Origin of the sequence: Psychrobacter sp. 72-O-c (assembly GCF_904846605.1) — a bacterium.
In the GTDB taxonomy this organism is placed as follows: Bacteria; Pseudomonadota; Gammaproteobacteria; order Pseudomonadales; family Moraxellaceae; genus Psychrobacter.
The window spans coordinates 1-57,671 of sequence record NZ_CAJHBI010000022.1 but is presented as its reverse complement, the minus strand read 5'-3'; the positions used below and the strand labels follow the sequence as shown (position 1 = coordinate 57,671).

The following is a 57,671-nucleotide window of genomic DNA, read 5'->3' as shown; positions in this document are numbered from 1 at the left end:
ATCAGATAAGCTTGACAGTTCATACGCTCAGCCAGCTCGCGCAGACGGTTAGAATTTGATGAGTTTGGAGAACCAACGACTAGAACTACTTCGCAGCGGCCTGCTAAGTCTTTGACCGCATCTTGGCGGTTTTGAGTGGCATAACAGATGTCGTCTTTACGCGGACCTTGGATGCTGGGAAACTTCTCCCGCAGCGCATCAATGACACGGGCAGTATCATCCATGGATAAAGTAGTTTGAGTCACAAACGCTAAGCGTTCCCCATCTTGCACTGTAAGATCAGAAACATCGGCTTCGTCTTCGACCAAATGGATTTGTCCACCATGACGCCGACTAAAGCGCCCCATCGTGCCCTCAACTTCAGGATGACCTGCATGACCAATCAGCACCGCATCCATGCCATCATGGGCGAATTTCGCCACTTCCATATGTACTTTAGTAACCAAAGGACAGGTGGCGTCAAACACAGTAAGATCGCGGCGTGTGGCTTCATCTTCAACCGCTTTTGAGACCCCGTGTGCGGAGAAGATGACAATCGAGCCATCAGGCACTTCATCAAGCTCCTCGACGAACACAGCCCCGCGATTGGCTAAGTCTGAGACCACAAACTTATTGTGTACGACTTCATGACGAACATAGATGGGTGGCTCAAAACGTGTTAAAGCTTGATTGACTATCGCAATCGCGCGATCCACACCAGCACAAAATCCGCGGGGATTGGCAAGATAAATTTGCATAAGGCGGCCTATCATTGGATAATTTAGATTAAAAAGGAATACCCTACTTTAACATAATTTGCTTTTATTGCCCTTAAAATAGCGGTTACTACTTTTTAAAAAGCTACTACTTCAGTCTTACAAAGGCATGAAAGCGTGGGCATTGTTAGTTATTCGTTATTTCTAACCTTCTAAGTGATGGCATTTTCTTTTTTTACCAGCTATTTTTTGACGAGCGACTTTTTGACGATCAGTTTCTAAGCTGTTTTTTATTCTTTAAATTCGTCTATTTTCATCTTTATACAGTCAATTTATAATAATATCTTTACAAGGAAACCAAGCGCAAGCGATACATTATTATGCTTAGCGAGGTTGACGCCGTAACGGTTTTATTATGGGCAGACTACAACATCATCAGGACATACTGTATGACAGGTTCATTGTTTATTATTACCGCCGCCTCAGGCACAGGCAAGACTTCACTGGTGAAGCAGTTACTTGCTACTACCAATGATCTGACAGTGAGTGTCTCACACACCACCCGCACCCCTCGCCCCGGTGAGATTGACGGTCATGATTATCATTTTACCGAAGTAGAAGCTTTTGTTACCGCTATCGGTGAGTCTAAATTTTTGGAGCACGCCGAAGTTTTTGGTAATTACTATGGTACCTCAGAACAGAGCGTACGCGCACAGTTAGACGCGGGTGTGGATGTGATTTTGGAGATTGATTGGCAAGGCGCCTTACAAGTCAAAAAGATATTCACTGAGGCCACCATGATTTTTATCCTGCCGCCCAGTATTTCAACCTTACGTCAACGCCTATCTACCCGCGATCAAGACAGTGTAGAGGTGATAGAACGGCGTCTTGCTGGTGCAGTCACGGAGATGGCGCAATACGTCCACTTTGATTTTGTTATTATTAATGACAGTTTTGAGGTCGCGCTGACTGAATTAAAAGCTATTATTGTTGCAAATAGACAGACCTTAAAGCGCCAACAGCAACGCTATCACCGTACCATTACCACTTTACTTAATAATAAATTAAATGATTAAGTGGAAAATATAGAACTGAACTTAGTCCTCATCTTATTCAGGTAGATCAGGTATAAAAATCAACTGCGCAGCTAGACAAAAAATGCTATAATGGCTGGTTATTTACCCTTATACATTTTTATATTATTAATATACTTTTTATTAAGTTGCGGTCAATATTCGCCACTGATAAAAACAACCGAGGTAGCTATCTATGGCACGAGTGACGATTGAAGATTGTTTGGATAATGTTGATAATCGCTTTGAGCTGGTTTTGGTCGCCAGTAAACGCGCCCGTCAGTTGGCCAAAGGTCTCGCTGAGCCGTTGGTTGAAGTCGATAACGACAAGCCTACGGTATTGGCGCTACGCGAGATTGCCGCTGGCAAAATAACCCGCGAGATTCTAAATCAGCCAGAGCATAACTTTGCTACCAGCTCAATGGATTTAGCCTTGTCAGGTGATCACGGCTTTTAAGGTATAAAGCTACTTTTAGCTTGTGAGAACACAGCTCAGATAAAATATTTAAGACAAAGCCACAGTGTAATGCTGTGGTTTTTGCTGTTTATAGCAATAACTCCTTAATTTTAACAAACCTTCACACTAAAAATCATGCCATTCTAGGCAACTATTTTTAATTTTTGCACAATCTGTTTGCTTAACAGTTGACATTGAGTTCAATTTGCGATTAATTAGAGGGTGGTTTACTGACTATTTTTTATCTTGAGTTAAGATTGATTCAGCCCTCATTTAACCCAACAACCATCATATCTTGGTTAGATACGTAATAATTGTTTAAATAACTACTCAAATAACTATAAATCAAAGATCAATAACTATCAGATAAGCAATAAGCAGATAGGTAACGAAAAATAGGATAGCCACTCTATGAGCCAAACCTTGCCCAAACTCAGTCACCATATGGTTGATGACGCTCAATATAACTTGCTACGCTCGGTAGGCTATCTAAATGCTGCCGAACGCCGTGATATTATTGATGCCTGTAAGTTTGGGGATATTGCGCACATCAAAGACAAGCGCAAGTCAGGGGAGCCTTATATCACCCACCCGATTGCAGTCGCTGAAATATTAGCCGGCTTTCGCTTAGATCGGGATACCATCATTGCGGCGATTTTACACGATACGGTTGAGGATACTGAGGTTAGCGATGATCAGCTTGAGCAGCGTTATGGTCAGGTGGTTGCCAAGCTAGTCGATGGCGTTACTAAATTAAAATCCTCTAATCATAATAAACAACAAAACAAAGCAGCCACCTTTCATAAAATCCTGACCGCCACGCTTGCTGATCCGCGTGTATTGATTATTAAGCTTGCTGATCGCTTGCATAACATGTCCACGCTTGATGCCGTACGCCCTGAAAAACAGCGCGCTACTGCTCAAGAGACGCTAGATTTTTACGTGCCGTTTGCGCGTCTAATGGGTCTCAACGATATTGCTGATTATATTGAGGTGCTGTGTTACCGTAACCTTGATTCTGAAATGTATAACAAACTGTCTGATAAGCTGCTGCAACATGGGCTTGGACGCAATTTTCAAAGAGAGGCCATCCATCGTTATCTAACTATTGTATTGAATAATTTAGAGCTTGGCGGACACGTTAAAGTGTTAGACAATCAAGTGGCTATTTATCGACAGTTTTTCCGTAATCGTGGTGAGATTAGCGCGTTGCTACGCCATTACTCCTTTGAGATTGTGCTCGATAATATTGAGGCCTGCGACAAGCTGGCTTACTATCTGATTAAAAAATATCAGATTGATGACGCTCATATTGGAGACAATATCCGCCGTCCCCTGCCAGGTGGCAATCAGTCGCTCACTCTCATCTATGAGCGTGATAATGACTTTGTTAAAGTGACGATTTTGACCACAAAAATGCAACAAGCCGCTCGTCTTGGGGTGATTGGCGCAGAGCATGCCTCCGATGTCAGCCAATCCGTTATTCAAGCTTCGTTACGCAATATGAAAGACTTAGTCGATGAAGATAACTTAGACAAAAATAGTCCTGATTTTACGGCAGCGGTCTCTACTATCAACGAGCTGATGGATTATCTACATTCCAGTAAGATCCTCTGTTATAGCCCACAAGGCCGCGCTTATGAGCTGCCGCAAGGCGCCACCGCGCTAGACTTTGCCTATGCCGTTGGACCTATGGTCGGTAATGTGGCCATCGGGGCGAACGTCGATGGCAAACATGCTAAGCTTGGCACCGTGGTCACAAACGGACAGCTGATCGAGATTGAAGTAGATAGTAACTCTGAGCCTAAAGCTGAATGGCTAGGCTTTGTGGTCACCAATAAGGCTCGTGAACAGATTCTACGCTGGTTTAAAGACTTATCCGCAGCCGATAAGCAGCGTCATGGCAAACAAGCATTAGATCGCGCTTTAAAACCTTATCATAAAAGTCTCGATGACTTAACGGACAATGACTGGCTTCAATTAATTGAATGGCGTGGTTTGATCGAAAAAGACGCGTTATTTGAGCAAATCAGCTCTGGTACCTTGCTGCCACAATTGGTGGTATCGCGCTTGTTTAGTGATGAGGTGACCAATCTTCATACTCAAAAAAATGGTAATGAGATGGCACAGCCACAGCAATTAGTTGCGAATGCGGCAGGGGTTGAGCTTGACTTTGCTAATTGCTGCCATCCTATCTATGGGGATCCTATCGTTGGCCATCTGTCACGTCATGGCTTAGTTGTTCATCGCCACAAGTGTTTTTCGCTCGACGATATTCGTAAAGACAATCCCTATCAGATTATACAGCTACGCTGGCGTAATGATAAAGCGATACAACAAAGCGCGACCGGTGATTACGGCGGAAAAATTCGTTTCCCAGCTTACCTAAAACTTTCTATAGCACTCAGTGATGAACAAATTAGTGAAGTCATTTATAATCTACGCCAACTGAATATGGGCGTTGAAACTGTCGATGTGCGTAGTAGTGATACTATCATCCATATTATCGTCCGTAGTCGCAATCACTTAGCACAAGGTATTCGTGAGTTGCGCTCGCTGTTAGGTTTTCCTAATATCATACGGCTATATCAGCTTTAAGCTACTATGGTTTAAAGCATTACACGTTTATAAAAACAACGAAAAACTTAATCATAAAACAATGATTTCTCTTGCTAAATATTTAGCATATTACAGTACCAAAAACATAATAAGGATACATTATGACCCGTGAGACCATCCAAACTGATAACGCACCCGCTGCTGTTGGCACCTATTCACAAGCGGTAAAAGTAGGCAATACCGTATATATTTCAGGACAGCTGGGTTTTGACCCTGAGACCATGGAACTACGAGATGGCTTTGAGGCGCAAGCCAAGCAAGTATTTGCTAATATCAAAGCTATTTGTGAAGCAGCAGGCGGTACTCTGAATGACGTGGTTAAATTTAACGTCTCGTTAACCGATCTAAATGACTTTGCTACTCTTAATGAGCTGTTTGCCGCCAACTTGAGTGAGCCTTATCCTGCACGCGCTGCGGTACAAGTTGCTGCCTTACCTAAAGGCGGTGTGGTCGAAATTGAGTCTATTTTATATCTTGAATAGCTTTAATAAAGTATTATCGTCAAGTCTATAATTGTTCAATGTAAAACTATTTAATGTAAAAACATTTGATATAAAACTATTAAGCCCAAATTGTTCTAGTTTAACGACAGACATTTGGGCTTAATTTTATTATCCCTATGAGTTTTCTGATATAAGGCTGCGAGCGCGGATGATGTTGGTACAAGTGGCTCTACCTGTCCCCCTTTATCGGGTGTTTGACTATAGTGTACCGGTAGATAGCATTAGCGTGCCTAAGCCTGTATTACCTCAGATTGGCAGCCGCGTAGAAGTTTCATTCGGTCGGCAGACCTTAATCGGTATTGTCATTGCCCATATTGCTCAAACTGACAGCACTGTGCCCAGCGCTAAACTCAAACCAATTAATCACTGTTTAGATGACGACCCTATCTTAGATGAGCGCATGCTAGCGTTGGCTTATTGGCTAGCACGTTACTATCATTATCCGCTTGGTGATGTATTAGCTGTTATGTTACCAAGCTTAGTACGCCAAGGTAAACCACTTGATTTACTCATCACTCATTGGCGCATTTTGCCACATATCAGTGATGATGATTTTCGTGCTAACGCCAACAAGCAAAAACAACAGTTCGATATGCTTAAATTGCATGGCGAGCGCGGCGCAAGTGAAGATGTCCTGTTACTAGAAGGTATGCAGCGGGCGTTTTTAAAGACGCTGGAAGAAAAAGGCTTAATTGAGCGTTATATTGAGCCTAAAACTGCGCCTACTGCGGTGAAATTAGCCAAAATGCCGCTCGATATGAATACAGAGCAACAGCAAGCCGTTGAAGCCATTGTTGCTGCGCATAATGCTAATAAATATAGCGGATTTTTATTAAACGGGATCACCGGTAGCGGCAAGACTGAAGTGTATTTACAAGCCATGCAAACGGTATTAGAAGCTGGCAAGCAGGTGCTAATCTTAGTACCAGAGATTGGTCTAACCCCGCAAACGCGGGCGCGATTTGCCAGTCGCTTTGCCGCGCAAATTGTGTTATTGCACTCAGGAATGACCAATACCTACCGGATGCAAGGCTGGCAAGATTGCCGTACGGGTCATGCGCAAATTATCATCGGTACGCGCTCAGCGGTACTCTACCCTTTTGCAAATCTAGGGCTGATTATCGTTGATGAAGCCCATGATGCTTCCTATAAACAGCAAGACACTTTACGTTATCATGCCGCTGATATTGCACTATACCGCGGACTACAAGATAATATTCCAGTGGTACTCGGTACAGCAACCCCTACTCTTGAACACTTAAAGCTGGTCGATGATGGCAAGCTGGTTGAATGTCTACTGAGCACCCGTCCTGGCAATGCCAAGCCCGCCACTATGCAACTTATCGATGCGCGTATGCAGAGCACCCATCAGCAAGTACAAGACGATGGCGCACGCTACGATACGGGGCTGACAGATAAACTGATTGGTGCTATTCGGCAAACGTTAGAGGCCGGCGATCAAGTGTTGATATTTTTAAACCGACGCGGCTATGCCCCTGTCTTATTATGCGGTGCTTGTGGTTGGCAAGCCGACTGCCCGCGCTGTGATGCCCATTTAACCGTACATTATAGTAGTCAAAATCAACAACGCTCTTATTCAAACAACTATCTCAAATGCCATCATTGCGACTGGCAAGCTTATATTCCTACTGCTTGTCCCGATTGCGGCAGCCAAAATATAGATGCTAAGGGCATGGGAACGACACGGTTAAGCGAAAACTTACAGGCTATCTTTGCCAATCCACAAACCAGCAAAGACCTCTACCCTATTATCCAGATTGACCGCGATACTACACGGCGAAAAGACAGCTGGGAGAAGATTTATCAACGCATTAATCAAGGCACGCCAGCGATACTGGTCGGCACGCAAATGGTCGCAAAAGGCCATCACTTTCCCAATGTGACATTGGTCTGCTTACCCAATGCCGATCGTGGCTTTTTATCGGCAGATTTTCGTTCACCTGAACATACCGCGCAACTGATGATTCAAGTTGCTGGGCGAGCCGGACGTGGTGACAAGTCAGGGCGCGTGCTTATTCAAACACTACAGCCTGACAACCCGCTGCTACTAAAACTGGTCAAAGATGGCTATTTGCCATTTGCTCGCGAGTTGCTACAAGAACGCAAAATGATGGGACTACCTCCTTACAGTCATGCCGCCTTGATTCGCTGTGAAGGCAAAACCCTGGTCGCAACCACGCAAGCTCTTAACGATGCTATTGCAGGCTTACCGAAACCCCATAATTTGGCAGTACTCGGTCCTATTGATGCGCCGATGAGTAAAAAGAACAGTCGCTATCATTCGCAGCTATTATTATTAGCAAAAGATCGCAAGCAGTTGCATCGTATTTTAAATCAATGGTGGCAGCCGGTACTTGCTATGCCAAGCGCCAAATATCTTAAGCTAACCTTAGATATCGACCCTGTTGGTTGGTAATATAGCCAAATACATATAAATAAAATCCATCGTCAGACTTAATTACTGTATTTGCTGTACTGTATTCGCTCGTTTTTCTCCTGTTCTACTCATCTGGTTTCGACTCGATACTAGCACTCAGTAGTCAAATTAGGCCGTGTCAAATTTTTATTTATCCCCGCTATTTTTACCTCTCCGTAACAGCTTCCAAGCCTCAAATATGCTAAATTCTTTGTGTCTTTCTACTTATATTTGTCTAGCTGTGAATAGCATTAGATCATGGCGTTCGCCCATAGCATCAAACCCTGCCATGGCACGCTATTCTGTATAGCCCAGCTATCTATATTTCTGAGTATTTGATTTAACTTTTTATAATTTCGAATGTTGAGTATTGTTATGAGTCCAAAAAACCCTAGTCCTAAAAAAAATAACGATCTTAACAGTAATAGTACGGCCAAAAACAGTACCGCCAAACACGCATCAGCTGCTGCTGATACCTCTGAGCATTTCAGTCAAGGTAGCACCTCAGTAAATAATACTGGCCCGCAAGATACCAAAGGCTATCAGCGTACCTTGCTGATTAGCTTTCTTATCATTACCGGCTATATGTTTATCGAAGCAATTGGTGGCTGGCTGACGGGTAGTTTGGCGCTATTGTCTGATGCAGGTCATATGCTCAGTGACGCCGTGGCACTTGGCGCCACTTTAATGGCTTTCAAAATTGGTGAAAAAGCCGCGACCCATCAAAAGACCTATGGCTATAAGCGCTTTGAGATCTTGGTCGCCAGCGTCAATGGTATAACCCTCATCGTGATCGCTCTGATGATTTTTTATGAAGCCATTAAGCGCTTTAATTCGCCGCCAGATGTTGCTACTCAAGGTATGCTTATTATTGCCACTGTTGGTCTACTGGTCAATATCTTGGTTGCGTGGTTGATGCATCGCAGTAGCAATGATGGAGGTGGGCACAGTCATGGCGCAGATACAGATGAGACAGCCTCTGATAGTACTGAAAAAACTGACGCTAAAAAACCCGTCAATCTAAATATGCAAAGCGCCTACTTGCACGTATTAAGTGACTTGATGGGTTCGGTTGCCGCTATTATTGCTGCCCTATTAATGATGGGCTTTGGTTGGATATGGGCGGATGCGGCCGCCTCAGTCATCGTAGCCATATTGATCTTAATCAGCGGCTACCGCGTGGTACGTGATTCGGTACATATATTAATGGAAGGCACCCCTAAAGGCATATCTTTGGTAGCGATTGAAGAAGCTTTGATTGACCATTCTCAAGTACAAAAAGTATATGATTTACATGCTTGGAGCATCACTAGTGGCTTTAATGCTCTATCTTGTCATGTGGTGGTCGATAGTGAGATGAGCATTTATGAAGCAAGTTTATTAATTGCTGAACTGGAACAGCGCTTAACAGAGTTAGGTATCAATCATGCCACTATGCAAGTTGAAAGCCTGTCGCATCAACAAGCTCAAGGCCACAGTGATGCTTTAGTTTGCAGTGTAGCGGATCGTCCAGTGAATAACGCGGGTAGTCATCATGGCCATTCTCATTAAATTTATTTAAATTAAAACGGAAAAAAACTGAAAAGACGCTATATTGATGTATCTGCTGAATTTCGGTGTTTATAGCTGTGATATTTATTATAACCATATCGAGCGCTCGAACATACAAACCAGAGCGGCGTCACTATCCAAATGAGAGCACTAATGCCTATCATAGTAAGCCTGATCCCTATATCTAGTACGCCATCCATAATATTAGGTAAATAAGCGGGACCCATGTTAGAAGCTAGAAGTAGCCAAAATCCAGAACCTAGCAGCAGTCCAGTAATAGTTAGGTTCAAAAGTGTTTTGCCTATTATGTCCAAAACGGGATGCTGCTCCTGATACTCGGATGAACTTTTTGTTTGCTTATTCACTCTATTCATAGCCCTTTTATTATAGCTCTCTTATTCATAATAGCCCTTCTGTCACTCAGAATTCTAATACTACACCACAAAAAGAAATTTATGATATTACCTACCGAAAATAACAAGACACTTTTGCTATTCTTTCATGGTCTTGATTCAAGTTGTGAGACTAGTAAATATACTTGTATAGAACGCCAGCCAAAGTACTGCCAAACAGTCAATTACCGCGAAGACTTTGAAGGCGTCTTTGGGATTTATGATGCCCTGATTCAGGAAAAGATGCATGAGTATTCTAAAGTAGTACTGGCAGGACATTCGCTCGGTGGCTGGTTTGCCAATCACTTTGCCCACAAATACGGGCTGCGAGCATTGTTGATTGCGCCCTGTATCAATCCGAGTGTCGTACTTTTTAATAGAGCCCCTATTGCAGGCGAAACGGATTTACCTTTTCCTACCAGTAATGTTGAGCTGACTAAAGTAATGATTGAGGTGGACGATGAAAGCTTAGAGGTTGCAACTGCTCGCCAGACACTGGTCAAGTTACCAGAGAGCTGGGAAGTAGAATACTTTGAGGGTGGTCATCACCGTATCGCTCGCGAGCACGAGATTTGGAATTACATTAATAGCTTGTGTAATAACCCGATATAACGACGGTAATACCATCATAAAAATTAGAGCCACAAGCAGTCTGATGTTAATATTTTAAGCCTATTTAATTTAAATGATAAATTTTAGAAGTGTACTTTTAGGAGACCTAAGAGTAATTTTCAACAAATTAACCTCACGCTGATTTATTACGTTGTGTTAGCATGTTAAAAATGGTAAAAACCTAGCTTAATAGTTATATAACCATTAAGCATACTATGCTTTTGAACGCTTTATTCACGACCACTTGATGAAACTCTACCATGTCTAGACGCTCAGCGCCATTTGTTGCCCCTAGTGATATTAACAGCCCTATAAACGGCTATATTGACGAGCCTAACTCGAAAGAGGATAAAAAACAGGCCAAAATATTGCTGTCAATGCTGCAAGAAGACATTGCCAGCTTTCGTGATCAGCAGTTTCCACCTGATATTTTACGGCAAATCCGTGATATGCCCATTTATGAAGGTAACTTAGCTGAAGTGCAAGCCTATCAGCAGCGCTGGCAAAACTTAATTGAACGCGCCATGGCCTTTTATCCTGCTGCTTATCTACCGCCTGATCACCTACCCCTGCCAGCCAGCCTTGAGATTCCCCAATTTATCTATCATGTTCAGCGTTTACATCTGACCAAAACCCGCGCTAAAGAATCTAAAAGCTTTGGCTCAGTAGGCGCACTAACGGATAAATGTGGTGACTACACCCCGCAAGAGCTTGAGCGCATGGCTGCGATATTTGATAATGACGATGAGGCGCGATTGGTAGCGCACCGTGAATTTATTGACTTACGCGCTTATGTATTCTGCCGAGACCAAAAAGGTGAAATGCTAGAACCTGAGCGCATACGCTTTTATCGTACCGGACTGATTGTCCATGCTTTGCCTGATTTCAAAATTGTCGATAGTCGGCAAACACCACGAAAACGCCGTAACGATGCTTACAGTAATCCGCTGGCGGACAACGATGTGTGGAAGATTTATCGTAAAAAATAGCCATTGCCTTAACCGCCTTTTTATTCTTGTTGTGTTGTACTGATTTTATATTACTTGTTATCGTAAATGCTGAGGATCTCATATGTTCGCTGCCGCTGCCGGCTCACCAAATTTAATGTTACAAGCTACGATCTTTTTGGGTGCAGCGCTGCTCTTTGTACCACTGGGTAAACGCTTTGGTATTGCTACGGTCCTAGGCTATCTAATCACAGGACTAATCTTAGGCCCAAGTGCGCTAGATGTGGCAGGCGATGCCGAAAGCTTGTTACACTTTTCTGAGTTTGGTGTGGTCATGCTACTGTTCATCATCGGGCTTGAGCTCCAACCTTCGCGCTTATGGGCACTGCGCCGTTCGATATTTGTACTGGGTGGCTTGCAAGTGGGTCTCACTGGCGTGCTGTTAATGGGGATTTTATATCAGTTTTTCTCCCTACATTTAGATACAGCCTTTATCGTCGGGTTCGGCTTAGCCCTCTCCTCCACCGCTTTCGTTTTGCAAATCTTGACCGAAAAGCAGCAGCTATCCAGCACGCATGGTCGCGAAGCGTTTACCATTCTGTTATTTCAAGATATCGCCGTTATTCCTCTACTAGCCGTCATTCCATTTTTATCTGGGGTGCGCGAACAAAGCTACGATTTAATTTATTTTGGCAAGGTTTTTGCAGTTTTTGCAGGCTTAATTTTTGCCAGCCGCTATGTTGTCCGGCCATTTTTTAAGTTTGTTGCCTCAAGTGGGGCAACAGAATTACTGACCGCTGTGGCATTATTTATTGTGATGGGCGTGTCTATCTTAATGGGACAGATTGGTCTGTCGATGGCATTGGGGGCATTTTTGACCGGTGTGTTACTGGCTGATTCAGAGTACCGTCATGAGTTAGAAGCCAGTATTGAACCTTTTAAAGGGTTGCTATTGGGACTGTTTTTTATGTCGGTAGGTATGCTTACCGATGTTAAACTTATTATAGCGCAGCCACTGTTTATTATAGGCTGCGCTGTGGCACTGATGTTTATCAAGTTTGCCGTAATTACTGCCATTGCCAAAGTCTCAGGCAATCGCTGGCCGACCAGTATTCGGTTGGGGGTCACTTTAGCCCAAGGTGGCGAGTTTGCATTTGTGTTGTTCAGTGTGGCCACTGCGCAAAATGTCTTGCGCCCTGAGCTGGCAAATATGCTCACGCTTATTGTGACCATTTCTATGGCGCTGACACCAGTGGCCTTTTTGTTGTTAGAAAAAGTGGGTGAGCCTTTATTTGCAAAGGGTAAGCCGAGTCCTGAATATGATACGATTCCTGATCATGAGCATCCGGTAATTATTGCTGGTTTTGGGCGGGTTGGCCAGATTATTGGCCGCGTACTACGGATGCACAATATCGAATTTACCGCTATTGAACGCTCTGCGAATCGAGTTGATTTTGTCCGTAAGTTTGGTAACCAAGTTTATTATGGCGACCCAAAAAACCCTGAAATCTTACGAGCAGCTGGTATCAGTAAAGCTCGAATCTTTATCATCGCGGTTGATGATTTAGAGCGTTCTATTACTACGGCTGAGTACCTCCGTAAAAACTATCCTGATTTGATCGTGCTGGCACGCGCCCGGGATCGTCAACATTATTATCGGCTACGTGAGGTCGGTGTTCGCCATATTTGGCGTGAGACGTATTTATCATCTTTAGACATGTCGCGTGAATCATTACAGCTATTAGGTATCTCGCCTGAAAGAGCCCATGAAACCATTCAAACGTTCCGTGACTATGACGATGACTTGATTGAGCGCCAACAAGCCATCTATGATGATGAAGCGCGAATGATTGAATCCGCACAGTCAGCAATGGCAGAGCTCGAAAGTTTATTTGATGAGGATATCGATAAAGCACGTAAGATGGATTTGAGCGATTTTTATGCGGTACTAAAAAACCAAGCAACACCGGTTGAAAACACGCCAAATGGCAGTACAAAAAACAATAATAGTCCTGACCCTGACACTGGCCCTAAAGCTTAATCGTCAACGCAATATGCAGGTGCTTGTTTTTTGTTAAGTGAGCTGGTACAGCGCCAGTTATTATCATCAATATTGTGATAAAACATCAACGTTTGATTATTAAGGTAGCGTATTGGAAACTTCACATCTTGAATGGTAGCCAATACCGCACAGTCTGTTTTAGGCGCGCCAGCTGCTTGGGTCGTAATTTGAATGCGCACCTGCTGCTCATCGATATCCAATGCCAAGTCAACAGGGCACAGCCCTGTTTGCTGATAGATTAATGCCACCTTATTTTGCGTGGTTTTGGCGATGTCATAAGTATTAAATAGCACCTCATTCTCTTTGGGCTTAGCTATAATGGGTAAAAACTGCACATAAATTACCATCAGCGCAAAAGCAAAGAACCCAAAGCCCAGTCCCAAGCCAAATAAACTGACCCCACCTTCACTTTTTAGATGGTCTTTTTGCGCCGCTTCATCGCGTGGATGATCATCAATAGCATCTGCAATTTCACGCCGCGCCATACGGTAATAATAAGCATCGGTCCAGCGCGCCACCATGAACGACCAGAACAACCAAATAACCGCTGCAATACCTATTCGCGTTACCATCTGATAAGTATCAGGAATATACGACATTGCCGCGAACTCAAAAAACACCAATACAAGGGTAATGTTCAGCTGAATAAACGACCAACCAGCAACGCTATAAACAAGCGCATCCATATAACGTTTACGATATAGCAGCCAAGGAAAGGTAATAAAAAACGCTGCCCAATGCCATTTGGGGGATAGGTATCCTTGCTTATCAAACTGCTCAAAGCGCTTGAGATAATAATCCTGCGTACGATGGCCAATAAACCATTGGTCTAACTTTTTGCGCCTAGCAGGCGTTAGCCGTTCTTGATAAAACGGTGGCGGCGAGTCCGTCTCAATAAATAACATGGCAGTAGGCTCTATTGACAATTAAAATTTTGATAAACGATTAATAATAAATAGCATTAAACGGTTATTACAGCACCTTGTTTAGACTAAATTATTTTTCATGATACTTACACATTTATGTTTAAACATTAGTATAAGCTTATGCAAAAATCAATCATAGATAACTTATGCGCCTATCGCCACATCTCTCACAAATAAAGGCTGAGAACGATAAGCAAACGAGGATTCGATGTCTAAGCTAAAACGTAACCTATTAATAGCGACCCTAGCTACTATTATCCTCTGTACTCTAGCTTTAATCGCCATTGTTATTCATGTCGGCTCAATATGACCACAGTCGTTCCAGACGCCAATAGTGCCAAAAACATAAAAGTGCCTATGAGCGATATAATCAGAGCAGGCTTAGCATTATGTGATATCAAATAATGTCATATCACATAATCAAAATGATCTCCACTCACCCTTAGACGTATATAGTGAACCCAAAACTCTAACTTAACCTTATGTTTGGTGATTGCACGTTCACACTGGTATAGATTTAACATATAATACGCTCATATTCCTCACTTTATGAAACCCTAGTAATCTTATGAGTCAACATCCTGATAGCAACGATAACGTCGATACTGCGGACGACCAAACGCTTAGCGCATCTAACCTTAATACTACAGATATGAACGTAGAGGCTGGTACTGTTGCCAGTACTGAAACTGATCCTAGTAAACATATACGCATCGTCAATACCTTTATGAAACGGCGTACGCATATGAATAAAAATGCCGAGCAAGCGCTGACCGACCCAGAATTTGCCCAGTATTTGGTTAATAATAGCTCCGGCGATGGCAATCTTGATGACATTCATGATCTACGTTTGCTGTTCGCTGATACGCCTAATGGGTGCGATGCACCGCTTACCCTAGAGATAGGTTTCGGGCTTGGTGACTCGTTTATAGAAATGGCTGCTGCTGACCCAGCACGCAACTTTGTGGGTGTCGAAGTGCATGAGCCGGGTATTGGTAAATGCGCCTATATGGCAGGCACACAAAACCTGACTAATATAAAAATAATTAACGGGGATGCCATTCAACTGCTCAAACAGCTACCAGAAAACCATATTGACCGCATCCAACTCTACTTCCCTGATCCTTGGCAAAAAAAGCGTCATTATAAACGCCGTTTTGTCAGTCCGGAGCGCATGGCAATCCTTACCCACAGCCTCAAACAAGGTGGCTGGTTCCATACCGCAACCGATTGGGAGCATTATGCCTTTTGGATGGTCGAAGTGTTAGACGACCTTTCAGGGCTGAGCAACCAAGCTGGCAGTGGCAACTTTACCCCGCGTCCTGACTTTCGTTCCATGACCAAATTTGAGCGTCGTGGCTTGGAGCGTGGTCATGGCGTTTGGGATTTAATCTATATCAAAGACTAAAGCTTATATTTTGACTCTCGATAATACTTAAACATAGCGGCCGATAGTTCAGCCGCTTTTTTGTGCCTCGTATTTTCTTAACGATTATTTTGTCGCACTTACCGGCTCATTCTTGACTGATTAGCACATACAGATCACTTGCTATTCTCAGTAAACACCACAACCATAGTAGCCAGTCGCTACCTCAACGGGTTTAGTAATATTTTTTACTAACACTAAAAAGCTGATAAGTTGTGAAACATGGCTACTGCTTCATATTTAACTAGAAAATATCCCTTTAGACAGGCGCAAATTAAGCTTGTGTGGTGCTTTAATAACTTTTCCTGTTTACGCAAACGTTGGTAATATAAGGGATGTATGAGTTCTCCCCATAAACTGTGGATAACACTGTGGATAAGTCGGGGCTTGACACGCATCTGCCTTGATAGCTTAAAGGTTAAGGTAAAATCGGTTACTTTTTATACAATAATTAATAGCAATTGAATCAATTACTTATGTCTCAAATATAAATATAATAATTTATTTTTAATTTTTTAAAAATAATTCTTAAGGATAAGGATGTTTCACAACTGGCAAATAAAGACTATTTATTTTCTGTGGACAACTCATAATCTTATTGACAAATAGTTTTAATAGCTGTTCCAAAACAGCAGAATACAAACAAACTCTTTGAGCCTTCTTCTGTTCTAACAACTAGATTGCATGCGACAATCATTGTCGCTTAGCATATGCTTACCCCTAACCTTTAGCTTGGTTTTTGCTATAATTACCTCATCTAATCAAATAGAGGCTAGCGGACAAATCTCTATTAACTCACCAAAAAACCATCGCTACACGAGATTATTCCGAACTTTATTTTACTCCTCTTATCATTTAATTTTACTGTATAGTAGAATCATCTATTCGGTATAACCTGTTAAAACACTTATGCCACAACCTACCTCATAACTTTTTAATGACTGTTTTTACCTTATACTTTAAAGTCAAAACAGTCGAAGATAATTACCCTTTAATAAGTACTATTTAATAAGCTTTATTCAATACGAAGGTTATTATAGATTTATATTTGCAAATGACTCATTGATAACAAGGACTCCATTATGGACGACAACAAGGCCAAAGCACTCAAAGCGGCACTCGGTCAAATCGAAAAGCAGTTTGGCAAAAACACTATCATGCACCTAGGCGATGATGCGGCCGCGCTTGATGTAGATGTGGTCTCAACCGGCTCACTTGGCTTAGATATCGCGCTCGGTATTGGCGGCTTACCTAAAGGTCGTATTGTTGAGATTTATGGCCCTGAAAGCTCAGGGAAAACCACCATGACCTTACAGGCGATTGCAGAATGCCAAAAGCAAGGTGGTACCTGTGCCTTTATCGATGCCGAGCATGCGCTAGACCCTGTCTACGCTCGTGCTCTTGGGGTACAGACCGATGACCTATTGGTCTCCCAGCCTGATAATGGTGAGCAAGCGCTTGAGATTACCGACATGTTGGTACGTTCGGGCGCTATCGACATGGTTGTGATTGACTCAGTGGCGGCCTTGACCCCACGCGCCGAAATTGAGGGTGAAATGGGCGACTCGCACATGGGTCTACAAGCACGTTTGATGAGCCAAGCCCTTCGTAAAATAACGGGTAACGCCAAGCGCTCTAATTGTATGGTGGTATTTATTAACCAAATCCGTATGAAAATTGGCGTCATGTTTGGTAGCCCAGAGACCACCACTGGTGGTAATGCACTGAAGTTCTACGCTTCTATACGCATGGATATTCGCCGTATTGGTGCTATCAAAAATGGTGATGAAATCATCGGCAACCAAACCCGTGTTAAAGTCATTAAAAACAAAATGGCAGCCCCATTCCGTCAAGCAGAATTTGAAATCACTTACGGCCATGGTACCAATCATTTAGCCGAAGTCATTGATTTAGGTGTCGAAGTTGGCGCAGTGGGTAAAGCCGGCTCATGGTATAGCTATGGCGATGAAAAAATCGGCCAAGGTAAAGCCAATTCAGTGATATTTTTAAAAGAGAATCCTGAAATTGCCCAAGCAATTGAAGCTACTATTCGCGCCGAAAAACTGGGTGTGCTTAATGATAGTAAAGAACCAGAAACAGCTAAGACTAATAAGGAATTAAAAGCTGATAAAGAGTTAGAAGCAGCACCGGTACAATAACTATTTACCATCTACCCTTTATTGACTATTGATTGACTGTTATGAAGATTAAAACATTAGCCGAAATCCTAGCCGAGTCAGATTCTGACTCGGCTAGCTCGTCTGATTCTAAACAAAAACGCTCAAAGCCAAAAAAATCGGCCAAGGCTACTAACTACGCTAATAAACGCCCTACTCAATCAAACATAGAATATCTAGATTCCAAACGACATCGCTCTTCTAAAGCTACTGATGTTAATAGTATTGACGATATTAATGATTCTTCTACGTATGAGTCTTTTACTTCTCATGACTCTACTACTACCCCTTCTTCAGTTGAACCCTTTACAGTAAAAACTAAAAAACGCAAAAAACGGTTTCACCCCGCAGTTAATTTTACCCCTGACCCTATTGACGCCCCTACCTATCAATCACCTGATTCGCAAAGTATTAAAGAGATGCTGGCTGAGGTAAAACATGAGGTTAATGAAGAACAAAATCATGATAATGCCAGTGCTACAACGACATTATTAGAGTCAAATTTAGAGTCAAACTCTGCAACGTCCTCAGACAAGGAGACTGATAACCTACCCTCCGCACTGAAAGCTTACCTGCGTACTCCCGAACAACGGCAGGCAGAAGTAGATGCTGTCAAAGCCGAAAGCCGTTTGCGTTGGTTGGCATTTTATTATTTATCACGGCGTGAATATGGCAAAGCAGAGCTCAAGCAGAAGCTGCTCGATAAAGAACAAGATCCTGACAAGATTGATGCGTTACTGGAGGAATTTGAGAGTAAAGGTTATCAAAGTGACTATCGAACGACACTCATGCTGATACGTGAGAGTATTCGCAAAGGTCGGGGACGAGGTCGTATTAAGCAAGATTTTTATCATAAAAAAATAGCCATGCCCAGCAATATTGATGAGCTGATTGACATGGCCAATACAGAATCTGATGAGTTTAGCGAGTTTGTGGACGACAGCAGCGATAGCTTAGTGGAGGGTGTGGATTGGCTTAAACTGGCAGTTGCCGCTCGTATTAAAAAATACGGTGACGACATCCCTATTGAACAAAAAGACAAGGCTAAACAACTGCGCTTCTTACAATATCGCGGCTTCAATACTGATATTTGCTTTCAAGCGCTCAGTTATACATTAGATAACTTAGATGAGCGTTTTTAGCTTAAGCTTCATTACTTATTAACAACCATCAATAATAACCGAGAAACTTCCACCAAATAAGACCCGCGCCAATCCAAACCACCAGATTGACCACACTCATTACCGCGCCAATACCCCACCACTCCCCTAACGTCACATAGCCTGAGTTAAAGATAACCGGTGCTGTACCTGTCGCATAATGGGTCAGCGTCATCATAATATTACCCGCTGCCGCAAGTATCAACGCGTATAACATCGGCGGCGCACCTAAGGTTAAACCTACCGCATAAAAAGCGGCAAATAAAGCAGTAATATGTGCGGTGGTACTGGCAAAAAAGTAATGGATATATAAATAGACCAAGGTCAGAATTGCCACTGCGCCTACCCAACCGACACCAGTCATACCAATCATAGTTTCGATGTTACCTGAGAACCAGCTGATCAAGCCCAGTTTATTGAGATAAGAGGCCATCATAATCAGCGCACCGAACCAAATAATGGTATCCCATGCCGATTTTTCTTTGAGTATGTCATCCCAAGTTAGCACACCCGTTAATATCAACGTGGTCAAACCAATGAAAGCCGTCGTAGTGGCATCAACGCTAAATGCGTCGCCAAAGATAAGCGCAGGAATATTTGCCCATAATAACAACATCAGTGCAAAGACACCGAGCATGATTTTTTCTTGGGTACTGACGTGCCCCATTTCCTTCAGATTATCCTTAGCAAAATTTTTCGCATCGGGGGTAACTTTTACGTCAGGGGGATAAATCAGATAAATCACTATCGGCATCAATATTAAACACAGCATCCCTGGTATAAACATCGCTACCGCCCACGTCGTCCATGACAATTGGATGTCGCCACCAGTCGCCTTATTGACCAAGTCGACTACTAATGGGTTGGGCGCGGTAGCAGTAATAAACATGCCTGAAGTAATAGGATTGGCGTGATAGTTGACCATCGCTAAATAGCTTCCAATCTTCTTTTGCGTGCCTTCTTCTGGCGTTGAATGAAAACTTTGGGCAATGGACTTCATAATAGGGTGAATAATACCCCCGCCACGAGCAGTATTAGAAGGTGTAATAGGCGCAATCATCAGCTCTGCGGCTGTCAATGAATAAGCAACACCAATGGTCTTTTTACCAAAGATAGAGATAAAATAATAAGCAATACGGCGACCTAATCCGGTTTTTATTAAACCTCGGGAAATCATGACTGCAATACCAATCAACCAAATCAGTGGACTCGAGTAACTTGAGAGCGCATCACTGATAGCTTCTTGTGGGCTCTCATTAGTTACCCCTGTGAGCGCTACTAATGTAACCGCGATAATAGCAAGCGCGCCAATGGGCAACACTTTACCTATAATGGCAACAATGGTCGCGATAAATAAGGCTAGCATACGCCACGCGTCGGGCGTGACGCCTTCAGGTACAGGAATGATAAACCAGATAATCAAACCAACTAAGACAGCGATAGCAGCAGGGATAGGCTTAAATGGCATGAGCGACAAATCCTTATAAAATGTTTATATCATATAATTAAAATGTTCTTGAAGTAAATTGCCTTCAAAGCAAAAAAATCTTAAAGTAAAAACACTCTTAAAGTAGAAACATTTATGAAGTGATGTTAAATTAATTATATAGCCATGATATAACGATTGAATGAATCCTGCTGTACCGCTCACTGTTTTTAACATATCTGTTTAAAGGGTAGGATGGGTATTAAAGGGTAAAATAACTATAAACGACTAATAGTGCAGACACTCTACAAAACAGCCGCCCATAAAAAAGAGCACGTTAATTAACGCACTCTTTTTTAATGATGAATTTTTAATAATAGCAGTTTTGTATTGAAACAAAATATTAAAATCTAAGTCGCTTAGTTTAGCGTGCCTAGACGGCTAGATAGTTGACTGATGATTTGGTCGATTTCTTGATTGGCTTCGGCTTCATTATCTAGGTTGCCCTGGGGTGTCAATTGATTCATAACCTCAGGCAGTAGCTCAGAGAGACCTTGACGCACTTCCATCTCATTAGCACCCGTACGCGCCGCCACTTGTTGAATTTCTTGTTCATCAAACAGGCGATTGACCTCATTGGGATCAAGATTATCATTGAGCTCATTATTACTCATCCAAGAGCTTGCTTGCTTGTCATGACCCATACCTGTTATTTTTGATAGCGCACCACCTAGGCCTCCATTACGTTGGATCCAGCTAAGTACCATAGGCATAAGTGCGGCAATTAGCATACCTTTACCCCCAGATCCGCTTCTATTACGCTGACCGCCCAATACACTACCTAGAATATCACCCAATCCACCAGCGCCAGAACTCATACCGCCACGTTGGCTGCCACCACTATTACTGCCAACTAGACCACCCAAGATATCATCTAGACCGAAACCATTATCTGGCTGACGATCGTATTGCTGCGGATTGTAGTCACGTGGTTGATTGCGGCTTCCTGTTAGCACACCACCCAAAATATCACCCAGTCCGCCGGTACGACGCGGGGTGATACGCTGATTGATAGGATTACGCTGAGCGTCTTCTGGATCAATAGCACTACGCGCCACTTGTGAAACTAAATTTCCTAATAAGCTCATAATTCCGTCCTTTTGTTATCATATCGTTGATTGTTTTAAACCTTTTTTCTACCTATGGCTGCTATTTGATAAGTAATAAATAGGCTTTCAGCTTTACTTTTCAATATAGCAAATACCTTTTACTACCTAGATAGGTATTTTGTTATGACATGTAGGACTTCGTTAGCATACAGAAAATATAAATTATGATAATAGTAAGGTGTTGATAGTAAAAAGCAGACAACTTATATCTAGATCACATCTAGACCGTTTTTGTAGGAACAACATTGACCAATATATTCAACTCTCGCCATTGCTCAGCGCTGACTTGATCGCGAAATATAGTCACTGATAATGCGCGTTGGTAAGGCTCCACGATAATAAACTCAAAGCTTATCAGCCAGTGATAAGGGTGCACAGCAACCAATCCAGCTTGCCATAGCTCATCACCGCGACCCGTACGCATTAATAGCTGCCAATTTCGATCGATACGTTGACTAAGGGGTGGCTGAGTCAAATGCAATAGCATCGGTCGTGACAATGCTAGGTAACTAACTACCGCCACGCTTATCATTAGTATCAGCACATATTGCCAGAGTGCTAACGAAGCCAGCCACGCCAGCAGTATTAGTGCGCTGGCTAGGCTGATATACAGCAGCATACGCAAACGGCTGGAAGGTGTAATAGGCGTATCAATACGTAGCGTTGCTGTCTTTGTCATGTTTTTAGCACTGCAAAATCCTCTCGCTAGTTAGAGGTTAGGAAAGCAGCTGATAGTTATCATTTATTTCCTATAGCGATGGGACAAATGACTACAGCAGGTCTTTGGTATGACGCCAGGTTTTAATCTTATTGACCAGCGCCCATATCGCTTCATTCTCTGGTTTGTTTTGATTGGTAAAATAATCTAATAAATCAGGATCTTCATGAGTCAGCATCTGAGCAAAAGTTTCTTGCTCAGTAGGATCTGCGGTCAAATATAGCTCTTTTACGTATGGACCGATATAAAAATCTAATTCCTTTAGTCCACGGCGAGCTTGATAAATAATACGCCGTTGCTCGTTAGTAGGTTCTGGCTGGGTTGCTGGTGTCTGAGTTGTTGTGGTCATAAAGGCGATCTCATTAGTTAGAATTATAATTAAATTAGAATAGCAATATAAGGCATTGGTATAGCAGGATATTAATGATCGATATTAAATGCTGCATAAAAGGTATTAAGTGTTAGAGATTAGCTATTAAGTATTAAATATCAAGCATTAAGCTTCGCGATGGCGATGATTATACGCGGATAACTGACGCCATAGTGCTACCGCTTGCTGCATCATCGCCACATTATGGGTTCGGATAATACTGGCCCCTTGCTGTAGCGCAAATAGCCCAGCGGCAGTACCAACAGTATCTCGCTCTACAGCTTCGGTCTTCACGACTGCTTGCACGCCACTTTTAGTCAATACTTCGGCTAAAAAGCGCTTACGCGAGATGCCAAACATTAGGGGTAAATTGAGCGTTTGTAGTTTATCCAGCTGGGTTAATAGTTCGCAGTGATGCTCATAGTTCTTAGCAAAACCAAAGCCAGGGTCGATAATTATCTTATCACTCTTTACGCCAAAGCCAATCACTTCAGCAATACGAGTAGCCAACTCAGAGATGACCTCGCTCAACACCTTGTCATACTGCGCTAAATTATTCATAGTGGTTGGTTCACCACGCATATGCATTAGCATGACCGGTATATCGAGTTTAGCCGCCATGACTGCTGCGCCCTCACGCTTGAGCGCACGGACGTCATTCCAGATATCAGCGCCTGCTTCAAATGCGGCCTGCATGACAATTGGATTGCTAGTATCAATGGACAACCAAATCTCATCGCCAAGTTGCTGGCGAATTGCTTCGACCACTGGTACGACACGCTGAGTTTCTTCAGTAGTGGCCACAGCCTCGGCATTGGGGCGCGTAGACTCACCGCCTATATCAATAATGGTTGCACCCGCCTCTAGCATCTGCTGGCAATGAACAACGGCAGCATCAACAGTATTAAACTGTCCGCCATCTGAAAACGAATCTGGAGTTACGTTTAAGATGCCCATAATATGCGGTTGAGATAAATCGAGAACTTTACCTCGGCTGGTGACGGTATAAGCAGGTAAAGGCTGGAACAATGACATAACTTATCCGTCTTAATTAAATGATAATGTTTTAGAACTCTATTGGCTCATCATATCAGTAAACCTTACTCTGTCCTAAACTTATGCCGTACTAAAGTGCCGACCATAAAAAAGCCCTTTATCAAAAAGGGCTTTTTGTACTCTACATTAATATTATCTAAATAATACCGTCTAACTACTGATTTTACATCGCCGGTAATGGTGGTGGCGTTGCTCCAGTCGTTTTAATATTATCTTTTGCTAGATTAACTTCTGTGTGCTGATAAACCTTAGGCGGACGAGGCTCTTCACCAGCTAAGATATCCTGCAATTGATCGCGGTCAAGGGTTTCCCATTTCATCAAAGCATCGACCATCGCATGCACTTTGTCTTGATTGCCTTCAATCAGCTCACGCGCGATATCGTATTGCTCCTCTAGCATCCGGCGGACTTCTTCATCGACCTTTTGCTGAGTGGCTTCTGAGATAGTACGACTGCCCCCAAAGTAACCTTGTGAGCTATCGTCATCTTCATACACCATAATACCTAGCGCATCAGACATACCGTATTTAGTAACCATGGCGCGTGCCATTTTGGTCGCTCGTTCAAAGTCATTAGAAGCGCCTGTCGACATCTGATTAATAAAGACTTCTTCTGCAATACGGCCACCAAATAAGATGGCGAGATCGCTGAGCATTTTTGACTTATAAAGACTGGTCTGATCATGCTCAGGCAACTGCCACGTCACCCCAAGGGCGAATCCGCGCGGCATAATAGTGACTTTATGCACTGGATCAGTACCCGGTAGCAGCTCAGCAACTAGAGCATGACCCGACTCATGATAAGCAGTAGCACGGCGTTCTTCTTCACGTATCACCATAGATTTACGTTCAGGACCCATGTATAGCTTGTCTTTGGCGTCTTCAAAATCATTCATGTCGACGCTTTTCTTGTTACGACGCGCTGCAAATAATGCGGCTTCGTTTACAAGGTTTGCAAGCTGTGCACCAGTGAATCCCGGAGTACCACGAGCAAGTGAATTGGCATCAACACCGGTAGTGTTCGGTAGTTTACGCAAATGCACTTTTAGAATCTGCTCACGACCTTTAATATCTGGCAAACCTACTTGCACCTGACGGTCAAAACGACCGGGACGCAGTAGCGCTTTATCAAGGACATCAGCTCGGTTAGTTGCAGCAATGACGATAACGCCTTCATTACCTTCAAAACCATCCATTTCGACTAGCAATTGGTTGAGCGTTTGTTCACGCTCATCGTTACCGCCGCCGGTACCAGAGCCACGATGGCGACCGACCGCATCAATCTCATCAATGAAAATGATGCAAGGGGCGCTTTTCTTTGCTTGCTCGAACATATCGCGTACCCTTGAGGCACCGACACCAACGAACATCTCAACGAAATCAGAACCTGAGATTGAGAAAAACGGTACTTTGGCTTCACCAGCAATGGCTCGTGCCAATAGAGTTTTACCTGTACCTGGGGGACCAACCATCAAGATACCACGTGGTATAGTCGCACCAAGCTTAGTAAACCTATCCGGATCACGTAAGAACTCGACAACTTCTACTACCTCTTCTTTGGCTTCTTCACAGCCCGCAACATCTTCAAAGCTGACCTTGATTTGATCTTCGGTGAGCATTTTGGCCTTTGATTTACCAAAACTCATCGGACCGCCGCCTTTACCACCGGCGCCACCTTGCATGTTACGCATGAAGAACAAGAATAGACCAATAATCAGCAGAATTGGGAAACTGGCAATCAGTAGCTGCATCAGCACGCTTTGACGTTTAGGCGCAGTCCCTTCGACATCGACTTGATTCTCGCGTAGTAAGGGCATCAACTGGTCATCGGACACAGCTGGTCTAATGGTCTCAAATGCTGAGCCATTTTTCTTCTCGCCGGTGATCTGCTCGCCGTCAATTTCAACACTGGCTACCTGACTTTCTGACACTGCGGTCACAAATTCAGAATAGTTAAGGTTATCCGGCTCTGTAGATTGATCAAAGCCGCTAAACACCAGCACCAAAACGCCGATTACCACCAGCCACAATAAGGTATTTTTTACCATGTCGCTCACTAGTTATTCCCATCCCTTACTTATTGGTGTGTTTACTAAACACGTGACGTCTATAAACGTATTTCCCATTATCTAAAAGGCATCTGCCCTTTACATTTACAGCTTATCTCATTACTAAAATCGTAGCCATTCTGAGCTTAACACTATAGAAATAGCGATAAGTCTTGGATCAAAGAATAATGAAAATTAATGACCTGCAAACTGCTAATCAATGTTTGAGCTTATGGAACGTTTATCATCAGACGACTTTGTTTAAAAAATACTTCTTAAAAATATTTAAAACAAAGTTAATATACCATGATATGTGGATCTAACCTGAATAATTCAAGCAGGACTTGCCCTTATTCAGTTAACAAATGTAGCAGTTTCTGTAATGTCGTGAGTTCATTTATTTAGACTGATCAAAAAATAATAGATTAGCATAACCTGTTGAATCTGTAGTTTATTTAATCGCGATCCAAAACATCTCTTTTGACCGTGGCCGTGAGGCAGCTGGCTTAATACTACGAATTTTACTAAATTTAGGCTGCATCTGCTTGCGTAATTCCTGTGAGCCCTCTCCTTGAAACACTTTCATAATCAGCGCGCCACCTTCTGGTAAGGTTGCCAAGGAAAAATCCACAGCAAGCTCACACAAATACATCATTCGCGGCTGATCTACGGCACTATTACCCGCAGTATTGGGCGCCATATCAGACAACACCACATCCACTTGCCGATCACCGACCTCTGCCATAATACTGTCAAAAATTTCTGCTTCCCGAAAGTCACCTTGAATAAAAGTGACATCTGGCAGTTTGTCCATTGGCAAAATATCAGAAGCAATTAATGTTCCTGTCTCACCTACCAATCTACCTGCCACTTGTGACCAGCTACCAGGTGTGCTGCCCAAGTCGACCACTGTCATCCCTGGGCGTATCAATTTGGTCTTCTCATTTATCTCTAATAGTTTGTAAGCCGCACGCGCACGATAACCCTCTTTTTGGGCTTGCTTCACATAATAGTCGTCAATGTGTTCTTTCATCCAAGCGCTACTGCTTTTTGACAATTTTTTATTTTCAATACGCGTGGCCAAAATACTTGCTCCTATTACTTTATTATTACTTTACAAAGCTTAAATACCGGACTATTTACTCTTTATGTCTTTTATTACAGCTGTGAGTGCCAGCTAATTTGTTTAACTGTCTAAATTCTCTTAGTTTAATCACTGCTTTATAGGACTGTAGCGTTTATAATGTGGTAAGAGATTCAGTTTAACATTTTCATCACGTAAAATCGTGCAAAATCCTGCTGATTTCATGCAAGATGGGCGCATATTATTTATAATGATTATTAATTTTTTAACAATACTGTCTTTTATTTTTACTAACGTATAGGAATCTTATGGAACTCGATAACGCTACGATTAAACGCCTAAAAGGTATCGGTCATGAGCTCAAACCTGTGGTCATGATTGGCAACAATGGTATCACCCCTGCTATTACTGAAGAGATTGACCGTGCTTTAACCGATCATGAACTAATCAAAGTAAAACTACCTGCTGGTAGCAAGCACGATCGTGATATCGTCAGCACTGAGCTTGCCACTACTGCCAAGGCTAATGTCATTCATACCATCGGTCGTATGGCATTATTACTACGTAAAAACCCCAATGCCAACCCTAAGCTATCAAACTTGGTACGCCATGCGCAGTAGTATGGATTTACAAGCTTGAGCGCTGCAATGTAAACCAATAGACATGATAATGTATAAAAGCTGCGGCGCATCATTGCTCGCGGCTTTTATATTGCCTGATCTATATTGCTTAATCGACAGCCACCCATTATGAATACGCCCTATGAGCCAAATTTTTAACTTACGCTTAGCGACTGAAACCAGTGCTATCGACGCTCAGCAGCTAGGCGTGACTCTTGAGCAACTGCAAAGTATCCGTGTCGATGTCAGAGCAACGATTATTCAGCAACCAAAGCCGTATTTACGGTTAACGTATCAAATCAAGCTGCCCCATCCTTCTTTAGCTGCTAAATTAAACTGGCCAGTATGGGAACAAAAGCAGGTTGGTTTTAGCGATTATTTATGGGAGCAGACCTGTCTCGAGTGTTTTATAGAGACTGATTTTATAGCCGCTGACAACTCTCTAAACAACAACCCTGTAAATAACAGTAAAGCAAAGGGTTATATTGAGGTCAATGCTAGCCCAGACGGTCGTTATGCCTTGTATCAGTTTAACAGCTATCGTAATCCTTCAACACTACCACCGAATCCCCTATTAAGAACAGATGGGAGGACTCGCGCGCATATTGATTGGATTGACAGCATCTTTACGCCACATAGCCATTATGAGCATGATCCATGCTTTTATGAGCGTAGCTTTGGTTTACCCTTAAATCAACTGCCCAATCAGCCTTTTGCCGTTGATCCAATTACTATTGAACGATTACACCCTTGCGTCATTTTATGGTTTGGCGAGATTGTTTTATATTTTGCACCCAACCATACCTCTCCGCCTGACTTTCATCAACAACAATACTGGTCACGCTTTGATTATAAATCTGCGCTGGCTAAGTAGCTGTTTAAGATAGCTATTAATACGCAGAATCTATGAAATAACGATTAATACAGTTGAGCCCCTTTAAAACGGACACAGTATGGCTGGGAGAAATTTTCGAAGCATCGAAAAGTGACGCAGTCACACAGCAAGCTAGAAAAATTTCTGCCAGTTATACGCAACCATGTGTGTGACTATTTTATTTGGTACTGGCTATAGAACCTATAGCCCTGAATAGCTATAAATAAAAATAGACTGTGTTGAGGTTTCGACCATGGCATTTACGTTTGCTTAGACTCATAATCCAAAAAGCAAAAAACCCAGCAAGGTCATCGAGACCAATACTGAGTTTGGATAAAATTTTAAACTTATTACTTAAAAACTGACTTAATTAGATCTTATTTGTCAGCCATAGCAAGGTAGATGCCGCGGTCTGATGCATCATCAACGTATTGTGAATCGCGCCATGTCGTATAAGCATAGACACCACTGTATGGGCTAATACCGTTTTGACGGAAGTCAGAAACCCAATCTGTACCATCAAAAATTTGGATGTGGCCGTGTGGACGCTTTGAGCTACGGTCATAGACGATAACGTCACCAACTTGAGTTGGCATATCATTACTTATTTTGCTAAAGCCTGCGCCTGCAAGCGTGCCACGAGAGGCATATTGGTATGCTGATGGGTTAGGTGTAAACTCGTAACCGGCAGATTGTAGCGCTTTACGTACATAACGGGCACAATATCCAGAGCTTCCAGATAAAGCAACTTTTGAGGCGCGAGCAGCTGCAATAGCAGGCGCTGAATTACGATCTGGCACTGAGCTTGCTTGCTGACGACGCTCATAAGACAAACGGCTGGTCAGTGAGGCAAGCTGATATTCTTTTTGTTTGGCATGAGCACTTAAGTTATCGATAGCTTGACTGATTTCGTCATTGCTAGACACGTATGCGCCACTATTAGTACTATAGATATTACGGTTAGAACCATAGTTGGTAGAAGCTGAAATATTAGTGATGGTATGAGTCAAGGTATTATTCGGTTGAAAGGTCGTTTCGACAGCACCACTCGATTGTGCTATGCCCATTCCCAATACTGACAAAATTAATAAAGCTTGTTTCATAAATTTACTACCTATTGTTAATACAAGATTACTCGTCATCCATGACGAAGTATCAATTAATTTAGTGAACATTATCATCAAATAAACATGATAAAATCCTAAGTACAACAGCTCACTCTTTGGTCTACAGTAACTAACGTTGGCATCATTGCCCGTTCAATCACCTCGTAAATCGCTTGCTATCCATCTTATATATGTTGGTGTTGAGCATATTTACTGTGACTGTCGCCTTTATCACCTAGTAGATGAGTCATTTCGATGTCAAAAAAACAGCCCAATCGGCTCGCCAAGCTTATCGATCATCAAGCTTTCGCTGGTAGCGCGCTACCACAAACTCTTGCTGATAATATGCGTCTCTATACACAGGCAACCCATGAGGTAAAAATGCTTCTGGTAGAGTGTCTCCCTGAGGAAATACTTAATACCTGTTGGGTCGTGGGACTAACAGCTGAGCAATTGACCCTAAGTGTGGGCTCAATGACCGCAGCCAATCATATTCGCTACTTACAAAACGCCTATCTGCGAGTGTTAACAGAGCAGTCAATTACATTTCAACAACTCAAGCAGATTAGGGTCGTGGTAGCACAGAATCCTGCTGACAACCTATTATGTAAAGAACAATCAGCGTTGTCGACGACCTTATCAAAGTCTTATAAAGCCAATGAGAATCAGGCCTTTAGCCAAAACACAAAGCGGACTATATCACAGGCCGCAAAGCATGTCACCACTGATAATAATCTTCAAAAAGCACTTTTGCGCTTGGTTGATGAGTAAAATTCTTCACCTTACAATGTAATCTTATGTAAGTAAATTAAGAAAATCTGATTAATATCTTACGAATTTTCTGATTTTATAAACAAAAAAAATCGTCTGGTGGTAACATCCAAAATATGAATGTCGCCACCAGACGATTTTTTATGACCCAAAGTAACGGTACTATCTAGCTTTCCACTTATGTATCAATCTTTTGCCATATTATTCTTCGATTATCATCCTGATAAGTATGGCCAACTTTGTAATCTTACGTAAATGTTGCGATACATCGTGTATGTTCGTGTGTTCAAACGTCAACAGTTAACTCTGCTACAGACAAATACTCAATAGGACAGTTTACATTGTCATCAAAAGTTACAATTTCAAAGTTACTTTGGTCTGACAATATTTCACGTACCAATAAATTGTTTAAGGCATGACCAGATTTATAGGCATTAAAACGACCTAAAATGGGATAGCCAATCAAATATAAGTCTCCTAATGCATCTAAAATCTTATGACGGACGAACTCATCGGCAAAACGTAGACCCTCAGCATTAAGAATATGCTCATCATCGATGACAATCGCATTATCCATACTGCCACCTAAGGCAAGATTATTCTGTCGTAACGCCTCAATATCACGTAAAAAACCAAAAGTACGCGCCGAGCTTAACTCCTCAATGAAATTTTGAGTGGAAAAACGCAATTGTGCATGTTGAAAGTCTTTATCAAAGGCAGGATGATCAAAATCAATTTCGAAGTTCAGTTCAAACCCTTCATAAGGACGTAGCTCTGCCCATTTATCTTCAACTTTTACTCGTACTGGTTTCACAATTCTCAAAAACTTTTTTAAACCTTCTTGTTCACACAAGCCAGCTTGTAGTAGTAGGCCGACGAATGGTGAGGCACTACCATCCATAATCGGAATCTCTGAGGCAGAGACTCGAATTAATAAGTTATCAATGCCAAGTCCCGCAATCGCACTCAATAAATGCTCAACGGTGCCAACACGCGTACCACCAAATACTAGATTCGATGACATCATAGTATCTTGTACCAAAAAAGCACTAGCAGGAATCGGTGAGCTGCCGTTAATATCGGAGCGCTCAAAGACTACTCCCGTATCAACAGGCTGTGGATGAAACTCTAAGTCAACAGGTTCGCCACTATGCAGACCGATACCTGTGAGGGCTATAGCTGTTTTTATGGTTCGTTGGTTCATGGCTTCTTTCCCACATATCTTGTTACAATTGCCCTAGTGTACCATTACTTGACTCCGATTCGCTATAATTAAAACAGGCTAATTACTTATCTCTCTGATTGATATAGCTCATCATGAAGAATTTTCTAGTAAAATTTACTCACTATGAGGGTAGAAAGAACACAAAATATAAGAAAAAAGTTAATAAATTCCTGTGTTTTACCACATTTTTAGCCGATAGCCACAAAAAAACCAGCGTCAATGCGCTGGTTTTTTATTTATACGAAGGTATCTAAAGACTATATAAGAATGTTAATAAAGAACAAGACTAAAAACTATTCATAGCTCTAACACCCATCCAAACAATTGAATTATTTATTCTGCTGACGTTTTAGATAATCTTGGATACTGTTGGTCTTAGTCTGCGGTTGCTCTTGGCTAGGCGAGCGCGTAATACTGTCTTGATACAGCTGGTTTTGTGACTGCTTTTGACTGTTCAACGCACTGGTATGAAGATTAGGATCAACCGGTTGTGTGCTGGTAACAGAAGGGATTGGCTGAGGAGCCTCAGGTTCTGCATACTCATCTAAGGTCAGACCTGTGGCAATAACGGTAACGTGTAACTCATCGCCCATATCCTCATCAACCACTGAGCCATAGAAAATATTAGCGTCATCGGTGTCAGTAATACCTTCAACGATTTCACTGATTTTGCTAAACTCGTCTAGTGATAAGCTTTGCGAAGAGATGACGTTAACCAACAAACCTTTAGCATTCTCTAAACGCAAATCATCAAGTAATGGCGACTTAATAGCTTTTTCAGTCGCTTCACGTGCGCGATCATCACCGCTAGCACGGCCAATACCCATCATCGCATGCCCTTTAGCAGTCATCGCGGTACGGATATCGTTAAAATCAATATTCACTAGACCTGAACGAGCGATAGTCTCAGCAATACCTTGCACCGCATGCATGAGCACGTCATCTGCTTTTTTGAAAGCGTCTTGCATTGAAAGATTGCCGTAGACACTCATTAGCTTGTCATTCGGGATAGTAATAATAGAGTCCACAAAATTAGTCAGTTGTTCAATACCAGCCTTAGCGGCTTTAATACGCTTACCACCTTCAAACTTGAATGGCGTGGTCACTACTGCAACGGTCAATACTTCCATTTCTTTAGCGATACGTGCGACTACTGGAGCAGCACCGGTACCTGTACCACCGCCCATTCCGGCAGTAATAAAGACCATATCTGCGTTTTCGAGTAAGGCACGGATAGATTCTTCTTCACTTTCAGCGGACTCGCGTCCCACTTCTGGATTGGCACCTGCGCCAAGACCACGATTACTCTTTGCACCCAGTTGTAACTTATGAGGAGCGGTTAGACGATCAAGGGCTTGTTTATCAGTATTGGCACAAACAAACGTCACGCCTTTAATACCTTGTTGCACCATGTGTTCAACTGCATTGCCGCCGCCGCCGCCCACACCAAATACGATGAAGCGAGCCTGACCGTTGTTTTGAAGTTGATTATCATCTGGCATAGTGTATTTTGACATAAAAAAGATTCTCCAGTTGCAGATAGCATGATGAGCAATACGTGGTAACACACTTGCATGACGTACTATCGACTTACTATATATAAATGTTTCTAAATAAAATAGGGTTTCGGCTTAAACAATCCATTTTAAGCTTGAAAGTAAATATATCATTGTTGCTTGTAACCTTGATTTTGACATCGCTCTTCACACTGTTGCATGATCTGAATGTCATAATCTGGGTACATCTCGTAAAGTGCGTCCTTTATTATCAAAGCACTTTTGCAGATGTTGTTACAATATTTTTTTTAGTACCTGATTAAAACGCTGCCCTGCACTTTGAAACACACCTTTTACTCGACCTTTCTGAATGGCTTCAGGCTCGCTTTTTTCACTGTGGCGAAACTGCTCGCTTTGGCTGTATAACAAAGTACCAAAAGCTGTATAGTAGGCACGGTCATTAACCTGATTATTGAGTTGCTTAAACGATTCATCATTATCAAAATGGTTATAAGCGCTAATGTCAGGATGAGTATTGGTCAATACTACTGACATTTTAAGTAGTTTTTTGGCAAACGGCACCATGCCTTTAATGCTACTACCACCGCCAGTAAGTACGATACCGCGATCAATATAACTTAGCAGATCAGCCTCATGCAACTGACGAGCCACTTCAGTAAAAATTCTGATATAACGCGCTTCAATGATTCGTGCCAAGTTATACACATTGACATTAATCTCATCGCTTAAACCTTGTGGTCTAAATATAAAAAACGAGCTGGGATCTACGCTATGGACATCAACGGTACCATGAGATTTTTTAAGTTTCTCAGCTTCTATCATCGAAATACCGATATCTGCTGAGATATCCATGGTCACTTCATGACTACCCGTTGCCACACAATGGGTAAAGATCAGTTTATTCTCTTTATAGACACAGATACTGGTACTACTGGCGCCAATATCCACTAAGCAAACACCTTGCTGACGTTCTTCTGCCATTAGGCTATATTCGGCGCTGGTAACGGCATCGAAAACAATATGATCGATCCCGACATCACAGCTTTGTAATAGTTTTTGTATGTTTTGACGGCTGGCGACAGGTAGCATCATCATGTGATACATCACAGTAATATTGTGCGCCACTGTTTCAATCGCATCATCAACCATGAACTCTTGGTCATCGACATAAATGCCTTGTTGACAACAATGCATCAAATAATAATCAGAAGGTAGGTCTTGCGACTTAGCATTAGATAAGGCTTGTACCATATCTTGAGCGCGCACCACTTCATCCTCTACGTCCACATGACCGGCACTATTTTTACTAGATAATTCAGGTGTTGCTAAGGTCAGCCAAACGCTGTGCACACGGCAATTTGCAGTATCTTCCGCTTCTTGGATGGCTTGTTTGATCGCGCCTTGTAAGCGTTCACGATGTTTGATTTGACCTTGATAAAAGTCACTGTTTTTAACTTGTCCCACACCCATAATACGAATGTCTTTTGCAGAGACAACGCTGCCAATGACGGCATAGACTGCCGTGGCACTTAGATGAACAACAACCAGATTTTCAGTATTTTTCATGGTACCAAACAAATTATCGCTAAACAGGAGACTGGATGACGTCCCTGTTGAGTCATTAGAATGAACGCTATAAAACGCTGTGATATCGAAAGCAAGATTCTTATGTTAAATAATTAATCTATACTATCAACCTATACTATTTATCTAGACTATCTACATAAGTTAAGGGGCTGACTACTCGTCAGAAGTTTCCGTCTGCGGGGCTTTGATATTCCAAGCAATAGTGAAACCATTCTTATAACGTAAATCTATCGATTGCATATCAGCACGGCGACTGTCTAATTGATTACCGAGCAGCTGACTTAAATTCAGCAACTTTTGCGCGGTATTTTCGTTATCGACAATAACACGAAGTCCATTATCAAAGCGAATTAGCCAAGTCATCCTTGGGGATAAAATAATGTCTTCAACCCGCATATCAAGGGGTGCATACCAACCATTTATTTGCTGCATTTGTTGCATAATAACTGGCGCTTGGGTCATCTCGCCTTGCAAGGTAGCAAACTGAACTTGGGTCAGCTCTCGGTCATCAGCGGGTACAAATACTGTCCCCTTAGCATCAACCAGCCGCTCTGTACCAAAATTAGCCACTGCCTGCTTGGGCAAGGCCTTAACCACAATGCCGTTTTGCCAATCACGGGTTATACTAACCTGATCGACCCAAGAAAGACCCATAGTGATGTCTCTTAACACCTGTAAATCAGAGGTAAAGAAACTACTCACTCTCTGCTGGCCCATTACCTGCTGTAGGGCTTGGTATTGAGTGGCGGTCAGGCCTTGAGTGCTAACATGAATAGCTGCAGGCGGCGCATCACGTAACGCTTTACCGCCCATTATCAATATTAACAACAACATTCCTATTACCAACATCATAAAAAAATATTTAATGGCAATTGGTATTTGGAAACTGGCTTTCGGACGACGGGTCTTATCACTCATCAAGTCAGTTACGTCGTTGACAGTTTGAGCCATAGTGACCTTTATTCCTATATTCGCCTATGCTTGATAGGCACTATTTACTTATATCTGTCTATTTATCTTTAATAGACACCAGTATGTTGCTACTATTTTTATTTGAGATTCTGATTTCTTGATCGTTTGATAGCTTAGTCATTAAATAACTTAGTCATTAAATATTACCGAGAAAGCATTATTAGTCTAACTAATAAGTCTTATTGAAGCTTTCTACTTGTCTATTTTATTAGAAAAACTTACAAATTAATATAAATGTCACCAAAGTAGACCAATCATTACAATATTAACGTATTTTGCAGTGAAACAATAGCTTAACCCATACTATGACTAACGAATTTACACAAGATTACATGACGCTGTGGTGTAGCAGGGCTAGCGATACATTAAACGTTTTTCTTATCCATTTCCGTTCCGCTAAATATTTAGTTTTTTAAACAATCGCTACTGGTTCTTGCAACTGGCATTTTCTCATTGCGCCGACTTAATTACTATAGTAATTGCTATAAGCCGCTTTAGATTACTATAGAGTCTGCGCTAGGATATGCCAACATAAAGTGTCAAAATCCATACCACGAGCTTTGGCTGCCATAGGGACTAAGCTATGGCTAGTCATGCCTGGTACGGTATTAATCTCGAGCAGCCAAAAGTTGCCAGCCTCGTCTTGCATCGCATCGATACGTCCCCAACCTTTGGCATCAACAGCGCGAAAAGCGGCAAGGCTCAAGTCTTGTAGATGTTTTTCGTCAGCGGTGCTTAAGCCGCAAGGGATATAGTAGCTGGTATCATCACGATTATACTTAGCTTCAAAGTCATAGAAGTTGGTAATGTCAGCAGGTTCTAGACGAATGACCGGATAAGCCTCATCATCAACAATAACGATGGTAAATTCGCGTCCGGTAATCCAGCGCTCTGCCATCACCGCATCGCCGCATTGAACCGCAGTTGCATAGGCGGCAGGAAGCTCATCAAGATGATTAACCTTAGTCATGCCAATACTTGAGCCTTCATGTACTGGTTTAATAATCAGCGGCAGCCCCAGCATATTAACCACTTGCTGCCAGTCGGTGTTGGCAGTAAGCAATGAAAACGGTGCGGTCGATAAGCCGCATCCTTGCCATAGCTGCTTGGTGCGTATTTTATCCATACCAAGTGCCGACGCTAAGACACCTGATCCTGTCTGCGGGACATCCAACCACTGCAATACCCCTTGTAGCAAGCCATCTTCACCGCCGCGACCATGCAAGACGTTAAACACACGATCATAATCGCGCAGCTCAGCAATATCTTGATGCTTTGGATCATAATGAGTGGCATCAACGCCTTGATTTTGTAGCGCTTGCAATACAGCTGCGCCGCTATCTAAGGACACGCTACGCTCGTTACTATTACCACCATAAACAACGGCTACTTTGCCAAACACACTAGCATCTAACGCTGGCTTAGACGCTACTACTGTATTTTGACTCTGCTCACCACTCGGTACTTTATTATCATCTTGCTCAGTTTGAGCAGCAGCAGCCAGTGCGGACTCTGGGTTGACAATATTGACCGCACCCCAATCCTGATTGTTGTCAGTTAGATCTTTGCCAGTTAGATCATTAGAAGCTTCACTATTTGTTTTATTATTGCTGTTGCTATTACTGGTCATGATGATGGTTCCTAATGTAGTTCCTAATGTAGTTCCTAATATTTTCTTGATGCTTTACCTGATATCTTAATGAACACCATTAATAGGCACAATATTATCAAGCTACGAATAATCTTATAGGTATAACTCTATATATAGCTATTAGGATATAATTTATTTTAAGTAGTTATTTGATATATAAAGCATTGGCGGCCAAGTCAGTCGCAATTTGACCTATATTTCCAGCACCTTGGGTGAGAAGCATATCATTCGCTTGTAGCAAACGTTGCATGACTGGCGCGATATTATCTTTATCGATAATAGTGGGCTCAACCGCGCCGCGTAAGCGAATACTACGTGCCAGTGATTTAGTATCTGCACCGGCAATGGGGTTTTCGCCTGCGGAATAGACGTCTAATAATAAGAGCTCATCAACCGTTGAAAGTACTTCGACAAAGTCATCAAAGCAATCGCGGGTACGGCTATAGCGGTGCGGCTGAAATAGCATTACTAAACGGCGCTCAGGGAAACTTTGACGCGCCGCTTTAATGGTAGCATCGACTTCTCTAGGATGGTGACCGTAATCATCAATGAATAATATGTCGCCACCATCGATGGCAACTGACGGATGCTGCTCAAAGCGTCGACCGACACCTTCAAATTTTTGTAACGCGCGCTTAATGGCCTCATCATCAACACCTTCGTCAGTTGCCATGGTAATGGCAGCCAGCGCATTATAAACGTTATGAATCCCAGGAATATTTAAGGTCAGGCGCAGAGGCTCACGGTCGCGGCGCAGAACGGTAAAGTGGGTTTTGGTGCCTTCGACGATCACATCAATCGCCTGTACATCGTTGAAAGGCTCAAGTCCAAAGGTCAATACCGGACGCGCAATATCATCAATCATCGCATACAGTTCGGGGTCATCACCGCAGACTACAGCGAGACCGTAAAATGGCATGTTTTGTAAAAACTGGATATAAGCCGCTTTTAACTTCTCAAAGCTGTTCTCATAAGTTTCCATATGGTCTTGGTCAATATTGGTCACAATCGCTGCCATCGGATGCAGCGACAAAAATGACGCGTCTGACTCATCTGCTTCAGCGACTAAAAACCGGCTACTACCCAGCGCCGCATTCTTGCCTGAAGCATTAAGCTTGCCGCCAATCACATAGGTTGGGTCCAGCTGTCCTTCAGCAAGCATGGTAGTCAACAAACTGGTAGTGGTGGTTTTACCATGCGCGCCAGCAACCGCAATACCATGACGATAGCGCATCAGTTCACCAAGCATATCAGCGCGGCGTACTACCGGCAGACGCGCTTTAAGCGCCGCTTTAATTTCCGGATTGCTGCGATCAATTGCGGATGACACTACTATCACGTCAGCATGCTCGATATTTTTAGAGTCATGTCCGATAAATATCTCGATACCAATGTCCTGTAAACGCTTAGTCACTGGGCTTTCGGTAATATCTGAGCCACTTACTTGATAGCCTTGATTGCTCATCACCTCAGCAATACCGCACATTCCCGATCCACCAATACCTACAAAGTGCAAATGCTGAATCCGGCGCATCTCTGGAATCTCAATTAGACGTTTAGGCAAAGCTTTCGTGATGGTCGCAGCAGATACGGCATTAGCAGAAGTGGTTGGGGACATAGAATTCTCTCTTTATTAAGGAATAATAAATACGGGTGCATCGAATATAAAAACAAACAGTCATGACAATGGACGCTTAGCTCATCAGGTTTGCTACAGCGCTTGCCAAATAATATCTGCGACTTGTTGACTGGCGCTACGATTGGCAATAGCATGACCTTTCTTTGCCATCTCTAAGCAAGTACGCCGATCAAAAGCAGCAAGCTCATTACCTAAACGCTGAGGTGTCAGCTCAGCTTGCGGTAATAAAATGGCGGCATCATGCAATGTTAGAGTGCGAGCGTTAGCCGTTTGATGATCATCGACGGCACTTGGCAGTGGCACAAAAATTGCTGCTATACCAACGTTTTGAATTTCGGTAACCGTCAACGCGCCAGCACGGCAGACAATGACATCTGCCCAATTATAAGCGACTGCCATATCATCGATAAAAGGTTGCACAGTGATCTGGTGTTGGCTTAACTCTTCGCTGTCATAAGTCGCTTGCGTTTGCGTTTCATTATTACGCCCACATTGATGACGTACCTCAAATGGGCGAGCTGTCAACGCTAATGCTTTGGGAACGGTGTCATTTAAAACTTGCGCACCCAGTGATCCGCCAACAACCAATAGTCGTAGTGGAGACTTATCCATGACATCATAACGAGCAGATGGCGCAGCAACGCCAGTAATAGCATTGCGCACCGGATTGCCAACAGTTTCAAGCTTAGTACTAAACTTAGCATCAAGCTGACTATTGGCAAAGGTGTTCTCAAAGGCTTGCAACACCTTAGTAGATATTTTAGCCAAGTAACGATTGCTCATACCCGCAATCGCATTTTGCTCATGAATAATCAGCGGCGTGCCCGTCATGCGCGCAGCAATCCCGCCAGGCGCGGTCACATAACCACCAAAACCCACCACCATGTCAATCTTATTACTGCGAATAATTTTAATGACGGCCATAGTTGCTGATAATAAAGTCACTGGCATTTTGAGCAGTCGCCCTACCCCTTTACCACGCAAACCTTGCATAGCAATAGCATGAAACGTATAGCCGGCTGGTTCGACTAAGCCATTCTCCATACCATTTTCTGTACCAAGCCAATGAATGACCGCACCGCGCTGGGTAAGCGCCTCACTAACCGCAAGCGCTGGAAAGACATGCCCACCTGTGCCAGCGGCCATCATTAATATATGCGGTGTTTTCATTGCTCTCTGCCTTTCTTATCTTTATTCATTAATATTAATTGATTATTAGGTTTTGCATCATTACTTTACGCAATCACTTTGCGCTATTAACTTTACGCCATTAAACAGTCACGTTCAGGCTTACAAACCTAGTAAGCAACCATAACGTCAAAGCCCGCATAGTATAGAGGAAATCATCCTCAGATATACAGTGTTTTATAGGTTAAATGACAGAATAATTGATGCTTCATTGGCACTCAAGTGACTGTATTACCAAGCAATAAAAGCCTTTCAGGTAAAGAGAGTCGAATAAGGCAAACTTACTACAGTATTTTATAATACTTACCCTAATAGTCCTTTCTCTTAACCATACTTTATCAACGACAGCCTTTTAACAGCGTGCCTCTATCGCAACTATCAAGTCGGTCGCAATATCAGTGCCACATTGATCATCAATCTCACGTACACAAGTGGGACTGGTGACATTAATTTCCGTGATACGGCCGCCAATCAAGTCTAATCCAACAAACATCAAACCCTTTTCTTTAACAATCGGCGCGACTACTTGTGCTACTTGACGTTCAACTTCGGTTAGTGGCATGGCTACTCCGCTGCCACCTGCTGCTAAATTACCACGGGTCTCACCTTTGGTTGGAATGCGCGCTAAAGAATAATCGACTACCACTCCATCAACAATCAGTACGCGCTTATCACCTTCTTTAATCTCTGGCAAATAACGCTGCGCCATAATTGGTAAAGTCTCAAGTTCGGTCAATATCTCCAGTGTTACTCCGATATTTGGGCTGTCTGCGGTCAGACGAAATATTCCTGTGCCGCCCATACCGTCAAGCGGCTTAACGATTACGTCTTGTTGGTCGGCGATAAATTTACGGATATGTGCTTGTTTACTGGTCACAATCGTTGGGCTCATATAGTCACTAAACCAAGTCGCAAACAGCTTTTCATTACAATCCCGAATGGCTTGCGGGTCATTGACGACTAGTACGCCTGCGGCCTTAGCATGATCAAGCATATAAGTGGCATAAATAAAGCGCATATCAAATGGCGGGTCTTTACGCATTAAAATGACATCATAGTCGCTAACCGGACCAGTGCCTTTTTTACCTAAAGTATAGAAATCCTGAGGATCACGCTGCACGGTCACCGGCTGCGAATCTATCATCAACTGACCACGATCAAGCCATAAATCATGGATTTGGCAATAGCCCAACGTGTGCCCACGATCTTGAGCTGACCACATCATCGCCAAGCTGGTATCTTTTTTATAATTAACCTGCTCTATCGGATCCATAATGACTAAGATATTCAAAGAGCGGCTAGGCAAAGATTTTTTAACATTTGGTTGGCTCATGATAAGGCTCGCTTACTGGATGTTGTTGTTATTAATAATACGACACGTATACAAAGACGTCAGCAATACGCCATATGTTTACGGCAATTTACACGCCGTATTGCGCACGATAATGCTGCATTTTTGCAAGTTGGGTCGCGTCTTTATGCTGACGATTCCCATCAGCAAGATAACCGATTAAATCATCCATATTCACTAGGGCGCGTACCGGTACTTGCAAGGTTGCTACCAACTCTTGAATAGCAGAATGTTCAGCCAAACCTTTTTCTTTACGATCTAAAGCAACGATAATACCAGCAACACTGGCACCTGCTTGCTCTAAAATATCGATGACTTCACGCATAGCCGTCCCAGCAGTGATAACGTCATCAAGTATCCACACCGATTTATTACTGACATCAGCACCGACTAAATTACCGCCCTCACCGTGGGTTTTGACTTCTTTACGGTTATAACCCCATTCGGCATTGATACCATGATGTAGCCACAATGCTTGTGCGGTGGCAGCCACAAACGGAATGCCTTTATAAGCCGCGCCAAAGATGACTAATTCTTTACTACTAGCACTATCAGCGTCATTGTTGTTAGTAGCCATTTGCTCAGCTAAGGCTTCAGCATAACCGCGTGCCAATAACGATAGCATCTCACCAGTCGCTAACAAGCCTGCGTTAAAGAAATAAGGACTAATACGTCCAGACTTCAAAACAAACTCGCCAAACTTAAGCACCTTATTGTCTAGGGCCAACTGAATAAAGTTATGAGATGAAAATGAAGTGGGGTGCATAAGGCTTCCTTGTAAACAAAAAGTTGATCAGCCAATCGAGAAATAGATCAGCAAAAAATTTGCGTTATTGTACGCATTATTATTCAGCTTGACCAACCATTGATATGGTAATCGGGCATATTGGCATAGCGGGTCAGCAGACTACAACGTGATGAGATATTAAAATAACATTCTCCATCAGCGCGTATTTGAACATCCCAGCCCAAATGATAAGCGGCAACAATAATGTGCCCTGCAAACAGTCGGATTTGTCGATATTGATTGCGCTGCATCGGTGCTATAGATAACTGACTAAGCAGATAGCTGCGAACGTACTCACAAATTTGCGCCGCGCTATAACTTTGATTGACGCTTTTTCGGGTAGGACATTGCTTCAATGCATGAACCGCCACACTGCAAGCCATAATATCGGTTGCTAAGCTGCCCTCACCGCCTTCAAACTGTTGTGGCTGCAATATCACTTGCCAATCATCTGCATACAAACTACTCAGCAACTCATCAGGGTCGTAGCTATTGGCTGTTTTTTGTAGTTTATTTTTTTGGTCATCGACCGTAGTTTCAGTTTTGGTAAAACCATAACGGTCAAGATTGGGATAACGTCTAATAGCGCGCTGAATATCGGCCATATCCAGCAAGGTCATGTGCTCAAACGAAGATAATAAAGGCTGCTCGCTATAATTATGATAAAAACTATCGGGCAGCGTAATCAGCTTGGCAGCGTCCAGCAGTGCTAAATGCTCAGCCAATGCCTCAGAGCCGATCAGTCGCCATTTAGATAGCGAATCCTCATTCGGTTGAGTAAAACGCACCGATTTACCATAAAGGCGGCGCAGCTGACCATTACCACGGCGCGTTGGCTCTGGAATGTCTCGAAGCGGACGAGCGGGATCGAGGGGTGTTTGGTTAGGGTCAAAGTTAGGATGCACAATAGCAGGCTGCTCGCTATCCGGCAGATTAGATAATCGCCCAACGCTGCCTTCTGCACCCTTACCCTGCCCTGATAATAATGGGGCGCTAGATAAACGATCATCAGAAGTAAATGGCTGGGTCATGAAATCTCCATAGGCTATAAAATATAAAACTAAAACATAATTCTAAAAAGCAGTTATAAAAACAGAACAAACAAAATAAAGGTCAAAGTCAATAACCAACCTTTAATAGCGTTAAGTAGTAGCATTAAAGCGACTGATTATACCAGGCTGCTATCTCATTTTTGCTGCTGCAAGATATCACGATAACCTGCCTGCCAATCAGGATAATTTAACCAAGCTAGCGGAATATTGCTGTGCAGACGTTTGCCTGTTACTGATATTTTTTTACTATCAACTTCTGGCGGTGTCTCACCTACTTGCTTACTGAGCCAAGTAGTCAGCTCAAGCGTGGTCACCGGCAGATAATCAGTGGCAAGATAGATGGGCTTTGGTGCATCTATCATTAGCACTTTGGTAACAATCGTCACCAAATCGCGATCCATAATACGGTTACTCCAGCTCTCAGCTGCTATAAGATCTTTTTGCGCTTCTTTAGCTTTACGCAGACGCATCAACCGCTCCCGGCCATAAATACCACTCGGGCGAATGATAATAGCCTTTTCACCAAACCCTTGTTGCAACGCTTGTTCTGCTTGCAATATCACCTTTGACGCATCACGTTCAGGGGTGACAGGCGCGGTATACTCATCGACCCATTCCCCTTTGTTTTGCCCATAAACCCCTGTTGAAGAAATAAAGACTACCCGTTCAAGCGCTTCTAATTTATCCGCAAGCGTTGATAAATGCTGGCAAATACTCAAGTAGCTGTCGTTATAACCACTAGTGGAATACTCATCAGGGGTTACAATAATGGTAATACGCGTAAAACTCTGTAATTGCTCAGCACTAAGTGTCAGTGCATCCGCTTGAATAAAGTCAGCTTTATCATCTAAGGCATAATGTTCACGTTCACTACGTGCCAATCCCGTGACTGCTACATTTTCCTGAGCCAGCATATTGGTTACCGGTAGGCCAATATCGCCTTGACCAATAACGAGTAATTTTTGAGTGGACATAAATTATCCTTATTTATAACTGTGTTTTCAGGCTGTTTTTAAAAAGGTGTCTTCTTTATAAGCCGTTGATTAGGCAACGTAAAATATTATTTTTTATACTTAGGACTGCTTAAAAATAACGTCTATATGAAAGCTGTATATCGTCATTAGCATCGACACGATCTTGCCAATCATAGCTGGCATTAAGGCGTAGCGCCTGCTTTTTATCAATATCATATTGTAGCCCGAGGGTGGTAATCGGCTGCCAATAATAACCGCGAACGTCGGGCTGGTTGCTGTCGCCATGATACCAATATGGCAATTGCAATTCAGCTTGCACACGTAACTGATTGTTAATTTGATAACGGCAACCAGCGTTCATCCCTGCTCCAACCCGAAAGCCTTTATTGATTCCACGCCCTGCTTGTGCCGCACCAGTAACAAAGGTATAGCACAGCTGCGGCGGCATTTCACCGGTAACTGAGCCCGATGACCCAGTGCGCGGTGCCCCAAACGCCCACGACTTCCCAGTCTCATAGGTCATACTGCCGACTAGATGGTCAGTGCCCTCTTGCTGCGAGCCGTCATTGATACGAGTAGCCTCAACACTTACACCCCATGTTTTGCCTTTCTTGGCGGTGTTTACAGGGTTAAATGAGCGCCCGCGAATTAAGGTAAAATTCTGCAAAACCACACTTTTTGGTTTGCTATTGCTCTTTCCTTCATCAGTATCATAAAGACGTAACGTGGTGGCCAGACCTTCTAAATTAAAGAACTGCGGAAGCCCTGCCGGACGATCAAGGCTGTCATGGTAGCCGGCACGCAGTCCGAGATCGATATAGCTATTATCGCCGCGATGCCCAACACCGATATGACCAAGCTGTAGCGGATGGCGATCTAACGGGTTGTTATCCGCCACACTAATAGGACGCGTCAGTAGCGATTGACCATCGGCTGACATACTTGATGCTGGATTAATATCCGCTGATTTAATATTATTTAACGCTTCTTTTGTTGTCTGCTGATAGCCTAACTGCTGGCGAGACTGTTTGGCTTTATTAAGCTGCGCTTGGCGTATGGTGCTATCGGCTGGCGTATAGTTATTATTTGCTAGCAGATTTTCATCACTTAACAGTTGAATCACATCAGAAGGAATGACCGCATAAGGCAGCTGGCTCAACAAATGCTTTTGCGGGCGTACCACATCAATTAAGCGCAGAATTTCAGAAGCACAGTTATCCGTGGTGAAGTAATACGGTAGTGCCAAATTTTTGGTCTCCCAGACGTGAGACATAATTTGTCGGACTTCCGCTGGCGTCAAAGCCAACTGATACGTCCAGGTATCACGCTCATCGTCTTGTAAGTATTTGGCCAGCTTTTTTGGATAAGGGTCAATTTCGATCTTATTATTGTAAAGACCCGTCATCGACTTGATTGCATAAATCACAAAAGGGTCGTCAGGATTGCCATCGACCGTATCGTTGAGCGCATAAGCATGATGGATTTGGCTGGGGTCTGCCGCACTGGTGGGTGAATCAATGCGCAATAAGGTATGAGCAAAAGCAGAGAGCGGATTGTCTAAATACTCTTGCGCGAACATGACTGACAGTTGCTCAGGTGCTAGAGTTGCCATCCAGTTATCAAGCTCTGGACAGTCCGCTTGCAAAAGCGAGTCATCAATGTTTAAAGCATCTGTCAGCCATTGCACCCGCGCAGGGAAACGGCATAATACAGAGTTATTATTGGTCTGAGCCTTGCTACTATTATTAGCAGCAAGCGTTGTCAATTCCTGAGCAAGCGCTACCAGCATGGCGTCAAGCTCGGCGCCTGAGTCTTGTTGACCCTTGGTACTTAAGAAGAAGTCTTTGTTATCGACCAGACTTTTAGTTTTACCTTTACCAAAAAGGCTTTTTTTATCATCAACAAAATATAATAATCGTCGCCATGTTGTCTGCTGGGCAAGGTTGTTTTGTTGTACTTGCTGACGCCATGTTGTTAGTAGCTGTTCAGCCTCAGTATTTTGCAAAAGCGTTGTGTCGTTATTATTGTCAGTATTAGCACTATCATTGTTAGCATCACTAATCGCTGTCGTTATTGCGGCATTTGATTTTGCCACAGCTGGCTGTGAAGTAGGCGCTAATTCACCTGTAGTTACTACCGATTGCGGTGTCGGCAAAAATGCCTGGGCCTGCGCAGTTAAAAGCAGCCCTACAATTGCTAAGGGCAAACGTGCGCGCTGGCTCGCCGTGGTTAGCACACAATCTACGGATAGGGACTTAAGATTTATCGACATGAGGTAAAATCTCGCATTGTATAATTCATACGCTAGTAGCGCTATTAGGGTACGTTTAACTGTCACGAATGAATGCTACGAATAACTAACTTTGAATTCGCCATGCTTATCATTAATATTGTATATGAAATAAAGAAGATACGCTGATATTCACGTGTGGCTGGTATTCGTTTTAAAATGAACCAACTATATCTTATATAAAATCTTATTATAAAAATGACTCGATGCCCACTTATAGCAGATCTATAAAAACCATTATCAAAGAGAATATTATGCCAAAATCGTCTCAGACTGACTCATTAATGACCATTAATGACGGTCGCCTGTCGGCAGCCACGTGGCTGTGCTCGCCAAATAGTAACTCGCGTCCGGATGGCGTCAGTATCGACGCTATTATCGTCCATAATATCAGCTTACCACCGAACGAGTTTGGCGCCTGTGACGCTAATGGCTTGCACTACGTCAAAGCATTATTTACCAATCAATTAGAGTGGCAGGCGCATCCCTATTTTCAGACTATTGAGGGCGCAGAAGTTTCAGCGCATCTTTTTATTGAGCGTGATGGAGCAATTACCCAATTTGTGAACTTTAATAAGCGCGCATGGCATGCAGGCAAATCAAGTTACCTTGGCCGTCCTGAGTGTAATGATTATAGCATTGGTATTGAGCTTGAAGGCTCAGATTTTGTGCCATTTACCACCGCCCAATATGAGGTGCTGGCGCAAGTGGTCGCAGAATTATATAAAGCTTATCCTAAGACCCATCGGCATTTAACCGGTCATAGTGATATTGCCCCCGGTCGTAAGACAGATCCGGGTGATTATTTTGAATGGACGAAGTTGCGTGAGATGGTGTCTCAACAGCGCCTCACACTTTAACCAATCAGCTATTTATTGAGACTCTAAATTCCATACCTAATTCGTTTATCCACCGTGTTATGAAAATGCTATAATCCGTCAGTTTTTTTAACCTTAGTAAATTAATAGACAACTTAGCAAACCAATAGGCACAATAGGCTCTCATGGCAAAAAGTCGGTTATTTCGTTCAACTATGGTGGTCAGCAGTATGACCATGTTGTCGCGTGTTTTAGGATTGGTACGTGACATCGTTTTATTAGGAGTCTTCGGAGCAGGTGGCCTGATGGATGCCTTCTTGGTCGCTTTTAAGATACCCAATTTTTTACGGCGGTTGTTTGCCGAAGGCGCGTTCAGCCAAGCCTTTGTGCCAGTGTTATCAGAATATAAAGAAAAGTATAGCTTACAGCAGGTACAGATTTTAGTCAGTCGCACTTCAGGCGCGCTTTTGCTAATCTTATCGATGCTCACCGTAGTGGTGATTTTGATGGCACCGTGGGTCGTGACTTTATTTGCCCCCGGCTTTGCCGATCAGCCCGATAAGTTTGCTATTACCGCTGAACTATTACGCCTGACCTTCCCTTACCTATTATTTATCTCCATGACCGCTTTTGCCAGTGGTATTTTACAAAGCTACGGACGTTTTGCTGCACCTGCTTTTGCGCCGGTATTATTAAACCTCTGTATGATTGGCGCGGCGCTGGTCTTTGCACCTATGTTTGAGACGCCCATTATGGCGCTCGGCTATGCAGTGGCCATTGCAGGATTATTGCAATTATTGATTCAATTGCCGCAGTTGTCGAAACAAAAGCTGTTGGTGCTACCTAAAATTGATTTCCAGCATGAAGGCGTCAAACGCATTTTAAAGCTGATGCTACCTGCTATTTTTGGAGTATCCGTTACTCAGATTAATTTGCTGCTCAACACCATATTTGCCTCGCTTATGATTGGTGGTTCGGTCTCGTGGTTATATGCTGCTGAGCGTATGAGCGAGCTGCCGTTGGGCCTAATTGGGGTGGCGATTGGTACGGTTATTCTGCCAAGTTTATCAAAAAGTGAAGCCCAAAAAGATGATATCACTTTTAAAAAGACCATCGATTGGGCCGCACGGCTGATTGTTGTGGTCGGGCTACCCGCTGCAGCAGCATTATTTATACTCTCTGATGTGCTAATGCAGGCGCTATTCCTACGTGGTGAATTTACCTTACGTGATGCGCAAATGAGTTCGCTCGCACTACGTAGCATGGCGGGTGGTATTTTAGGCTTTATGCTGATTAAAGTATTTGCCCCAGCATTTTTTGCGCGTCAAGATATTAGAACGCCAGTGAAAATCGGTATTATTTCGGTCTTTGCTAACATGATTTTTAGTGTGATTTTTATTGGTATATTTTATTTACTTGAGATTCCGCTACATGGTGGTTTGGCACTGGCGACCACTGGTGCGTCTTTTGTCAATGCTGGCTTATTGTATTATTTCTTACATAAACGCGATATTTTCCGTTTTGGTACGCATTGGAAAAAGCTCTTTGCTCAGTTTTTAATTGCCACAAGTGCCATGGTGGGCGTGCTTTATGTGATGCTGCCTTACTTCCCTACCGACGAGGCGCAGTGGCGACGCCTAATTGCGCTGCTCATTATGTGCGGCGTTGGCGCAGCGGTATATGGCGCGGTATTATTGGCGACTGGCTTTCGCCCGCACCAGCTCAAGCATGGTTAAATGGGTTATGACTGTTTAGCGACGCTTTACTAATTGGCAACGCTTTACTAACTGGCGACGCTTTACTAACTGGCGACGCTTTACCAAACAGGCACAAGGTTCAATGAATTATTGACTGTTAATAGCGTTAAGAGTTGTCATAATTGCTTATTAATAGATAAAAGAATTTTGAGGTTCGATATGATAGCCAAACAGTTAACGTTTCAACGGTTGCCAATGATGCTCGCCACAGGTGTATTGACTACAGGACTGTTGTTAAGTGGTTGTAGTAACAATGATAGCGTAGAAACAGAGGTTGCTATTGATGAAACCGCTGACGTCACCTCTCAGGACTCAGTGACGACGGACCAAACGACAGCGATTAGTACTACTGATAATAAAAACGATGCAGAACAACAAACCATTACCTCTGATGATAATGAGACCACGACGGACACCGCTGCGGTTAGCGACGTTATCAATCCGGCAGCAGCAGATGACAAGCAGCCAAGTCTGGTAAAAAATCCTACCCAAGCAGGTACGCCAGAGGACACGGTCAAGCAAGCACTTGATACTTTATATTATGGCGATGTTAAACAGGCTGCGAGCTATTATAAAGTTGATATGGCCAATTTTGTTGATGAGCTTGCCAAGACTCAATATGCTTTCCAGCAGACAGTCGAAGGCGTTAGCATTACGAATACTAAATACAATAGCGATAAAACCCGTGCCACTATCTCAGGTGAGCTGAGGCTAAAAGACCAAAGTGAGCCTGCACCCTTGACCTATGAGCTACAAAAAATAAATGGCAAATGGAAAATTTTGGGCTAAAAGCATTACGCGTAAAGGATGAGCAGCAGTAGCAATGAGGCTAATTTTTGTCTTATTCTGCAAACTCATTTATCCGATGTTATCGTTTTTCCTAGCATGACCACGTCAGCGATAAAGCCTTGCATATCACAGACTTGTGGCATGTAGCCCCACTGCTCAAAACCAAGCTTATAAAACAAACCTAGGCTTGGTTGGTTATGAGCAAAAACAAGCGCTACTACGTTTTTAATACCTAAGCTTGGCGCTTGAGTTAGCATCCAGCGGGTTAATAAGCTACCAAGCCCTCTTCCCTGATAGTCTTGGTGCAAATAAACACTAATTTCACTACTGATGTGGTAAGCAATACGCTCATATAAATCACTAAAACTACCCCAAGCTATAATAGTAGGTGATGGTTCTGTCTGATCAATTTGAACGCTTTGATCGCCTCCTAAAATAGTATTTATTGTTTTAATCACATAAATTGGACGGCTAGGATTGTTAAGGTGATCATCAAACCAAGCAGCGCGTTCCTCAGTAGTGACCGGCACTAAATTGGCCGTGGCCTGTTTGCCAGCGATACTTTGGTTATAAATGGCCAAAATAGCTGATAAATCATCAATACCTGCACGCTGCACTACAAATTGATCATTAAGCTTATCTATCATTAATATAGGCGGCGCAGCGTTAATATCAGACATAATAGTTCTCATTGTTAGTGATTTATAGTTATACCAAACTTAAAAAGCAAGCTAGCTTTGTCAGACTCTCTAAGCTTACTACTGTAGTGCTTGCCTCTGTCTTCCTCGTTATCTTTGGCTTTTGGGAATGGTATTAATAAGGGAACGTTAGAAATGGGGTGTTAAAGATGGGCCTTTAGTAATGTCAGCATTGCTATTTTACTTTATAATGGCTGGCTTTAGACACCTCAACTTTTATTAATGATGTGTTTTTCATTTTTTATTTGGTCTAATCATAGCTGTAAATTTATGAATACCTATTTTCTTGAGCAACTGATTGCGTTACCAAGCAAGGCGCCTACGGATACCAGTCTAATAGAGTTAGCGCCTTGTGTGCTTACTATTGGCAACTTCGATGGTGTCCATCTGGGTCATCAAGCGATGCTCGCCCAAGTGCGCACATTGGCGGATGAGCAAAAGCTGAGCGCGGCGGTAATGATATTTGAGCCACAGCCACGTGAGTTCTTTGCACCGGCTACTGCCCCTGCGCGCCTGACTAATTTAGCAGAAAAACAAGCCTTGCTAGCCGAGTACGGGGTCGAAACCTTAATCGTAGCAGGTTTCGATACTGATTTTCGTTCATTGTCTGCACAAGCTTTCGCTGATCTTTTGGCACTGCGCTTAAACGTACAGGCATTAGTATTAGGCGATGATTTCCGTTTTGGCCATGATCGTACCGGTGACAGTCAATTTTTGCGTAACTATGGCTTGCACGTGACCAACCTACATACGGTCACTGACGACAACCCTGTTAATAAAGATACCGCTGAGCGTATCAGCTCTACCCGTGTTCGTGATTTATTGTTAGCAGGTGATATCTCTGCTGCTAATCAGCTACTTGGCCGTGATTATGCTATCACTGGCTTAGTGATTGGTGGTGACAAAATTGGCCGTACCTTGGACTTCCCAACTGCTAATATCGACTTGGCGCGACTCAAACCCGCCTTACACGGTATCTTTGCTGTTGACGTGGTGAGTCTGGATAAGTATGGGCAAATCATACCTAATGGACTAACTACATTAGTAGAAAAGGGACAGACAGGGGTAGCCGGTCTGCGCTCGCATAGCTTATTTGGTACGGCTAGTGTTGGTATCAGACCGTCCGTCGATAAAGGACATGACTGGCGCCTAGAAGTACATTTCCCGCAGTTCCACGCGGACTTATATGAACAAACATTACACGTTCGATTTTTGCATTTTTTACACGGTGAACGTCATTATGACGGTCTTGAGGCGCTAAAATCTGGCATTAATAACGATGTCACAGATTTACTTGAATGGCGTGCGCAGCAGCCTGATTAACAGGCTGCATATAATACGAAAACAAAACCCACAAGCGCGAGCGTTGTGGGTTTTTTATTACTAATTTTTATTAATTTAGAATATTTCAGCCAATAATAAGCAATTAGGCGTCTGGGTGCATACGTACATTCAGATCGTCAATAATCTCAACCCACGCCGCATCTTTGGTCCATTCTTCTTGTAAAAACATGCGTTGACTGTCTGTCCAAACATTAGATTCTGTTAACTTTTCGCTTTTTGCCAACTGATGTTCTTCGACAAATTTATTGATAGCGTCATCTGAGCTTTCAAGCCCTAACTGAGCAAATAAATCGTTAATGCTATAATCTGGTTCACCTAACATCGTTTTTCTCCTCGAAGGTTGTTGGTTAGTCGTGCTGGTTTATTTTTTATGGCTTGTTGTTTATCTGCTTTTTTATATTTAAGTTATATCCAAACTTTCGAATACTCATTTATTGTAGCAAAGCTTATTTTAAAAGCTGTTATTCAACGTTACCACTTATGTTAACGTCTTTTATATTAGTATCCAAGTAATGACAAAAGTTGAAGATACAAAAAAGCCCTCAAACTTAGGAGGGCCTTTTCACTTCAAATTGCTAGCTTTTTTAATAACAAGCCAGAAAATCAACAATTTATCTAGCTGTTTATCTACTTATGGTAGTAGATGGGATACTGCGTCACGCTCTTCGCTAAGCTCTTGCTCAGTAGCAGCCATCTTCTCTTTTGAGAAGTCTGATGACACATCAACGTCAGCAACGATGGACCAGTCGCCGTTTTTGCAAGTACAAGGGAATGAGTAAATCAAGCCTTCAGAAATACCGTATTCGCCATTAGAATAAACGCCCATTGAGACCCAATCGTTGTCTTCAGTCCCCATTACCCACGTACGCACGTGTGCAATAGCAGCATTGGCAGCAGAGGCCGCAGAAGAGGCACCACGTGCTTTAATAATTGCTGCACCGCGTTGTTGTACTTCTGGGATATAAGTGTTTTCGTACCAATCACGATCTACTAAATCTAGCGCAGACTTACCGTTTACCGTGCAAGCAGTCAGATCAGGATACTGAGTTGAGGAATGGTTGCCCCAGATGATCATCTTTTTCACGTCATTAATAGTGCTGTCAGTTTTGCCAGCCAATTGCGCCATTGCGCGGTTGTGATCCAAACGAGTCATCGCAGTGAAGTTGCGTGGGTCTAGATCTGGTGCGTTACGCTGAGCGATAACGGCGTTGGTATTAGCAGGGTTACCTACTACCAGAACTTTAACATCACGGCTTGCGACATCATTAAGTGCTTTACCTTGTGCCGAGAAAATCGCAGCGTTGGCCTCTAACAGGTCTTTACGTTCCATACCTGGGCCACGAGGGCGTGAGCCTACTAGTAAAGCATAGTCAATATCTTTAAAAGCGACATTAGCATCATCAGTTTGCACGATACCTGCTAATAGAGGAAATGCACAGTCTTCTAATTCCATGACCACACCTTTAAGTGCGTCAAGTGCTGGAGCGATTTCAAGTAATTGCAAAATTACTGGCTGATCTTTACCTAGCATCTCACCAGATGCAATACGAAAAAGCATGGCATAGCTGATATTACCAGCGGCGCCAGTTACGGCAACACGTACAGGCTGTTTCATAGAATAGTCCCTAATTGATTATTAGATAATTTTGTCATATTTTCAGACACAGGCATTTTAGACTTTCATTACCCTTTTAGACATAGTCATGTTGAATATAGTCATTTCCAATATGGATATTTTGGAGATAGTCTTACTACAGGGTAATGGTCGTAAACCGAAAACTAGTGTAGCACTTCGTTTGGTGAATCGTCTAGGGACAATACCGCGCTTGCTGGCGTCTATATTGTTACATTTTATACAGTCAGAAGTTTGTGCTATGAGGAAATTTATAGAGATAACTCATGAGAGAGGATCAAAGAATGATCAAAAGGCAACTTTATTGAGTAAGAATCTTTTAATGAAGACTCTCATAAAAAGAATGTTGGAGGCCGTATTATTTACCACCTGAGATGATAAAATTTGAGCCGCAATTGTCTACTATGTTGTTACAGCTGCCAAATTCACTGCCTTCATAACAAACGTGAACATCGGTAAGTACCGTCTGGCGACGAGTACCAGCTTGGCAAATTAAGTCAATACTAGAGGACGTCATACCACTGTTTAGACGGGTCATTTGCCTAATAAAGCGCGATTTGGAGACGGTATAACTATTGCCTGTGTTCAATTCACTGGGTAACTTTAACTCTCCAGCAAGATTAACGATTTGACGAAAGTAACTGCTCGCACTCAGCGGACTACAAGCGCCGTAATACTGCCAAACTTGGGTGCGGACAGTGACATCCGGCATGATGCGATTGACCACTTTTAACTGTAAGGGCGTTAGGCGTGTCTCGCTACCTCGTCCACAGCGCTCACCATAACCAAGATCGAGACCAGATACTGTCAAAGAATAACCCTCCAAACACTGGCGCATACGGGCGCGCGAGGGTTGCAGATTACACAATGCGGGCGTCATCTCAATCATCAATACCCGTTGTCCAGTCTTAACCGCACTAGCGGCATGTGCGGGTAGAGCAAATACAGGCAGCAATACTAAACCGACAACGCTAAGTAAAGTATGACATATATACTTAGGTTTTTTACCCGTTAGGCTGTCACCTATGTTTTCTGGTGACGGTGCTTTTTCTGATAGCTTTGCTTCAAACGCACGCCACGTTCGTGTATGCGCAGATAACTGACGTCCGTTCTTTAATAATATCGGCAGATTTAAATGTTTTTTTATCATAAGTAACTTTTGTTGTAAATAACAAGTGTCATAAGTAATACGGCATTTAGCAGTTATCAAACAGGGTCTATGAGCTCAGATTATAGGGTTCATAATTTATAGCGCTCAAAATTTACAGTGCTCAAGATATAAATACCAAATAATCTAAGAACAAGACAGTTTTAGAAAAATATGGACGCCAACTTAGGCAATAGTAGCAAAACGCTTTTTTTAATCTACAGCAAAAACGTAAATTCAACGTTAATCACTAAATAATGCCAACCTCGAAGTTGTCATTACTAAAAAAGCTTTAAAAATTAGCCAGTTGTTTTAAAACGAAGCGGGAATCGTACCCATACGCTGACTGATGGGCTCAGGACGACCCAATAAACTACTATAAATAGTAGCATTTTCCATCACATGCTTGACGTAATCGCGAGTTTCAGGGTAAGCAATCGATTCGACATACTGATCGGCGGCAAGCGCGCCATAAGTTGGCTGCCAGCGCTTAGCCTTATTAGGACCAGCATTATAGCCCGCAGTTGCCAGTACCGGCTGATAGTTCAGCTTCCCTAAGATATCACTCATATACCAAGTACCATAGCGAATATTAGTATCGCCGCTGTTCGCACCGCTAGCACTATACGACTCGCCTAAATTACGGGCAATGTATTTTGCTGTATCGGGCATGATTTGCATCAAACCACTGGCTCCTACATTAGAGCGCGCTGAGGTTACAAAGCGGCTCTCTTGGCGCATAATGCCATAGGCCCACGCTGGATCAATTCCAGCTGACTGACTATAGCGCACAACCGCATCTTGGTGCGGCATTGGATGCGATAGCGCCAAACTATTGGCATTATCAGTATTATCAATGGCATAGATAGCGCGATCGAGCCAGCCCATGTCATGCGCTTGGCTAGCAGCAGCAATAATCAGCTTGTCATCACGATTATCACGCGCCACCTTCACCGCCCAGTTCCACTCTCGATTGGCATAAGCACGGCTAGCCTCTGCGTTGTATAATGCAAATGCGCGAGCGAAGCCTGGGTCTTGCATGACACGCGCGCGATCCCTACCACTCACGCTGGGTAAATTGTTACCGCCTAAGCGACCAGCATCAAAACGTTGACCGACTTTATCTTTTGCCATTAGACCATAATATTCATTGCTCTTGGCCAGATGCTGATACATATTTTTGGCGATATTGCGTTTGCTACTATCGCTTGATTGTTCATAGGCGCGTGCTAGCCAATACTGCCACTGGTTGTCCTTCTGGGTCTCAGAATCCATCTGTGAGATGGCCTCAATCACGTCGTTCCAGCGACCAAAACGGATGGCAGCTTTGGCGTAATCTTCGGCTTCTTCAAAGTTAAAGTCATCATCTAAGCTAGTACGAAACCAATCAACGGCTTCAGAGTCAAAGCCATCATCGGTGGTGTGGCTCATGCGCTTAACCCCAAGAATACGATACGCATAGCGGCGGGTGTCATCATTTAACAATCGTGCTGAGCGCTGATTGTCTTGCCTGACGTCAAAATCCACTTGCATCGCCGCCTCGCGATAGGACTTATCTGCGATACGTCCGATGGCATATAAATACAGATATTGATTGATCTGGCTATTCGGCTGCCTGCCAAAACGACTAAGGAACGCGCTTGGATTGAGCTGAATTTCACTCAACGCGGAATAGGCAATCGGTGTACCCAAGCGTGACGATAGCGCCATAATGTCGCCGGTCTTACCTTTACGTAGCATGCGCTTGAGACGGGCTGCACGGTCTTGATTGCTAATCAGCGCATTATTATTCATCTCCGTTGCCAGCTGTTCGCACAAAGCTGGCTGCTTTAAGGTAGTCAACCAAACGTCTGACTTCTCGGCCAGCGCACGCATAGTATCGCCGCCGTTATTAAAGCCAAGTCCAATCGCACAGCGCTCACTACTATCCGCATTGGTGATTAAGTTCGCCACTTGCCGTACGGAGGCGTAATCACCTGATGCCGCTTTGGTCTCAGCAAAATCTGCTACTAGCTTTTCTGCCATAACGGTATTGGGGTATTGACGTACAAACTGCGATACCGCCGCCGAGCTTTGCGAACTCAAATCTAAGTTCATGCGCCAGTAAGTAGGATACATAGCAAATAGGCCACCGCTCATCAATTGCTCATAGTTATATAGTGCACTGATATCCCCGCGATCTGCTGCCTGTGCTGCGGCGGTAAAGGAATCAACGCTGTTGTCCTGCTGGTAGCTACCACCATAAGGCGCCGGCTCTGCACAGGCCACCTGTGATAACCCGAGCGCGCTCATCGCTGTTGCCAAGCTCAGCGCACCAACGCGCAGCGAGCTAACATTAACGGGTCTAGAGCTACTGCTTGCGGTAGATTTAAGCATGACGTTGTGGTCATAACTGTTGCCATGAATGTTTTTGGCAGCGCGGTGCTTAATCATACTTAACTCTCTCTATCATTTTAGGGGTTATTTATTATTTGGCTTTTTGGTAGCTGATTTTTTAATAGTTGGCTTAGTAATGGGGATTTTTAATCTTAGGTGCTAATACTAGGTCTTCGTATTGTATAGTTAATACTCAATAAAGTAGATACGCCAATAGTTACGTGCGGCTGGTAAATCAATAAGACGCGCTAGCAAGATAACGCTTATCATACTATATTCGTTCAACTTTCAACCAGCTTCCTTACCATTTATAAATAAATAGGACAGCGACGCGTAACACGGAAGTGATACGACGGTAAGATATGCCTATAAGCCGACGGTGTTTTCCAAATACGTACTGAAGCATTGATAAGCAATTGATACTATTATAACCTGAATTCGGGATAAGTCCTCCATTAAGCTACTGATAACATTCATATTTCCCCAACTTCTTTAAAGCCAGCCACATTTTTGAGGGTTGGTTTGTAGGGAAACCAACAATAAGCTATCAGTCCTGACAACAGATTGGTGATAAACCCAGTCACACTGCGATGGCGAG

General features: G+C 43.1%; 46 protein-coding genes and 1 pseudogene (1 of these 47 running past the window's edge). 19 read left to right on the top strand and 28 right to left on the bottom strand.

All coding sequences use genetic code 11. From position 1 onward, the window contains the following. Nucleotides 1-737, bottom strand: partial view of a 4-hydroxy-3-methylbut-2-enyl diphosphate reductase gene (gene ispH / locus JMX97_RS09360; RefSeq protein WP_201557375.1) — the 5' portion only. 241 nt of this gene lie to the left of the window's left edge; 737 of the gene's 978 nt are visible here — the first part of the coding sequence; the start codon lies at nucleotides 735-737; the stop codon falls past the left edge of the window. A 407-nt stretch (nucleotides 738-1,144) separates the two neighbouring features. Here ispH and gmk point away from each other — a divergent pair, with 407 nt between their 5' ends. The 9 genes from gmk to JMX97_RS09315 all read left to right on the top strand — a co-directional run bounded on the left by gmk (nucleotide 1,145) and on the right by JMX97_RS09315 (nucleotide 13,327). Beyond that, a complete protein-coding gene (gene gmk, locus JMX97_RS09355; RefSeq protein ID WP_201557373.1) occupies nucleotides 1,145-1,771 on the top strand; it encodes a guanylate kinase in 627 nt (208 codons plus the stop codon). A 193-nt stretch (nucleotides 1,772-1,964) separates the two neighbouring features. After that, on the top strand, nucleotides 1,965-2,225 hold the full coding sequence (gene rpoZ, locus JMX97_RS09350; protein WP_201557371.1) for a DNA-directed RNA polymerase subunit omega: 261 nt from the start codon (nucleotides 1,965-1,967) through the stop codon (nucleotides 2,223-2,225). 411 nt (nucleotides 2,226-2,636) lie between these two features. Beyond that, on the top strand, nucleotides 2,637-4,823 hold the full coding sequence (locus tag JMX97_RS09345; protein WP_201557369.1) for a RelA/SpoT family protein: 2,187 nt from the start codon (nucleotides 2,637-2,639) through the stop codon (nucleotides 4,821-4,823). A gap of 122 nt (nucleotides 4,824-4,945) precedes the next feature. Beyond that, nucleotides 4,946-5,326: a RidA family protein gene (locus JMX97_RS09340; RefSeq protein WP_201557367.1), complete on the top strand. Its 381-nt coding sequence runs from the start codon at nucleotides 4,946-4,948 to the stop codon at nucleotides 5,324-5,326. 172 nt (nucleotides 5,327-5,498) lie between these two features. After that, nucleotides 5,499-7,784: a primosomal protein N' gene (locus JMX97_RS09335; protein ID WP_201557386.1), complete on the top strand. Its 2,286-nt coding sequence runs from the start codon at nucleotides 5,499-5,501 to the stop codon at nucleotides 7,782-7,784. A 375-nt stretch (nucleotides 7,785-8,159) separates the two neighbouring features. Beyond that, nucleotides 8,160-9,335, top strand: a complete 1,176-nt coding sequence (locus tag JMX97_RS09330) for a cation diffusion facilitator family transporter (RefSeq protein WP_201557365.1) — start codon at nucleotides 8,160-8,162, stop codon at nucleotides 9,333-9,335. A 455-nt stretch (nucleotides 9,336-9,790) separates the two neighbouring features. Then, the gene (locus JMX97_RS09325; protein WP_201557363.1) at nucleotides 9,791-10,339 is read left to right on the top strand and encodes an alpha/beta hydrolase; all 549 of its coding nucleotides are present in this window, start codon (nucleotides 9,791-9,793) and stop codon (nucleotides 10,337-10,339) included. Between the two features lie 260 nt (nucleotides 10,340-10,599). Further along, on the top strand, nucleotides 10,600-11,328 hold the full coding sequence (locus JMX97_RS09320) for a hypothetical protein (RefSeq protein WP_201557355.1): 729 nt from the start codon (nucleotides 10,600-10,602) through the stop codon (nucleotides 11,326-11,328). A gap of 82 nt (nucleotides 11,329-11,410) precedes the next feature. After that, nucleotides 11,411-13,327, top strand: coding sequence for a monovalent cation:proton antiporter-2 (CPA2) family protein (locus JMX97_RS09315; RefSeq protein WP_201557353.1), 1,917 nt, complete (start codon nucleotides 11,411-11,413; stop codon nucleotides 13,325-13,327). Here the strand turns inward: JMX97_RS09315 and JMX97_RS09310 are convergent. Beyond that, complete coding sequence (locus JMX97_RS09310; protein ID WP_201557344.1) at nucleotides 13,324-14,253, bottom strand: DUF2628 domain-containing protein; 930 nt, start codon at nucleotides 14,251-14,253, stop codon at nucleotides 13,324-13,326. The two genes, JMX97_RS09315 and JMX97_RS09310, sit on opposite strands and share 4 nt — an antisense overlap. A gap of 673 nt (nucleotides 14,254-14,926) precedes the next feature. Here JMX97_RS09310 and trmB point away from each other — a divergent pair. From trmB to JMX97_RS09295, 3 genes are all read left to right on the top strand, one after another. Continuing rightward, entirely contained in the window at nucleotides 14,927-15,682 is a 756-nt protein-coding gene (gene trmB, locus JMX97_RS09305) for a tRNA (guanosine(46)-N7)-methyltransferase TrmB (protein ID WP_413786402.1), read from the top strand. A 1,100-nt stretch (nucleotides 15,683-16,782) separates the two neighbouring features. After that, a complete protein-coding gene (gene recA, locus JMX97_RS09300; protein WP_201557340.1) occupies nucleotides 16,783-17,859 on the top strand; it encodes a recombinase RecA in 1,077 nt (358 codons plus the stop codon). A gap of 41 nt (nucleotides 17,860-17,900) precedes the next feature. Further along, the gene (locus JMX97_RS09295; protein WP_201557338.1) at nucleotides 17,901-19,019 is read left to right on the top strand and encodes a regulatory protein RecX; all 1,119 of its coding nucleotides are present in this window, start codon (nucleotides 17,901-17,903) and stop codon (nucleotides 19,017-19,019) included. 28 nt (nucleotides 19,020-19,047) lie between these two features. On the opposite strand, the gene JMX97_RS09290 is transcribed toward JMX97_RS09295, so the two are convergent. The 7 genes from JMX97_RS09290 to JMX97_RS09260 all read right to left on the bottom strand — a co-directional run bounded on the left by JMX97_RS09290 (nucleotide 19,048) and on the right by JMX97_RS09260 (nucleotide 26,907). Then, the gene (locus tag JMX97_RS09290; RefSeq protein ID WP_201557336.1) at nucleotides 19,048-20,505 is read right to left on the bottom strand and encodes an anion permease; all 1,458 of its coding nucleotides are present in this window, start codon (nucleotides 20,503-20,505) and stop codon (nucleotides 19,048-19,050) included. Between the two features lie 377 nt (nucleotides 20,506-20,882). Further along, nucleotides 20,883-21,611, bottom strand: a complete 729-nt coding sequence (locus JMX97_RS09285; RefSeq protein WP_201557333.1) for a YidB family protein — start codon at nucleotides 21,609-21,611, stop codon at nucleotides 20,883-20,885. 241 nt (nucleotides 21,612-21,852) lie between these two features. Next, a complete protein-coding gene (locus JMX97_RS09280) occupies nucleotides 21,853-22,311 on the bottom strand; it encodes a hypothetical protein (RefSeq protein WP_201557331.1) in 459 nt (152 codons plus the stop codon). Nucleotides 22,312-22,402: 91 nt separating this feature from the next. Next, on the bottom strand, nucleotides 22,403-22,699 hold the full coding sequence (locus JMX97_RS09275; protein WP_201557329.1) for a succinate dehydrogenase assembly factor 2: 297 nt from the start codon (nucleotides 22,697-22,699) through the stop codon (nucleotides 22,403-22,405). A gap of 147 nt (nucleotides 22,700-22,846) precedes the next feature. Then, on the bottom strand, nucleotides 22,847-23,755 hold the full coding sequence (gene folP / locus JMX97_RS09270) for a dihydropteroate synthase (protein ID WP_201557327.1): 909 nt from the start codon (nucleotides 23,753-23,755) through the stop codon (nucleotides 22,847-22,849). A gap of 184 nt (nucleotides 23,756-23,939) precedes the next feature. Next, nucleotides 23,940-25,832 (bottom strand): ATP-dependent zinc metalloprotease FtsH, encoded by a 1,893-nt coding sequence (gene ftsH / locus JMX97_RS09265; RefSeq protein ID WP_201557325.1) that lies wholly within the window; start codon nucleotides 25,830-25,832, stop codon nucleotides 23,940-23,942. A gap of 442 nt (nucleotides 25,833-26,274) precedes the next feature. Beyond that, nucleotides 26,275-26,907, bottom strand: a complete 633-nt coding sequence (locus JMX97_RS09260) for an RlmE family RNA methyltransferase (RefSeq protein ID WP_201557316.1) — start codon at nucleotides 26,905-26,907, stop codon at nucleotides 26,275-26,277. 308 nt (nucleotides 26,908-27,215) lie between these two features. On the opposite strand from JMX97_RS09260, the gene JMX97_RS09255 reads away from it, so the two are divergent. Beyond that, nucleotides 27,216-27,527 carry a YhbY family RNA-binding protein gene (locus JMX97_RS09255; RefSeq protein ID WP_201557308.1) on the top strand — a complete coding sequence of 104 codons (312 nt, stop codon included), beginning with the start codon at nucleotides 27,216-27,218 and terminating at the stop codon, nucleotides 27,525-27,527. A gap of 142 nt (nucleotides 27,528-27,669) precedes the next feature. After that, a complete protein-coding gene (locus JMX97_RS09250; RefSeq protein ID WP_201557306.1) occupies nucleotides 27,670-28,401 on the top strand; it encodes a hypothetical protein in 732 nt (243 codons plus the stop codon). 377 nt (nucleotides 28,402-28,778) lie between these two features. Here the strand turns inward: JMX97_RS09250 and JMX97_RS09245 are convergent, their stop codons facing one another. Continuing rightward, nucleotides 28,779-29,504, bottom strand: coding sequence for a CHAP domain-containing protein (locus tag JMX97_RS09245; RefSeq protein WP_201557304.1), 726 nt, complete (start codon nucleotides 29,502-29,504; stop codon nucleotides 28,779-28,781). Nucleotides 29,505-29,762: 258 nt separating this feature from the next. On the opposite strand from JMX97_RS09245, the gene JMX97_RS09240 reads away from it, so the two are divergent. Then, nucleotides 29,763-30,278: a hypothetical protein gene (locus JMX97_RS09240; protein ID WP_201557302.1), complete on the top strand. Its 516-nt coding sequence runs from the start codon at nucleotides 29,763-29,765 to the stop codon at nucleotides 30,276-30,278. 286 nt (nucleotides 30,279-30,564) lie between these two features. Here JMX97_RS09240 and lpxC read toward each other — a convergent pair whose 3' ends face one another. The 12 genes from lpxC to JMX97_RS09180 form a co-directional block, all read right to left on the bottom strand. After that, nucleotides 30,565-31,482 carry a UDP-3-O-acyl-N-acetylglucosamine deacetylase gene (gene lpxC / locus JMX97_RS09235; RefSeq protein ID WP_201557300.1) on the bottom strand — a complete coding sequence of 306 codons (918 nt, stop codon included), beginning with the start codon at nucleotides 31,480-31,482 and terminating at the stop codon, nucleotides 30,565-30,567. A gap of 350 nt (nucleotides 31,483-31,832) precedes the next feature. Beyond that, the gene (gene ftsZ / locus JMX97_RS09230) at nucleotides 31,833-33,020 is read right to left on the bottom strand and encodes a cell division protein FtsZ (protein ID WP_201557299.1); all 1,188 of its coding nucleotides are present in this window, start codon (nucleotides 33,018-33,020) and stop codon (nucleotides 31,833-31,835) included. A 273-nt stretch (nucleotides 33,021-33,293) separates the two neighbouring features. Next, on the bottom strand, nucleotides 33,294-34,586 hold the full coding sequence (gene ftsA / locus JMX97_RS09225; RefSeq protein WP_201557297.1) for a cell division protein FtsA: 1,293 nt from the start codon (nucleotides 34,584-34,586) through the stop codon (nucleotides 33,294-33,296). Nucleotides 34,587-34,760: 174 nt separating this feature from the next. Further along, entirely contained in the window at nucleotides 34,761-35,558 is a 798-nt protein-coding gene (locus JMX97_RS09220) for a cell division protein FtsQ/DivIB (protein WP_201557295.1), read from the bottom strand. 523 nt (nucleotides 35,559-36,081) lie between these two features. Continuing rightward, nucleotides 36,082-37,209: a D-alanine--D-alanine ligase gene (locus tag JMX97_RS09215; protein ID WP_227671536.1), complete on the bottom strand. Its 1,128-nt coding sequence runs from the start codon at nucleotides 37,207-37,209 to the stop codon at nucleotides 36,082-36,084. 166 nt (nucleotides 37,210-37,375) lie between these two features. Continuing rightward, the gene (murC, locus tag JMX97_RS09210; protein WP_201557285.1) at nucleotides 37,376-38,848 is read right to left on the bottom strand and encodes a UDP-N-acetylmuramate--L-alanine ligase; all 1,473 of its coding nucleotides are present in this window, start codon (nucleotides 38,846-38,848) and stop codon (nucleotides 37,376-37,378) included. A 93-nt stretch (nucleotides 38,849-38,941) separates the two neighbouring features. After that, the gene (gene murG, locus JMX97_RS09205; RefSeq protein WP_201557284.1) at nucleotides 38,942-40,039 is read right to left on the bottom strand and encodes an undecaprenyldiphospho-muramoylpentapeptide beta-N-acetylglucosaminyltransferase; all 1,098 of its coding nucleotides are present in this window, start codon (nucleotides 40,037-40,039) and stop codon (nucleotides 38,942-38,944) included. A 370-nt stretch (nucleotides 40,040-40,409) separates the two neighbouring features. Beyond that, entirely contained in the window at nucleotides 40,410-41,390 is a 981-nt protein-coding gene (gene gshB / locus JMX97_RS09200; protein ID WP_201557283.1) for a glutathione synthase, read from the bottom strand. A gap of 88 nt (nucleotides 41,391-41,478) precedes the next feature. Then, nucleotides 41,479-42,174 (bottom strand): orotate phosphoribosyltransferase, encoded by a 696-nt coding sequence (pyrE, locus tag JMX97_RS09195; RefSeq protein ID WP_201557282.1) that lies wholly within the window; start codon nucleotides 42,172-42,174, stop codon nucleotides 41,479-41,481. An 83-nt stretch (nucleotides 42,175-42,257) separates the two neighbouring features. Further along, nucleotides 42,258-43,226, bottom strand: a complete 969-nt coding sequence (locus JMX97_RS09190) for a hypothetical protein (protein ID WP_201557281.1) — start codon at nucleotides 43,224-43,226, stop codon at nucleotides 42,258-42,260. 155 nt (nucleotides 43,227-43,381) lie between these two features. Continuing rightward, nucleotides 43,382-44,221: an SDR family oxidoreductase gene (locus JMX97_RS09185; RefSeq protein WP_201557280.1), complete on the bottom strand. Its 840-nt coding sequence runs from the start codon at nucleotides 44,219-44,221 to the stop codon at nucleotides 43,382-43,384. Nucleotides 44,222-44,330: 109 nt separating this feature from the next. After that, nucleotides 44,331-46,493, bottom strand: a complete 2,163-nt coding sequence (locus JMX97_RS09180) for a DUF4105 domain-containing protein (RefSeq protein WP_201557279.1) — start codon at nucleotides 46,491-46,493, stop codon at nucleotides 44,331-44,333. 272 nt (nucleotides 46,494-46,765) lie between these two features. Between JMX97_RS09180 and ampD the strand changes: the two genes are divergently transcribed. The 3 genes from ampD (at nucleotide 46,766) to JMX97_RS09165 (ending at nucleotide 49,875) form a co-directional block, all read left to right on the top strand. After that, nucleotides 46,766-47,371 (top strand): 1,6-anhydro-N-acetylmuramyl-L-alanine amidase AmpD, encoded by a 606-nt coding sequence (gene ampD, locus JMX97_RS09175; RefSeq protein ID WP_201557277.1) that lies wholly within the window; start codon nucleotides 46,766-46,768, stop codon nucleotides 47,369-47,371. A gap of 143 nt (nucleotides 47,372-47,514) precedes the next feature. Continuing rightward, nucleotides 47,515-49,065 (top strand): murein biosynthesis integral membrane protein MurJ, encoded by a 1,551-nt coding sequence (gene murJ, locus JMX97_RS09170; protein ID WP_201557275.1) that lies wholly within the window; start codon nucleotides 47,515-47,517, stop codon nucleotides 49,063-49,065. Between the two features lie 180 nt (nucleotides 49,066-49,245). Next, the gene (locus JMX97_RS09165) at nucleotides 49,246-49,875 is read left to right on the top strand and encodes a hypothetical protein (protein ID WP_201557273.1); all 630 of its coding nucleotides are present in this window, start codon (nucleotides 49,246-49,248) and stop codon (nucleotides 49,873-49,875) included. Nucleotides 49,876-49,940: 65 nt separating this feature from the next. Here the strand turns inward: JMX97_RS09165 and JMX97_RS09160 are convergent, their stop codons facing one another. Further along, nucleotides 49,941-50,555 carry a GNAT family N-acetyltransferase gene (locus tag JMX97_RS09160; protein ID WP_201557271.1) on the bottom strand — a complete coding sequence of 205 codons (615 nt, stop codon included), beginning with the start codon at nucleotides 50,553-50,555 and terminating at the stop codon, nucleotides 49,941-49,943. Between the two features lie 288 nt (nucleotides 50,556-50,843). Between JMX97_RS09160 and ribF the strand changes: the two genes are divergently transcribed. Then, the gene (gene ribF / locus JMX97_RS09155) at nucleotides 50,844-51,896 is read left to right on the top strand and encodes a riboflavin biosynthesis protein RibF (RefSeq protein WP_201557269.1); all 1,053 of its coding nucleotides are present in this window, start codon (nucleotides 50,844-50,846) and stop codon (nucleotides 51,894-51,896) included. A 103-nt stretch (nucleotides 51,897-51,999) separates the two neighbouring features. Here ribF and JMX97_RS09150 read toward each other — a convergent pair whose 3' ends face one another. From JMX97_RS09150 to JMX97_RS09130, 5 genes and pseudogenes are all read right to left on the bottom strand, one after another. Then, a complete protein-coding gene (locus JMX97_RS09150; protein WP_201557267.1) occupies nucleotides 52,000-52,239 on the bottom strand; it encodes a DUF2789 family protein in 240 nt (79 codons plus the stop codon). Nucleotides 52,240-52,548: 309 nt separating this feature from the next. After that, nucleotides 52,549-53,532 carry a malate dehydrogenase gene (locus tag JMX97_RS09145; RefSeq protein WP_201557265.1) on the bottom strand — a complete coding sequence of 328 codons (984 nt, stop codon included), beginning with the start codon at nucleotides 53,530-53,532 and terminating at the stop codon, nucleotides 52,549-52,551. Nucleotides 53,533-53,908: 376 nt separating this feature from the next. Then, nucleotides 53,909-54,700 (bottom strand): hypothetical protein, encoded by a 792-nt coding sequence (locus JMX97_RS09140; RefSeq protein WP_201557263.1) that lies wholly within the window; start codon nucleotides 54,698-54,700, stop codon nucleotides 53,909-53,911. A 309-nt stretch (nucleotides 54,701-55,009) separates the two neighbouring features. Then, complete coding sequence (locus JMX97_RS09135; RefSeq protein WP_413786401.1) at nucleotides 55,010-56,989, bottom strand: transglycosylase SLT domain-containing protein; 1,980 nt, start codon at nucleotides 56,987-56,989, stop codon at nucleotides 55,010-55,012. A gap of 557 nt (nucleotides 56,990-57,546) precedes the next feature. Continuing rightward, nucleotides 57,547-57,671 (bottom strand): annotated as a pseudogene (locus JMX97_RS09130) (IS982 family transposase); the annotation flags it as partial.

Coding starts and splice junctions, on each gene's coding strand:
- gmk (WP_201557373.1), top strand. CDS start 1,145: ATGACAGGTTCATTGTTTATTATTACCGCCGCCTCAGGCACAGGCAAG.
- rpoZ (WP_201557371.1), top strand. CDS start 1,965: ATGGCACGAGTGACGATTGAAGATTGTTTGGATAATGTTGATAATCGC.
- JMX97_RS09345 (WP_201557369.1), top strand. CDS start 2,637: ATGAGCCAAACCTTGCCCAAACTCAGTCACCATATGGTTGATGACGCT.
- JMX97_RS09340 (WP_201557367.1), top strand. CDS start 4,946: ATGACCCGTGAGACCATCCAAACTGATAACGCACCCGCTGCTGTTGGC.
- JMX97_RS09335 (WP_201557386.1), top strand. CDS start 5,499: ATGTTGGTACAAGTGGCTCTACCTGTCCCCCTTTATCGGGTGTTTGAC.
- JMX97_RS09330 (WP_201557365.1), top strand. CDS start 8,160: ATGAGTCCAAAAAACCCTAGTCCTAAAAAAAATAACGATCTTAACAGT.
- JMX97_RS09325 (WP_201557363.1), top strand. CDS start 9,791: ATGATATTACCTACCGAAAATAACAAGACACTTTTGCTATTCTTTCAT.
- JMX97_RS09320 (WP_201557355.1), top strand. CDS start 10,600: ATGTCTAGACGCTCAGCGCCATTTGTTGCCCCTAGTGATATTAACAGC.
- JMX97_RS09315 (WP_201557353.1), top strand. CDS start 11,411: ATGTTCGCTGCCGCTGCCGGCTCACCAAATTTAATGTTACAAGCTACG.
- JMX97_RS09310 (WP_201557344.1), bottom strand. CDS start 14,253: ATGTTATTTATTGAGACGGACTCGCCGCCACCGTTTTATCAAGAACGG.
- trmB (WP_413786402.1), top strand. CDS start 14,927: ATGAACGTAGAGGCTGGTACTGTTGCCAGTACTGAAACTGATCCTAGT.
- recA (WP_201557340.1), top strand. CDS start 16,783: ATGGACGACAACAAGGCCAAAGCACTCAAAGCGGCACTCGGTCAAATC.
- JMX97_RS09295 (WP_201557338.1), top strand. CDS start 17,901: ATGAAGATTAAAACATTAGCCGAAATCCTAGCCGAGTCAGATTCTGAC.
- JMX97_RS09290 (WP_201557336.1), bottom strand. CDS start 20,505: ATGCCATTTAAGCCTATCCCTGCTGCTATCGCTGTCTTAGTTGGTTTG.
- JMX97_RS09285 (WP_201557333.1), bottom strand. CDS start 21,611: ATGAGCTTATTAGGAAATTTAGTTTCACAAGTGGCGCGTAGTGCTATT.
- JMX97_RS09280 (WP_201557331.1), bottom strand. CDS start 22,311: ATGACAAAGACAGCAACGCTACGTATTGATACGCCTATTACACCTTCC.
- JMX97_RS09275 (WP_201557329.1), bottom strand. CDS start 22,699: ATGACCACAACAACTCAGACACCAGCAACCCAGCCAGAACCTACTAAC.
- folP (WP_201557327.1), bottom strand. CDS start 23,755: ATGTCATTGTTCCAGCCTTTACCTGCTTATACCGTCACCAGCCGAGGT.
- JMX97_RS09255 (WP_201557308.1), top strand. CDS start 27,216: ATGGAACTCGATAACGCTACGATTAAACGCCTAAAAGGTATCGGTCAT.
- JMX97_RS09250 (WP_201557306.1), top strand. CDS start 27,670: ATGAGCCAAATTTTTAACTTACGCTTAGCGACTGAAACCAGTGCTATC.
- JMX97_RS09245 (WP_201557304.1), bottom strand. CDS start 29,504: ATGAAACAAGCTTTATTAATTTTGTCAGTATTGGGAATGGGCATAGCA.
- JMX97_RS09240 (WP_201557302.1), top strand. CDS start 29,763: ATGTCAAAAAAACAGCCCAATCGGCTCGCCAAGCTTATCGATCATCAA.
- lpxC (WP_201557300.1), bottom strand. CDS start 31,482: ATGAACCAACGAACCATAAAAACAGCTATAGCCCTCACAGGTATCGGT.
- ftsZ (WP_201557299.1), bottom strand. CDS start 33,020: ATGTCAAAATACACTATGCCAGATGATAATCAACTTCAAAACAACGGT.
- ftsA (WP_201557297.1), bottom strand. CDS start 34,586: ATGAAAAATACTGAAAATCTGGTTGTTGTTCATCTAAGTGCCACGGCA.
- JMX97_RS09220 (WP_201557295.1), bottom strand. CDS start 35,558: ATGGCTCAAACTGTCAACGACGTAACTGACTTGATGAGTGATAAGACC.
- JMX97_RS09215 (WP_227671536.1), bottom strand. CDS start 37,209: ATGACCAGTAATAGCAACAGCAATAATAAAACAAATAGTGAAGCTTCT.
- murC (WP_201557285.1), bottom strand. CDS start 38,848: ATGTCCCCAACCACTTCTGCTAATGCCGTATCTGCTGCGACCATCACG.
- murG (WP_201557284.1), bottom strand. CDS start 40,039: ATGAAAACACCGCATATATTAATGATGGCCGCTGGCACAGGTGGGCAT.
- gshB (WP_201557283.1), bottom strand. CDS start 41,390: ATGAGCCAACCAAATGTTAAAAAATCTTTGCCTAGCCGCTCTTTGAAT.
- pyrE (WP_201557282.1), bottom strand. CDS start 42,174: ATGCACCCCACTTCATTTTCATCTCATAACTTTATTCAGTTGGCCCTA.
- JMX97_RS09190 (WP_201557281.1), bottom strand. CDS start 43,226: ATGACCCAGCCATTTACTTCTGATGATCGTTTATCTAGCGCCCCATTA.
- JMX97_RS09185 (WP_201557280.1), bottom strand. CDS start 44,221: ATGTCCACTCAAAAATTACTCGTTATTGGTCAAGGCGATATTGGCCTA.
- JMX97_RS09180 (WP_201557279.1), bottom strand. CDS start 46,493: ATGTCGATAAATCTTAAGTCCCTATCCGTAGATTGTGTGCTAACCACG.
- ampD (WP_201557277.1), top strand. CDS start 46,766: ATGCCAAAATCGTCTCAGACTGACTCATTAATGACCATTAATGACGGT.
- murJ (WP_201557275.1), top strand. CDS start 47,515: ATGGCAAAAAGTCGGTTATTTCGTTCAACTATGGTGGTCAGCAGTATG.
- JMX97_RS09165 (WP_201557273.1), top strand. CDS start 49,246: ATGATAGCCAAACAGTTAACGTTTCAACGGTTGCCAATGATGCTCGCC.
- JMX97_RS09160 (WP_201557271.1), bottom strand. CDS start 50,555: ATGTCTGATATTAACGCTGCGCCGCCTATATTAATGATAGATAAGCTT.
- ribF (WP_201557269.1), top strand. CDS start 50,844: ATGAATACCTATTTTCTTGAGCAACTGATTGCGTTACCAAGCAAGGCG.
- JMX97_RS09150 (WP_201557267.1), bottom strand. CDS start 52,239: ATGTTAGGTGAACCAGATTATAGCATTAACGATTTATTTGCTCAGTTA.
- JMX97_RS09145 (WP_201557265.1), bottom strand. CDS start 53,532: ATGAAACAGCCTGTACGTGTTGCCGTAACTGGCGCCGCTGGTAATATC.
- JMX97_RS09140 (WP_201557263.1), bottom strand. CDS start 54,700: ATGATAAAAAAACATTTAAATCTGCCGATATTATTAAAGAACGGACGT.
- JMX97_RS09135 (WP_413786401.1), bottom strand. CDS start 56,989: ATGAGCGCGCTCGGGTTATCACAGGTGGCCTGTGCAGAGCCGGCGCCT.